At 37.1% G+C, this 47,910-nt stretch carries 49 protein-coding genes and 1 pseudogene; 25 read left to right on the top strand and 25 right to left on the bottom strand.

What is annotated here, in order from left to right:
• Positions 1-126: 126 nt before the first annotated feature.
• A complete protein-coding gene (locus BTN98_RS06075; RefSeq protein WP_060999203.1) occupies positions 127-597 on the bottom strand; it encodes a cell division inhibitor SulA in 471 nt (156 codons plus the stop codon).
• A gap of 495 nt (positions 598-1,092) precedes the next feature.
• Here BTN98_RS06075 and BTN98_RS06070 point away from each other — a divergent pair, with 495 nt between their 5' ends.
• Positions 1,093-1,452: a hypothetical protein gene (locus BTN98_RS06070; RefSeq protein ID WP_060999200.1), complete on the top strand. Its 360-nt coding sequence runs from the start codon at positions 1,093-1,095 to the stop codon at positions 1,450-1,452.
• Positions 1,453-1,570: 118 nt separating this feature from the next.
• On the opposite strand, the gene BTN98_RS06065 is transcribed toward BTN98_RS06070, so the two are convergent.
• Complete coding sequence (locus BTN98_RS06065; RefSeq protein WP_060999211.1) at positions 1,571-2,143, bottom strand: DUF2913 family protein; 573 nt, start codon at positions 2,141-2,143, stop codon at positions 1,571-1,573.
• Between the two features lie 695 nt (positions 2,144-2,838).
• On the opposite strand from BTN98_RS06065, the gene BTN98_RS06060 reads away from it, so the two are divergent.
• Both BTN98_RS06060 and BTN98_RS06055 read left to right on the top strand, forming a co-directional pair.
• Complete coding sequence (locus BTN98_RS06060; protein ID WP_105029967.1) at positions 2,839-4,893, top strand: S8 family serine peptidase; 2,055 nt, start codon at positions 2,839-2,841, stop codon at positions 4,891-4,893.
• Positions 4,894-4,902: 9 nt separating this feature from the next.
• A complete protein-coding gene (locus tag BTN98_RS06055) occupies positions 4,903-5,322 on the top strand; it encodes a hypothetical protein (RefSeq protein ID WP_060999195.1) in 420 nt (139 codons plus the stop codon).
• Between the two features lie 86 nt (positions 5,323-5,408).
• On the opposite strand, the gene BTN98_RS06050 is transcribed toward BTN98_RS06055, so the two are convergent.
• Together BTN98_RS06050 and BTN98_RS06045 are read right to left on the bottom strand one after the other, a co-directional pair.
• Positions 5,409-6,653: a cysteine desulfurase-like protein gene (locus BTN98_RS06050; protein WP_060999193.1), complete on the bottom strand. Its 1,245-nt coding sequence runs from the start codon at positions 6,651-6,653 to the stop codon at positions 5,409-5,411.
• Positions 6,643-7,296: a 2OG-Fe dioxygenase family protein gene (locus BTN98_RS06045; RefSeq protein WP_174545303.1), complete on the bottom strand. Its 654-nt coding sequence runs from the start codon at positions 7,294-7,296 to the stop codon at positions 6,643-6,645. The genes BTN98_RS06050 and BTN98_RS06045 overlap by 11 nt, the downstream gene beginning before the upstream one ends.
• Before the next feature lie 581 nt (positions 7,297-7,877).
• On the opposite strand from BTN98_RS06045, the pseudogene BTN98_RS06040 reads away from it, so the two are divergent.
• Positions 7,878-9,238: pseudogene (locus tag BTN98_RS06040) on the top strand (lytic polysaccharide monooxygenase).
• Positions 9,239-9,298: 60 nt separating this feature from the next.
• On the opposite strand, the gene BTN98_RS06035 reads toward BTN98_RS06040, so the two are convergent.
• A complete protein-coding gene (locus tag BTN98_RS06035) occupies positions 9,299-9,781 on the bottom strand; it encodes a hypothetical protein (RefSeq protein ID WP_060999187.1) in 483 nt (160 codons plus the stop codon).
• A gap of 10 nt (positions 9,782-9,791) precedes the next feature.
• On the bottom strand, positions 9,792-10,931 hold the full coding sequence (locus BTN98_RS06030; protein ID WP_060999185.1) for a cytochrome-c peroxidase: 1,140 nt from the start codon (positions 10,929-10,931) through the stop codon (positions 9,792-9,794).
• Between the two features lie 207 nt (positions 10,932-11,138).
• Here BTN98_RS06030 and BTN98_RS06025 point away from each other — a divergent pair, with 207 nt between their 5' ends.
• Positions 11,139-11,741, top strand: coding sequence for a sugar O-acetyltransferase (locus tag BTN98_RS06025; protein WP_060999183.1), 603 nt, complete (start codon positions 11,139-11,141; stop codon positions 11,739-11,741).
• Between the two features lie 79 nt (positions 11,742-11,820).
• Here BTN98_RS06025 and BTN98_RS06020 read toward each other — a convergent pair whose 3' ends face one another.
• The 5 genes from BTN98_RS06020 to melB form a co-directional block, all read right to left on the bottom strand.
• A complete protein-coding gene (locus BTN98_RS06020; RefSeq protein WP_060999181.1) occupies positions 11,821-12,048 on the bottom strand; it encodes a hypothetical protein in 228 nt (75 codons plus the stop codon).
• A gap of 271 nt (positions 12,049-12,319) precedes the next feature.
• The gene (locus tag BTN98_RS06015) at positions 12,320-13,318 is read right to left on the bottom strand and encodes a substrate-binding domain-containing protein (protein ID WP_060999179.1); all 999 of its coding nucleotides are present in this window, start codon (positions 13,316-13,318) and stop codon (positions 12,320-12,322) included.
• 219 nt (positions 13,319-13,537) lie between these two features.
• A complete protein-coding gene (locus BTN98_RS06010) occupies positions 13,538-15,670 on the bottom strand; it encodes an alpha-galactosidase (protein WP_060999209.1) in 2,133 nt (710 codons plus the stop codon).
• 26 nt (positions 15,671-15,696) lie between these two features.
• Positions 15,697-18,789, bottom strand: a complete 3,093-nt coding sequence (locus tag BTN98_RS06005) for a beta-galactosidase (protein WP_060999177.1) — start codon at positions 18,787-18,789, stop codon at positions 15,697-15,699.
• Positions 18,790-18,866: 77 nt separating this feature from the next.
• Complete coding sequence (gene melB, locus BTN98_RS06000) at positions 18,867-20,252, bottom strand: melibiose:sodium transporter MelB (RefSeq protein ID WP_060999175.1); 1,386 nt, start codon at positions 20,250-20,252, stop codon at positions 18,867-18,869.
• Positions 20,253-20,589: 337 nt separating this feature from the next.
• Between melB and BTN98_RS05995 the strand changes: the two genes are divergently transcribed.
• Positions 20,590-20,775: a hypothetical protein gene (locus BTN98_RS05995; RefSeq protein WP_060999173.1), complete on the top strand. Its 186-nt coding sequence runs from the start codon at positions 20,590-20,592 to the stop codon at positions 20,773-20,775.
• Between the two features lie 296 nt (positions 20,776-21,071).
• Here BTN98_RS05995 and BTN98_RS05990 read toward each other — a convergent pair whose 3' ends face one another.
• Positions 21,072-22,433, bottom strand: a complete 1,362-nt coding sequence (locus tag BTN98_RS05990) for a phosphatidylserine decarboxylase family protein (protein WP_060999172.1) — start codon at positions 22,431-22,433, stop codon at positions 21,072-21,074.
• Between the two features lie 493 nt (positions 22,434-22,926).
• On the opposite strand from BTN98_RS05990, the gene hpf reads away from it, so the two are divergent.
• Positions 22,927-23,319: a ribosome hibernation-promoting factor, HPF/YfiA family gene (hpf, locus tag BTN98_RS05985; RefSeq protein WP_060999171.1), complete on the top strand. Its 393-nt coding sequence runs from the start codon at positions 22,927-22,929 to the stop codon at positions 23,317-23,319.
• A 94-nt stretch (positions 23,320-23,413) separates the two neighbouring features.
• Here hpf and BTN98_RS05980 read toward each other — a convergent pair whose 3' ends face one another.
• Positions 23,414-24,187, bottom strand: a complete 774-nt coding sequence (locus BTN98_RS05980; protein WP_060999168.1) for a class I SAM-dependent DNA methyltransferase — start codon at positions 24,185-24,187, stop codon at positions 23,414-23,416.
• A 239-nt stretch (positions 24,188-24,426) separates the two neighbouring features.
• On the opposite strand from BTN98_RS05980, the gene BTN98_RS05975 reads away from it, so the two are divergent.
• From BTN98_RS05975 to BTN98_RS05965, 3 genes are all read left to right on the top strand, one after another.
• Positions 24,427-25,230, top strand: coding sequence for a PhzF family phenazine biosynthesis protein (locus BTN98_RS05975; protein WP_060999167.1), 804 nt, complete (start codon positions 24,427-24,429; stop codon positions 25,228-25,230).
• Positions 25,231-25,361: 131 nt separating this feature from the next.
• Entirely contained in the window at positions 25,362-26,054 is a 693-nt protein-coding gene (locus BTN98_RS05970; RefSeq protein WP_060999165.1) for a pseudouridine synthase, read from the top strand.
• A gap of 70 nt (positions 26,055-26,124) precedes the next feature.
• On the top strand, positions 26,125-26,496 hold the full coding sequence (locus tag BTN98_RS05965; protein ID WP_060999163.1) for a hypothetical protein: 372 nt from the start codon (positions 26,125-26,127) through the stop codon (positions 26,494-26,496).
• Between the two features lie 125 nt (positions 26,497-26,621).
• Here BTN98_RS05965 and BTN98_RS05960 read toward each other — a convergent pair whose 3' ends face one another.
• Complete coding sequence (locus BTN98_RS05960) at positions 26,622-27,029, bottom strand: nitrous oxide-stimulated promoter family protein (protein WP_060999160.1); 408 nt, start codon at positions 27,027-27,029, stop codon at positions 26,622-26,624.
• Positions 27,030-27,267: 238 nt separating this feature from the next.
• On the opposite strand from BTN98_RS05960, the gene BTN98_RS05955 reads away from it, so the two are divergent.
• Complete coding sequence (locus tag BTN98_RS05955; RefSeq protein ID WP_005367981.1) at positions 27,268-27,561, top strand: hypothetical protein; 294 nt, start codon at positions 27,268-27,270, stop codon at positions 27,559-27,561.
• A gap of 281 nt (positions 27,562-27,842) precedes the next feature.
• Positions 27,843-28,481: a thiopurine S-methyltransferase gene (locus BTN98_RS05950; protein WP_060999159.1), complete on the top strand. Its 639-nt coding sequence runs from the start codon at positions 27,843-27,845 to the stop codon at positions 28,479-28,481.
• Positions 28,482-28,556: 75 nt separating this feature from the next.
• Here the strand turns inward: BTN98_RS05950 and purT are convergent, their stop codons facing one another.
• From purT to sbcB, 7 genes are all read right to left on the bottom strand, one after another.
• Positions 28,557-29,732 (bottom strand): formate-dependent phosphoribosylglycinamide formyltransferase, encoded by a 1,176-nt coding sequence (purT, locus tag BTN98_RS05945; protein ID WP_060999157.1) that lies wholly within the window; start codon positions 29,730-29,732, stop codon positions 28,557-28,559.
• 162 nt (positions 29,733-29,894) lie between these two features.
• Positions 29,895-30,770: a DMT family transporter gene (locus BTN98_RS05940; RefSeq protein WP_060999156.1), complete on the bottom strand. Its 876-nt coding sequence runs from the start codon at positions 30,768-30,770 to the stop codon at positions 29,895-29,897.
• Positions 30,771-30,902: 132 nt separating this feature from the next.
• The gene (cdd, locus tag BTN98_RS05935) at positions 30,903-31,790 is read right to left on the bottom strand and encodes a cytidine deaminase (RefSeq protein ID WP_060999154.1); all 888 of its coding nucleotides are present in this window, start codon (positions 31,788-31,790) and stop codon (positions 30,903-30,905) included.
• Between the two features lie 215 nt (positions 31,791-32,005).
• A complete protein-coding gene (locus tag BTN98_RS05930; protein ID WP_060999152.1) occupies positions 32,006-32,692 on the bottom strand; it encodes a CidB/LrgB family autolysis modulator in 687 nt (228 codons plus the stop codon).
• Complete coding sequence (locus tag BTN98_RS05925; RefSeq protein ID WP_060999150.1) at positions 32,689-33,033, bottom strand: CidA/LrgA family protein; 345 nt, start codon at positions 33,031-33,033, stop codon at positions 32,689-32,691. The genes BTN98_RS05930 and BTN98_RS05925 overlap by 4 nt, the downstream gene beginning before the upstream one ends.
• A 118-nt stretch (positions 33,034-33,151) precedes the next feature.
• Positions 33,152-33,676 (bottom strand): hypothetical protein, encoded by a 525-nt coding sequence (locus BTN98_RS05920; protein ID WP_060999148.1) that lies wholly within the window; start codon positions 33,674-33,676, stop codon positions 33,152-33,154.
• Between the two features lie 167 nt (positions 33,677-33,843).
• Entirely contained in the window at positions 33,844-35,265 is a 1,422-nt protein-coding gene (sbcB, locus tag BTN98_RS05915) for an exodeoxyribonuclease I (RefSeq protein WP_060999146.1), read from the bottom strand.
• Between the two features lie 179 nt (positions 35,266-35,444).
• Here sbcB and BTN98_RS05910 point away from each other — a divergent pair, with 179 nt between their 5' ends.
• The 4 genes from BTN98_RS05910 to BTN98_RS05895 all read left to right on the top strand — a co-directional run bounded on the left by BTN98_RS05910 (position 35,445) and on the right by BTN98_RS05895 (position 39,273).
• On the top strand, positions 35,445-36,608 hold the full coding sequence (locus BTN98_RS05910) for a tyrosine-type recombinase/integrase (protein WP_060999145.1): 1,164 nt from the start codon (positions 35,445-35,447) through the stop codon (positions 36,606-36,608).
• A gap of 160 nt (positions 36,609-36,768) precedes the next feature.
• A complete protein-coding gene (locus BTN98_RS05905) occupies positions 36,769-37,218 on the top strand; it encodes a hypothetical protein (protein WP_105029966.1) in 450 nt (149 codons plus the stop codon).
• The gene (locus tag BTN98_RS05900; RefSeq protein WP_167390199.1) at positions 37,175-38,434 is read left to right on the top strand and encodes a metallophosphoesterase family protein; all 1,260 of its coding nucleotides are present in this window, start codon (positions 37,175-37,177) and stop codon (positions 38,432-38,434) included. The genes BTN98_RS05905 and BTN98_RS05900 overlap by 44 nt, the downstream gene beginning before the upstream one ends.
• Positions 38,435-38,436: 2 nt before the next feature.
• Positions 38,437-39,273, top strand: coding sequence for an HAD family hydrolase (locus BTN98_RS05895; protein ID WP_060999141.1), 837 nt, complete (start codon positions 38,437-38,439; stop codon positions 39,271-39,273).
• A 72-nt stretch (positions 39,274-39,345) separates the two neighbouring features.
• Here the strand turns inward: BTN98_RS05895 and BTN98_RS05890 are convergent, their stop codons facing one another.
• The 4 genes from BTN98_RS05890 to BTN98_RS05875 all read right to left on the bottom strand — a co-directional run bounded on the left by BTN98_RS05890 (position 39,346) and on the right by BTN98_RS05875 (position 41,126).
• Positions 39,346-39,687: a helix-turn-helix transcriptional regulator gene (locus tag BTN98_RS05890; protein WP_060999139.1), complete on the bottom strand. Its 342-nt coding sequence runs from the start codon at positions 39,685-39,687 to the stop codon at positions 39,346-39,348.
• Positions 39,688-39,700: 13 nt separating this feature from the next.
• Positions 39,701-40,081, bottom strand: coding sequence for a hypothetical protein (locus tag BTN98_RS05885; protein WP_060999138.1), 381 nt, complete (start codon positions 40,079-40,081; stop codon positions 39,701-39,703).
• Positions 40,082-40,094: 13 nt separating this feature from the next.
• Positions 40,095-40,295 carry a hypothetical protein gene (locus tag BTN98_RS05880; RefSeq protein WP_060999134.1) on the bottom strand — a complete coding sequence of 67 codons (201 nt, stop codon included), beginning with the start codon at positions 40,293-40,295 and terminating at the stop codon, positions 40,095-40,097.
• 162 nt (positions 40,296-40,457) lie between these two features.
• Complete coding sequence (locus BTN98_RS05875; protein WP_060999132.1) at positions 40,458-41,126, bottom strand: LexA family protein; 669 nt, start codon at positions 41,124-41,126, stop codon at positions 40,458-40,460.
• A gap of 101 nt (positions 41,127-41,227) precedes the next feature.
• Between BTN98_RS05875 and BTN98_RS05870 the strand changes: the two genes are divergently transcribed.
• From BTN98_RS05870 to BTN98_RS05830, 9 genes are all read left to right on the top strand, one after another.
• Positions 41,228-41,455: a helix-turn-helix domain-containing protein gene (locus BTN98_RS05870; protein WP_060999130.1), complete on the top strand. Its 228-nt coding sequence runs from the start codon at positions 41,228-41,230 to the stop codon at positions 41,453-41,455.
• Between the two features lie 52 nt (positions 41,456-41,507).
• Positions 41,508-42,077, top strand: coding sequence for a toxin YdaT family protein (locus BTN98_RS05865; protein ID WP_060999128.1), 570 nt, complete (start codon positions 41,508-41,510; stop codon positions 42,075-42,077).
• Positions 42,078-42,124: 47 nt separating this feature from the next.
• Positions 42,125-43,003 (top strand): hypothetical protein, encoded by an 879-nt coding sequence (locus BTN98_RS05860; protein ID WP_060999125.1) that lies wholly within the window; start codon positions 42,125-42,127, stop codon positions 43,001-43,003.
• Positions 43,000-43,725: an ATP-binding protein gene (locus BTN98_RS05855; protein WP_060999123.1), complete on the top strand. Its 726-nt coding sequence runs from the start codon at positions 43,000-43,002 to the stop codon at positions 43,723-43,725. Before BTN98_RS05860 ends, BTN98_RS05855 begins: the two co-directional genes overlap by 4 nt.
• Positions 43,722-44,309 (top strand): hypothetical protein, encoded by a 588-nt coding sequence (locus tag BTN98_RS05850; RefSeq protein ID WP_060999121.1) that lies wholly within the window; start codon positions 43,722-43,724, stop codon positions 44,307-44,309. Before BTN98_RS05855 ends, BTN98_RS05850 begins: the two co-directional genes overlap by 4 nt.
• 200 nt (positions 44,310-44,509) lie before the next feature.
• A complete protein-coding gene (locus tag BTN98_RS05845; protein WP_060999119.1) occupies positions 44,510-45,652 on the top strand; it encodes an HNH endonuclease in 1,143 nt (380 codons plus the stop codon).
• Between the two features lie 332 nt (positions 45,653-45,984).
• Positions 45,985-46,554: an SLATT domain-containing protein gene (locus BTN98_RS05840; protein WP_105029964.1), complete on the top strand. Its 570-nt coding sequence runs from the start codon at positions 45,985-45,987 to the stop codon at positions 46,552-46,554.
• A 6-nt stretch (positions 46,555-46,560) separates the two neighbouring features.
• On the top strand, positions 46,561-46,773 hold the full coding sequence (locus BTN98_RS05835) for a hypothetical protein (protein ID WP_105029963.1): 213 nt from the start codon (positions 46,561-46,563) through the stop codon (positions 46,771-46,773).
• The gene (locus BTN98_RS05830) at positions 46,715-47,878 is read left to right on the top strand and encodes a reverse transcriptase domain-containing protein (RefSeq protein ID WP_105029962.1); all 1,164 of its coding nucleotides are present in this window, start codon (positions 46,715-46,717) and stop codon (positions 47,876-47,878) included. The genes BTN98_RS05835 and BTN98_RS05830 overlap by 59 nt, the downstream gene beginning before the upstream one ends.
• Positions 47,879-47,910 lie beyond the last annotated feature (32 nt).

Genomic DNA, 47,910 nt, shown 5'->3' with positions numbered 1-47,910 from the left:
TTTTTTTCATATTTAATGAAATATATTTCAAATAAAAATATATAAGTTGTATATATATCTTTACTGATTGTATGTAATATCAGCTTTTTTATAACCTAAGTATAACATTTATGGTTGCAAAATGGCTTAATGGAACGTTAATTGTGCTTTAATGTTCTGATTCAATACAAAGGCTAAAGTTTTACCTTGTTCGGCAGCCGTAGTGATAATCGGAGTATTAAATTCTTCAATTTCGCCTGTAACAATAACCGCGGAGCAATTTCCCATTTCTAATGCTTTTGCCATAAGTAAATGTTTACTTTGGTTTTTGGCATTTTTAAGTAGCAGCACTTTATTAATATCAATGCCTGCATTTATAAGTAATTGCTTATCTAATAGTGCGTCTTGACCAATAAACATAATCCAACGATTTTCTTCATTCGCTTGTTTAAGAAGACGTAAAAAATATGCCAGTTGAGCTTGTTGCTGTTCACTATAACTGACCTCAATCGGAACAGCCCTTGACGGAGATGCTACATCATTTAAATGTGATCCAAATGTGGCCTTGTAAACGTCAGAAGCAGTAATAAATTCTTGAGTCTGCATTAGTGCTTTCATAGTGTCATCTCCGACAGTGGTTATATATACATGCTGTATGTACATACAGTAGTTTTATTCTGATTTAGATGCAAGCATTATTTGTCGAATTTATATGTCCGATATAAAAAAACAGTCGTTTTTTTTACGGTGTATTTTTCATGTAATGTGTTGTTATTAAATGGTTTTGTTATTTTTTTGAGTGTTTTTAATTGATGGCTGCCTGAAATGCATTTTTATTACGATATGAAATTTTGAGTTATATCCAAAAAATTCATACAGTAGTTTTACTGTATAAGACGTACAAGTGGTGTGATTTGGAAATGAGGAACAACAAGTAATCATTAAGTGGGAGGGATATTAACGTATATATACTAACTGCCGACATCACAACAAAAGGTCATTGTGCACTTGTGTAATAAATGACTTTATGAGAAATAATAATGAGTTTTTAGCAGTGATTGTCTTATCAACAACTATATATAATTAAAAAAAACAAATAAATAGGGTAATAACATGTTAGATAATACAATGATTTCATTAATGGTTAATTTTATTGATATACAAACCGACCAGCATATTCTTCCTACAAGAAAATATATAACAGCTGATAATCTGTCATATTTACCTGTGGTTGAGGATATTTTAACTGTTGAAATTGACATTGATACTCAATTGCCAGTATCACTATCCATTAACGATACACAATTTTTCAATGCGAGTAATACACAGCCTCAAGTTCCAGCTAAGTGTTATATTGTTAAACAAATAGTCAAAAAACTCATGGTAAATGAAGCTTGTGATAATATTGATTATCTTTTAGAAGAGATGTCTTTCATTGCTGCGAAGAAAGCTTGCTTAACAATAACTAAATAAAATAATGATGGTTATACTCATGTTAGGTGGGAGTATAGCAATTAGTATGATAGATCGACCAATGAGTAAGCTTTTAAGGCAAACTCATTGGTATTGTCAGTTACAATGAAGTGCGAAATTAAAGTCTAAAAAGTTCAACACGAAGGTGATTTTCATCTTCATATGCAATAACAGATTGGAAATAACCGCTTTGATCAATAGCAGCAGAGAAAATATCTTTGTGCTCGGTATTACCAATAAATAAAATTTGAGTTGATTTGGTCATCAGGCCATCATCATCAAAACTTGACGTTAAGTCTTCATCTACTACGCACACTAAGACGTTACCAAACCGCGCTTTCAAATTGATATTATGTGCTAATGAATACTGCACTTTGGTATGTAATTGTGATTCGACTTCTTCAATAAGATCAACAAAGCGATAAAGATCTGTAGAGCTGGTTTGTAGTATACGCTCTCGATCATTATTCAGGATTGACTCTAAACAAGCACCCGTTTTTCTACCGCGCAATAACCAACTTTTGGTTGATTTCTTAACAGCACGATATCGATTATCTTTAAGGATTCGCTTTAAGTACTGAACAAGTAAATTATTTTGCTCAGTCTGTGTTAGGCGACGTTCAAGTTTTTTAAATTCTAGATGTAGTAGGGCGTGAGTACTAATATCGAGTAGTTGTTGAGACTGATTCATTTCTGTACCGAGTTGGAGCGGGTTTAATAATAATATCATACTATTACTGATGTAAGATAATAGTTAATACGTTAATTATAAATTGCAAAATTAAGCGTGATCATTTTTATATTAAATGCCATTAATTGCATATTTTTTTATATGTCACATCATAAAAAGATACAAACATTTGAATAAATTTAAAGGAACAATAATCTTTCCCCTTTATATAGTGAAATTATGATGGTTTAGGTGACTGGGCGGCTAACTGAGCGAACCTTAAGCCAGCTTGTGAAACAAGAGATCGCGGGTGTCATTTGCCCGTTGGTTTTCTCAGTTTCACCTTGTTATTAGCGTTGAAAAAATCAGCTAATAGTATGCCCGCGCAGCGGATTTCTGATGATTTAGACAATGAATCTGTCACTGCTTTTATTACCATTTCAATAGAAATTAGGTACGACGCTAAAGCAATATTTTAAACAAAAATAAATAAACTTGCCAACTCAATCATACAAGTTATGTATATGTTTAATCATGTTTTTCCGTAAAATTTATTTATCTTATCGAAACTGCTTTTATTCATATTTAAATGAAATCGTAACATAATTTTCTCTTTTTTTTATGAGGTATTACTCATTTATATAACGCGTATTGTTATTTTTTCAGGTAGTCAGGTCTAATTAATTCATTGTTTAATGCATTGAAGAGATTTATTGATGAATAAAAATTTTTTAGGGACAATAATTGCCGCTATTTTAAGTGGCTGTGGTGGTGATAGTGATAAGACTGATACAGTAGTTAAACAAAAACCTATAATAAAAAGTGGTTTTTTTTCAAGTTCAACAAATGTTATTAAAGGAAAAATAGATTTTTCAGGAGTGGATAATCCAGTATTTACCTATAATAATAAGGATCTTAAAGGAGGAAGATTAACGATTAATACTAATGGTGAATTTGAGTTTGTAGCAAAACCATACTCAGGGTTAATTCGTGTTGATGTTAAAATCCAAGAGTCCACCCAATCATTGTCAATAATAAAATCAGAAAAAATAGCGACATTAGAATTTTTAACAGAACAACGCAATAAATTAAATGAGAATAGTGACCAATTTTATAAAGAACAATGGCATTTAAATAATACAGAACAAAATGCATTTTCAAATTCTAATGGAACATATGATTTTGATATCAATCTAGATCAATTGCATAATCAAGCCATAACAGGGAAAGCAATAAAAGTTGCTGTTGTTGATACGGGATTAGAGTTAGCACATCCTGATTTATCAAGTAATATTATTGCTAATAGCTCTTATGATTTTGTTGATAATGATGATGACCCATCACCAAATACTAATGATAAGAATGGCGATCATGGTACATCTGTTGCCGGCCTTATATCTGCGGCGGCTGCTAATAATATAGGAGGAAGAGGTGTAGCACCTGATAGTCAATTGGCTGGGTTTAATTATTTAAAAAATCAATCAATTGAAGTTTTTAAAGATACCCATGGTTATGGGAAAACGAATAATATTGATATAATAAACCAAAGTTATGGCTTCGCTGATACTATTATATTTCCAATTCAATCTTTAGACTTTAATATAAAAAAAGTATTAATAGAAGAGTATTTTAATACTCACACAAAACCAGCTTTGATGATCAAATCAGCCGGGAATGGATTTAATTATATAGGATCATATACAAGAGTTAATACATCTAAATCAGAACAGCGGTTACCAAACCAAATAGCTAATTCAGATCCTGAAAATGCAAGTTTTTATAATACAGTTGTATCTGCATTAAGTGCTGATGCTAATAATCCTCGTTCAAGTTATTCTACTGTTGGTTCTTCTGTTTTATTTTCAGCGCCTGGAGGAGAATATGGCGTTAATCATCCTGCAATGATAACGACAGATGTTACTGGCTGTGATAATGGTTATTCTCGTATAGATAATGAGAATGACATTTATTCTGGTGGATTTACTTATAATATTCAGAAAGATACTAATTGTAATTTCACATCTATATTTAATGGCACATCATCAGCTGCGCCTGTTGCTTCAGGTATCGCAGCTTTAATTATGGAAGCTAACCCAACATTAACTTGGCGTGATGTACGTTATATTATGGCAAAAACAGCGACTAAAGTAGATCTTGATTTTGAACCTGTAATATTGGAACAACAGAATCAAAAATATATCGCTGACGATGGTTGGGTCACAAATAAAGCGGGTAATAGTTTTCATAATTGGTATGGTTTTGGAATGGTAAATGCACAAAAAGCAGTGCAGGTAGCCACAAGAGATTATTCATTATTACCTGAGTTACAACAGACTGATTTTGTAATATCGACCAATCAAGAAATAGTACTTATACCTGAAAAATTTGATGGTGTTGTAAAGCAAGTACAGATAGAACAAAATATCAAAGTTGAAGCAGTTCAACTTAAATTAAACATCGATCATAATCGATTCAGTGATTTAGCAATTGAGGTAATATCCCCAAGTGGTACAAGATCTGTGGTTGTTACACCGAGAAATTTACATATTCTTAATCCTAAAGTTTTCGGGGATGAATCTGAAGTTATATTATTAAGTCATGCATTTTTAGATGAAAGTTCAGAGGGATTATGGACGATAAAAATTGTTGATACTAATAAAGAACAATTAGAAATATTTGATTATAATCAGAATGAATCGTTCTTGTTAGATAATAATAATGATTTAGGTAAAGTTATTAGTGCTAAAGTTAAAATATATGGACATAAATAGGGTGAAATAATGGAAAAGATAATTTTAGTATCAATGTTTTATTTGTTAACTGCAAGTTCAAATATATTTGCAAATGATTCTGTTTTTAGTGGTGGATTAGAATTTAAATTATCAGATGAAAAAAACGTTAATCAATATAAGCGGTCAATTGAAAATAATGATGGAATATATCAAGGATTAATTGTTACTAATGAAATGCTTAATATTAAAGGTATTGTTTCTGGTGGTATTATTATAAAAACAACGGAAGTTGATTCATTATCATTTAAAGATTCTAGTATGAGTGTAGTAAAAATCGGAGGCGGTTATTGGCTATTAAAATATAAATTAGGAACTGAAATGAATGAAAAACTAGCCTGGATTAAAGGTCAATCTGGAGTTCAGAGTGCAGAACTTGAAGTTATAAAAAATATTCAAAATCCTAATTAATATTTAAGTTAAATATTAAATTATGCCTAGTCATTTAGCTAGGCATTTTTATTTTCATAGTAATTTTTAGCATGATATTTAAGCCATTAGTATGGTGTTAGAAAATAATCTAATACTTCAAATAAGGTGTCTATTTCATGATAAGTATTGTAATGCATAAAACCAATACGAATAACCCCACCTTTATTCAGTAGGTTCAATTGTTCACATAATCCTTGTGCATAAAAATGCCCATGCCAAACACAGATATTGTGGTTACTAAGATAGCTGGCGACTTCTGCTGGTGTAGTGTTATCAATTCTTATTGCGAAAGTCGGTGTACGTTGTTGATGATTATTCACGCCATACAAGGTGACATTACTATAGTGGCTTAAATGGGATAGGAAATATTGGCTCAGCTTGGCTTCATAGGCTTGATAATAATCAAAACTGCGACATAAATGCTGTCGAAGAGATAATGATTGGTTGTCGATATGGCGACTGTAATCGGCTAAATAATTGACCGCAGCAATAAATCCAGCCAAAGCCTCAAAGTTTTGTGTACCGGTTTCAAAGCGAGCAGGTCCATCATTGGGAGCTGGCTCGACTTTATAAGGGCGAAGTGTTTGGAGCCATTGTGGTGCGATATAAGCAATACCAAGATGGGGACCAAAAAACTTGTAAGCAGAACAAACTAAAAAGTCACAATCTAATGCTTGAACATCAATTAATCGGTGTGGTGCATAATGTACAGCGTCAACATACACTTGTGCACCGACAGCATGAGCTGCAGTAATGATACGTTTTACATTCGTTAGTGACCCTGTCACATTTGACGCGTAAGTAATGGCGACTAATTTAGTGTGAGAATTGAGTAGCGTATTGAAATGGTCATAATCAAGATCGCAATTAGCATCATTTAAACGCACTTGATGGACGGTAACCCCTTTATCCTCGGCGGCTTGCTGCCAGCTTGATACGTTTGAGTAATGATCAAGTGCAGTAACAATAATCTCGTCACCTTGTTGCCAATCTCTCGTTATTGTTCGACTTAAATGAAAAGTAAGGCTGGTCATATTTGCCCCAAAAACAATATTGCTGGCTGAGGGGGCATTGACTAAGGCTTGTGCTACCTGACGAGCCTCTGTCATTAATGTTGTTGTTGCAACACTAGCAAAAAAAGACCCACCTAAGTTTGAATTAAAATGGCCTAAATAATGACTCATTGTATCTAAAACTGATTGAGGAACTTGTGAACCACCGGGGCCATCAAAAAAACACACTGGTTGATTGTTAATTTTCTGATTTAATGCTGGAAATAAGAGCCGATTTTCTAAGGGATCAAATGTCATGTTGAATCTCCTTGGTGGTTAGCACAAATACATCCCAATAACCTTGATGGTGTTTTTTTATCGTTTTAATAGGGTGGGCGTTATGCCATAAAATATTATCCGCCAAGATAGCCATTTCGCCATGCTGTAACGTTGTACAAAGAAAGGGTGATGAGGTGTTATTTTTATAAACTAAAAACTCTCCGCCATCAATGTTGTGACGTTTTATACCAATCACCGCAATATGTTCAAACCCATCTTGGTGAATGCCTTCTGGCGATGTTGGTACTTCGCCATCAATAACAGTGACACGCATTTGGTGAATTTCGATGGGTTGATCATTAGGAATAGCATTAGCATCTTGAAATAATTGGCACATCTCAAGCATACCGCTACAGGTTATGACCGCATCATCTAGAGGCTCAAAATGACGAATAACGTTACCTTGAAAATGATTGATGTCATCAGATTGGACAAAATCTGAAGCTGGTAAGTGGACAAGTTTTCCATCATGCAGAGCAACAATAGAATAGCGGCGTAAACGATACTGACCATCAGCATGAGAGGTTTGGGGTAAATGTGTAAACGAAGGAGCTAATTCATCGACAGCATGCTCACTTAGTTGAGTAAGTTGTAAACTACACATTAGTGGGGTCATCATCATACATCTCCTCTATCAGCATCACTTAAAGATAGAGTTGGCTAAAAATCTTAATATTACAAATTTAATCGACTATATTTTGGCTTTATTAGTTAAAAATAGAATTAAAATTTAGTTATTGATGTTGATTTAGTGTTTAAAACTACGTGAAATAGAAGGCTAATAGTGTGATGAGTGAGTAGATGCGAGAAATAGTGAATAATTAGACAATTATCGAACTAAAGACTGTTTTGTTAAATAAAACGGGTATGAAAGAATAATATTGTCTCATTACTATGATTAAAAATCGCGGGTAAACATACAATAAATACCAAGTAGCGGCGTTTATACTTATTATTGTAATTGCAAAATAATGCATGTGTAACAAAATATATCTTTTATTAAAATTAGTGTTTTTTATTTCATTAAATATCATACGTTTATGATAAATATAAGTTTTTATTATTGTTTGTGGCTGGAATATGATTTCATTATCACATGATTGCTTTTGTATATTTCACCCAACAAAAATGAAAGCAATTGCAGCGTTATAATCTATATGCTCAATAGAGAGACGTTGCTTATTATAAAATAATGAGATCAACATGCCTTTAAAATTAAAAAAACTATCGTTAGCAGTCGCACTTATTGCGACTAATTTTGCTGCTGTAAGTACTGTTAGCGCACACGGTTGGGCTGATTTTCCGCCATCACGTACTGAAATTTGTGATCGTGACGGTGGTTATTGGCAAAATAAAATTCCTAATGCGGCATGTCAGGCTCTTTGGGATAAATCAAACGCACATCCTTTTACCCAAAAGAATGAAAACGCAGCTTTAACGGCAGATTACAACAATATTGAAGAAGTAAAAAACAAGTTGTTGATGGTCTGTTATGTTCAGGTGGGGATCAGAAAAAAGCCGGTTTAGATATTCCACATAGTGAGTGGCAGCAAACAGAAGTTATTGTTGATGCTAACGGCGAGTTTGATTTTAAGTGGGTTGCAACCGCGACACATAATCCATCATTCTGGCAATTCTACATTACTAAGCCAGATTACGATAAATCACAGCCATTAACGTGGGATGATTTAGAGTTGGTTGATGAAGTCGGTAATATCGAACCAACTGAAGCAACACCATACGATACGTATAACTTTAAAGTGAAGCTACCAAAAGATCGTATTGGTGATGATGTTATCCTTTATTCTCGTTGGCAGCGTATTGATCCAGCAGGTGAAGGTTTTTACAACTGTAGTGATATCACTATTAAGCAGGATAATGGCGATATTACACCACCACCTGTGGTAGGTGGTAATTTACATGCAATTCCAGGTTTCTTTGTTAAGCCAGGTTTTGTACCTGTTGAAGGTGACACAGTACGTTTCCGTCTTATGGCTCCAGGTACTGGCGCTGAAGTATTGGATCAACGTTTGGTGATCACGGCGGCTAACCAAGCTACTTGGGCACAAATATTAGCTGAGCAAATTAATGCGTTAGCAACAGAGAGATTATTTATTGGTGTTTGGAACCAAACTGCGGCTAAGTATGAGTTTAATGCTAATAACATTCATGCAAACCAAGTATGGGTAGAAGCTGAAAATTACGGCTTTGCGTTAAGTATTTTTAAAGATCTTGAGCCATTACCGCCCGTTGTAGATCCTGAGTTACCAGAAGGTAGCTGGAGCAAGTCTGCAACTTATGTTGCTGGTGATGTGGTAACACATGGTGGCAAAACATGGAAAGCTGGCTGGTGGACTAAAGGTGAACAACCTGGTATTGCGAACGTATGGACACAAGTTCTTACTGATGGTGAAACACCAGATGTTAGCGCTTGGTCAGCAACGAAAACATACAATGAAAATGATGTTGCTATTCATAACGGCACTAGCTGGAAAGCATACTGGAATACAGTAGGCGAAGAACCTGGAACTACAGGTGAGTGGGGAGTATGGCGTAAGCTGTAATTCTTAACTGATAACATATATCTAAGGCCTGCATTCGTGCAGGTCTTTTTATTGTATCGATTATTCTTTAACGATACGTAAGCTGATCTTTTGATTTGGTCGGCCGTGTAATTCAACCAAATAACTGCCCCATTCATGAGTATTAACATGATGCAGTGCTAATTTTTGCTCAATACAATATAGATTCGTAATGTACTGGCCATTGATATCAGCTTCTTTGACGGTTAATTTTATATTTTGATTAGTCGCAAATACCATTTTTTCATTCCACTCTTTTATCGCTAATTGAATATATGCTTGGCCTTTCGCGTTGAGTGTTAATGAGTAACCCAATGTTTTATCGAATATTTGCTCTAATTGTATTGCTTCTTCAGGAGTATTTGCCGTTACTTGATTAACTGGGATTACATTACATGTTGCTTGATAAGGAGTAACAAAATAGGTATTCCGACCTTTAATTTCAGCATCAGAAGGAATTTGAGGTGCTGCAATTACTGGTGAACTAATCCCAATAGTGAGCAAAGCCGACAGTGTTTTATTCATGGTAATAGTCTTATTGTTGAAGTGGAAAAGCCGTGATGCAATTAGGTGGATCTTGTTTGGTTTTTAATGGAATTATTTGGCAAAAAGGGCTTTGGTGAGCTGGATCTTTGCTCATATCACGGGTAGATAAACTAGCAAAAAAAGCTAATAAAGCCTGTTTTTCAGCTGGTGTTAATCTAAAGCCTTGTAATCGAGGATCTTTACTTAAATGTTTACGACCATCGCCTTTATTGGGACCAATAGTGATAATACGTCCACCAGCAGCATAACTATCAAGCACAGATTCAAGGCGATGAAAACTACCATCATGTCCCCATGGCCCAGTATTGTTAACATTAATCAATGACGGAATACGAAACTTACCATCATCTTTTTTTTGCAGAGTAAACTGTCGTAGTCCTGTTTCATCGGCAGGGTAGCCATATTCTTCGTCTGTATTTTTAATACCATAAAGACCTGTATTGTAATAGCGGTTATTCGTGACTGATGGTTGATTTAGCAATGGTCCAGCATGGCATTGAGAACAACCTAATCTTTGGCTGTGAAATAAAGCAAATCCTTGTTGTTGCTGGCTATTAAGAGCTGTTTTATCACCTTTAATAAAAGCATGATAAGCCGTATCGGTATCAATAATCGTCGTAACATAACGACTTAATGCGCTGATCACTTTTATTGTGGTTATTGCACTGTCACCAAAACTTGCTTCAAAAAGAGGTTGGTACAAGGTGTTAGCTTGCTGTAACCGCTTGAGTAGCAAAGCATCCGTCATTCCCATTTCTGGTGGATGTAATGAAAAAAGCGGTAATTTAATGGTGTCAGTGAGTGTGGTTAAATTTGGCTGACGCTGCATAAATACAGTTAACTGTACGCTATTAAGCAACGATGGCGTATTGAGTGTGGTGGGGTTGTTATTGATATCTGGTACTTTAGTAAAACGATTGGTCCAACCTAAATCAGGCGCATGGCATAACGCGCAGCTACGATTGCCTGTTTTGGAAAGCCGATTATCGTTAAATAGATACTTACCAAGGGTTACTTTTGCTGCATCTCGTTTTTCATTTTGAGGCATCGTTGCTGCATATAATGTTGACGTTAATGCTACGAGTGGCGTTAAGAAAAGGACTGCAATGGTGCGGTAAGTAACAGTCATGGCTTATATCAAAGGTATGTAAAAGAGGCGTTATTATAATCGACAACTTGCGGGTGCGCATATGAAATTATGTATCAAGTTGCAACAATAATTGCCATAGAATGATTAAGTGATCTTACTCTGCTTTTTGCGTAAATCATCATAGTATTATTGATGTGATAAGTAAATTTGTGATAATTTAATTCAATATTATCAAGGAGATAAATAATGGATACTAACCCTGAAGATAAGCTACATAGCCAACAAGTTTATGTTTGTGATGATGTACTTGCGGAACGTCAATTGGCGTGTTTAGAAGTATTGTATGACTTTAATCATACTCGGCCATCAGAAGCGGCTAAACGAGCAGAATTAATGCAGCAGCTGTTCGCAGAAGTCGGTGAGGGGTGTTATATCGAACCACCGTTACATGCTAATTGGGGAAAGCATACCCATTTAGGTGATAATGTGTATGCTAACTTTAATTTAACCCTTGTTGATGATACCCATATCCATATTGGTAATAACGTTATGATAGGCCCGAATGTGACGATCGCAACCGCAGGTCATCCAATCGAACCTATCTTAAGAGAACAAATTACTCAATTTAATATTCCCGTTACTATTGGGAATAATGTCTGGATTGGCGCTCAGTGTGTAATTTTACCTGGTGTATCAATTGGTAATAATAGTGTTATCGGTGCTGGTAGTATTGTTACTAAAGATATTCCAAGTAATGTCGTTGCAATGGGCAATCCTTGCCGAGTATCACGTGAAATAAATGAGCATGATAAAATTTATTATTATAAGAATATAAAATTTAATGAATAATATAAATAAAAGTATTACTTAAAAAGGAGTTTATATTTAACATCATTATTTATTATATAACTAATGTATTTATACTTTTTTATTGTATTGATATAATTATTTCTTGTACTTTGTTGTAGATATCTGTTGACGTTCCTACCAATATTGCTTCTTTATAATTGGATTGATCTAATACGTTTACTTTTTCTAATGTGATCACGTTATCATCTTTTCGTAACTGATAGCGGTCTTTCATTAATGATTGGCTCATTACTATATTTGCTTTAAATACGGCACGATAAACACCATTCATGGGCATATGACTCATAAGTAAAATCTCTTTAGCGATGTAATTATAAGGAGGGGACCTTATTGAACTTTTCAAAACAAACGAATTGTAGACAACTCTAGTCAATATTTAAAGGTTTAATCCCTAAAATATGACTAAATAGAATTTATTTATTAAAAACATATACCATTATATAAATAGAGGGAATGTATATAAAGGCAATATAATAATGACCTATTAATAAAGAAAAAACCAATGCTAATTATTAGCTATTGGCTTTATATTAACTTTATAAATAAGGGCATAAATTTTATATTTTATTTATAACTGAATTTCTTCTTATAAGTGTGGGTGAAAAAATACGCGTTGTTGTTTGTATATTATTATCACTTAAATTTAGTGCTAATTTAGTCGCTTCTTCTGCCATTAAATAGATAGGGTAGCGAATAGTTGTTAATTGTGGCCGAACATACCGAGCAATTAAACCATCATCAAAGCCAATAACAGAAAGATTATCTGGCACTTTTACGTCATTATCTTCAAGAATATTGATTGCTCCAGCCGCCATATTATCGTTGTAAGTCACAACCGCTGAAATAGGCAGTGATTTTGATAGCAAATTGGTCATTGCTTGCTCACCACCTTCAATATACGGTTCAGTGGTTTCGATAAAGTTTTCATTAACGTCGATATTATGTGCGATGAGTGCGTCTTTATAACCTTGTAGGCGTTGGGTTGCATCTTCAATATCGTGTGACGAGTTGATATAAGCAATGTTAGTGTGACCGTGGCGGATCAAGTATTCAGTCGCAATATAGGTGCCTTTAATATTATTCAATGAAATACAGCGATCGGCTAATTCAGGAATATAGCGATTAATGAGCACCAGCGATTTTACTTGTTGAGCGTAATCAATAAGTGCTTCATCTGATAAGCCTTTTGAATGAATAACTAAAGCATCACAACGACTATTAATTAATAGGTCGATGGCTTTTTTTTCATCGGCTGCACGATGGTAACCATTGCCAATCAGTAAATTTTTGCCATTTTGTTGAGCGACAGTATCTACCGCTTTGACAAGCGCACCAAAGAAGGGATCAGAAACATCACCCACTAACACACCAATGGTATTGGTATTATGGCTAGCAAGAGCACGTGCAGCCGGATTGGGTTGATAATTTAGGCGCGTGATCGCAGTTGTTACCGCGAGAATAGAGGCTTTACTGGCTTTGGGGGATTGGTTTAATACACGAGATACTGTTGCTACTGAGACGCCTGCCTCACGAGCAACATCTTTAATTGTTGCCATAGATGCTCTCAAATTACCTACCTTGGTGATTAAGTCATAATCAATGTTGCAAGCGGTAATATAGTCGTTTATTAATAAAATGAGTTAGCCAGTATATAGCCATCTTATTACATATAATACTGAATCTTCAGATGATGAACTGAAAAAGTTATTTTAATCATAATGATAAAAGAAAAAGCACCATTAGTAGGTGCTTTTTGTCATGATGTTAACTGCATCTTACTGAATTTGAAGCGCGAGCAATAACGAGGATTCAGGATCCATTATGGGAAGGGTGAGTCCCACGGTTTGTAACCATTCCCCACTGAAGTGTTGTTGACTCGTTAACCATGGAGGCTGTCGGTTAACCATCGAATGGAGATTGTCAGGTTCATCAACAATAGTAATGGCATAGTATTGATCAGCACGTAACCCAGGAATATGTAATCGGCCTGATAAACAATAGGTTGGCATTGCTAATTGATTGATACTCACTAAAGCATCTGATTGTGACTTGCTAACGACCATATTGCCTTGTAACGCTGCGCTATCGTTAAAACTTAAACGGTAGTTATCACCGCTATGTAGCAAATGGCGGTACTTTTTGTGTAATTGAATATATTGGCTAAATGCTGTCTTTTCTTGTTTATCAGCTTTAACGGGATCGAGTTCTAATCCCATGTGACCAAAGAGCGCAGTATTACCGCGAAAGTTCATCGTGTGAGTACGGCGAGTTGTATGGCTGCAATGAGAACCAATATGGGTGCCCATCACTTCAGGTGGATAGAAATAACTCATTCCGCGTTGAATCGCCTGACGTTCAAGCGGATCGTTATTATCTGAACACCAAAAGCGGTGTGTACGCTTTAAAATTTCATAATCAATACGGCCGCCACCAGCTGCGCAAGATTCAATCTCAACCTTGGGATGTTTAGCCAGCAGCTTGTCTACAAGCGCATAGTAGCGCTCTACTTGACCACATCCAGCAGCACGATTGTTATGTGCGGGTTGTACAATTTCACGGTTCATATCCCATTTAATATAGTCAATCTCATACTGAGACAGAAAATGATCCAGACGCTCAAATAAATATGCAAAGGCGGCGGGATTTTGTAAATCAAGGACATATTGATGACGTCCAGTCGGTTGATCATAGCCGTCAACAGCAAGTAACCACTCGGGATGTTGTCGATAAAGATCTGCATCTTTATTGATCATTTCAGGCTCAAACCACAAACCAAACTCCATCCCCAGTTGATGGACATGATCAATAATAGGGCTAAGGCCAGCAGGGTATTTTTTAGGGTCAACAAACCAATCACCTAGCGATGAAGTATCGTCATTGCGGCCTAAAAACCAACCATCATCAACAATAAAACGCTCGACACCCATTGCAGCAGCTTCGGTAGCCATTGCTGTAATATAGTTGGGATCATGATCAAAATAGATCCCTTCCCAAGTATTTAGGTGAATTGGGCGAGGCTTATGTAACCTATCCTTTAGGATGGATGTGCGTACATGCTGGTGGAAATGTTGACTCATGGTATTGAGTCCATGATGACTATAACTCATGTACAACGTCGGTGTGGTTAAGGATTGTTGTGGTTGTAATGTAATTTCCCCCGGTAAATATAAAGCTTCAGCTTGAAGTACACGACGACCATCGGCTTTGACATCAATTCGCATGCGATGATTACCACTCCAAGCTAAATGCGCGCCCCATACTTGACCATGATCGTCACTAAAACCGTGCTCACCAACAATAACTGCAGGGTAATGTTCATGTGAAGTGCGTCCGCGGCGGTTTTCTTGAATATAGCCACCATGACTTAACTGACTTCGATGTTGCTGAAATTCTTTGATCCAGCGGCCATAAAAAGACAGTATTTCACTGGCATTATCAGCAATAGGTGCAGTATTAGCACAACGGATCACATGATAATCACTCGTGCCAAGGTTAGTCACCGTTTGTGATAGCTGTAATACATCATTTTGATCAAGCTCTATCTGTGTCTGCCAGCCTAACTGCGCTCGTTGATCAAGACAGTCAATAATCAGCTTATTACCATCCTGTTTGACGGCAGTGATCGTAAACACAGGGGCCCAATCGCTGCCATTTTCACGAAAACCTTCAAGTGCCGAAGCGCCGAAATTTCCACGGCCTAATTGAGGGTTAATACTGACCGCAATATCGGTATCTAAACGTCCAAATGGAATAGGGCGTTCAAGTCCGATCGCCATTTGCTGCAAGTCACTGTGTGTTGCACAAGGTAAACGGTTGCCGTAATACACAATATCGGCATTATCGCTAACAGCTAGTAAGAGTTGGCTATTGGTGCCGATTAAAGAATACAGTTGTGGTTGAATTGTCATTGGCATGGTCTTGATTTCCACTGTTATTACTTCGCTGTCGCGATAAAGGTTAACTGGTACTGATAACGATCAGCGGTTAATAAAAACTCAGGGTGAACGCTTGGGCTCCAAGAATCATCGCCACCAATGCCCATATGTTCACTGTCAATATTAAGGTGTAAACAGTTATCGGGTTGCAACTCGTAGCTATGACGCGCCAGTGCTAATTGTGACTGTGAATAACGACTGACTGCAAAGTGGAACTGACCACTAACAGTCAAATTATTAATCGTCGCGTATTGAGTGTCGCAGCGCAGTCCGTTATCGGTTGGATAGATATAATCGGTATGCATGGCGGTAATCGGCAGGGTATGGTGATCCATATGGGCTGCCAACAGGCGATCTGGGTAGTTCTCATGCGGGCCGCGACCAAACCATGATACGCAGTCAGTTAATGGAACATCGACGCTAATACCAATACGAGCCAAACTTGGTAGTTGAGTGTCTGGTTCTACCGTGACATCAATCGTTAGCTGGCCATTCGCTTGAATGCGGTAGCACCATTGTGTGTTAATGGTTTTTTGTGAAGATGTAAAATGGCTAAAGTAGGCTATTACCACTATAGATCCATCATGATCCTGTTGAAACTGAACATGTTGGCATTGCGTCTCTATATTGTCTAAGCCGGCTTGTTGCCATTGTGCCATCCACGTGGTGGGATCGACACGATCAACCTCACTGGTACCAATATCATTATCCAGTGGAGCACGGTAAAAATTATCTTTAAAAGGCGACGCTATTATAGCATTGCCTTGTGCAAGCCATGTTTCTAAGTAACCTGAGGTTAAATTAAAACAAAATTCATTATCGGCAGCCACAATGGTTAATTGTTGGTCTTCTTTGGTGTAATGAATAGCATTATGATCATTGATCGTCGGTATAGTTAGAGTGCTACGTGCTTGTTGCAGCTGAAATTGTTCGATAGCAACAACGTGACCGGCTTCAGCCCAAGCGGTGGCTTTAGTTAATACCACTTCAAGATCCAAGTAATAATTCATCGCTGGATCAAAATCGCGCATATAGTCGCTAAATGCTATTTCGGTAGTCGCTTGTGGCGCAAGCATCAGCTCGTATTCACCGTGAGTTAATGTAACGCCTTGCTGCTGAATCTTCCATCGCAGTAGGGTATGTTCACTGTCACTAAACAACAATTCACTTCGAATGCGCAATTGGTGCTGTGGCGTTAATTCAAACTGAAAAAATTGCTGTGCTTTTTTAACTTCAAATAAAGCAGGGTGTGGCGTGCGATCTGGAAATACTAAGCCATTTATACAAAATTGACGATCGTTAATGGTATCGCCGAAATCACCGCCATAAGCCCAATATGGTTGACCGTCAGCGGTAGTTTTAGTTAGCCCTTGATCAACCCAATCCCAAATAAATCCCCCTTGTAAGCGTGGGAATTCACGAAAAGCGCGCCAATACTTATTGAAACTACCTAAGCTGTTACCCATCGCATGAGCATATTCACACAAGATCAGCGGACGTTGTTCATTAGGTTGGCTGATCCAATTTTTAAGTGCGTATTTAGGTACGTTAGGGTGATCAATATGTTGATCAACACGAGCATACATCGGACAGATAATATCGGTTGCCGCAGTATTGGCACCGCCGCCTTCATATTGAACTGGACGCGATGGATCGCGTTGTTTGGTCCATTGGTACATAGCATGATGGTTAAAGCCAATGCCAGATTCGTTACCCAAAGACCAAATAATGATTGATGGGTGGTTCTTATCCCGTTCAACCATCGCCATCATGCGCTGCATATAGGCGTTATTCCACATTGGATCGTTTGATAAACGGCACATAGGGAATTGACCATGGGTTTCAATATTGGCTTCATCGACTACATAGAGGCCATAGTGATCACACAATTCATACCAACGTGGATGATTGGGATAGTGAGCGGTACGAACGGCATTAAAATTGTTTTGTTTCATCAATTTAATGTCTTCAATCATAGACGCTTCAGTGATGTAATGACCCGTAATCGGATGATGTTCATGACGATTAACGCCACGAATTAACAGCGGTTTACCGTTAACAAGCAGTTGACCATTGCTAATTTCAACCTGACGGAAACCAACATTATAGCTTTCACATTCAATCAGCTTATCGCCGTCATATAGGCCAATAACAGCGCGATAGAGATAAGGTTTTTCAGCACTCCACTGTTGAGGCTGGTGCAGATGTAATAGATGCTCAGTTTGATCGTACCAACCGCCTTTTTCATCGACTTCATGAGCCGCAGTATAAGCGGTAGTGGCACCAGAAAACGTAACGGCATTATTATCAGCATCAAAGAGTGATACCGTGACACTGTAACTATCCGTAACCTGAGTTAACTTGGTGGTAATAGCTAATGTAGCATCTTGATAGGTGGTATCTAATTGAGGTTGAATAAAGACATCAGCAATCGCCAATAAGGGTTTTTGGTAAATAAACACATCGCGGAAAATGCCACTTAGCCACCACATATCTTGATCTTCTAAGTAAGAACCATCAGACCAACGCATCACCATTACAGTTAATAGGTTTTCACCTTCATGAACGGCATTCGTTAAATCAAATTCAGCGGGTAAACGGCTATCTTGCGAATAACCGATCCAACGACCGTTACACCATAAATGAAAAGCAGAGTTAACCCCTTCAAATACTAATCGTGTTTGTTGTTCAATATCAGCAGCGGTTAGTGAAAAACGACGACGATAGCAACCGGTTGGATTTTGTTGTGGAACCAGTGGTGGCGTATCAGCAAAAGGGTATTTAACATTGGTATAAATAGGCTTGTCATAACCTTGAAGTTGCCAGTTGCTTGGTACGTCAATAGGCTGCCAATGATGGTGTTGAGTATCAAAATCGATGTCAACGATAGTTTCAGGAACAGCTTGAGGGCAAGGGTAAAAGCCAAAATCCCACTGACCATTCAAAGACTGACGGCCTGAGTGTTGCTGTTGCTGCGCATCTTCTACTGAGCGGTAGCTATGTAATGGACTATGGGGAGCAAGAGTATTTAGCTTAACAATAAGCTGATTTTGCCAATCTTGGCTTACGATAATATCAGAGAAAGAACGCATGGATGACCTCATTAAAACAACTAATGAGCCGCCTATTGACGGCTCATCATCGTGACATATATAGAATTAAATAAAGATTAAGCGTTAGTTGAGAGTGATTTTGGCTCCGTTACTGCTGGTGGTGATGAGCTAAAATCATCACGATTAAAACCATCATGCAAGCGGTAAAAACGTTTATAAACAATAGCGCTGATTAACATTAATACCGCAGGTAAACCAATCATTAACCATTGAATGCCTAGCAAGGTATCAGCAGTTTGAGTTTGGTTTGCTTGATAACCAATCAGTGATAGACCAACACCGACGATGAAGCCGCCAAATGCACCAGCAAATTTCACTAACATGGTTTGAATTGAGAAAATAATACTTTCGCTACGACGGCCAGTTTTAAACTCACCGTAATCAACAACATCAGAGAGCATTACTGTTTGAAGGGCGTTCGCTATACCAACCCCAAATTTGATAGCAGCACCTGATAGACCGATAAGTAGTAGGTTTCCTGGTGAAAATATGTTCATTCCAAGTAAGATCACACAAGATAAAATTGGCATACTACATGCAATGATCCACAGTAATTTACGCGGAATAAGATTGGCTAAGCGCGGGAATAAAAACACACCAGCTACTTCTGCAATACCCGCAATCATCATGTAAGCTGGGAACAATTCTTTATTGCCTAATGCGTAGGTGAAGTAGTAAATCGCAAATCCACCCACCAACATATTGGCGATTTGAAAGGCTAAAACTGTTGCAATAAGCGTTTTGAGTTGATCGTTACAATTAATAATGTGTAGTACATCTTTAAAGGTAAATTTGGTGGTTGTAGGAATCGACGTTTTAACGTGTTCTTTAACGTTTTTTGCGGTGATAAAGGCACTAACAATAAACAATACCGCAATAATCATCGCTGTCATTTGAAAGCCACGGCCTTCATTACCATCACCAAGAGTCGTAACGATATACAAGCCGTAAGTACCAGTAATAAACCACGCGAGGCTGGCAAACAAACGTGGCCATACTACTAATTTTTCTCTTTCTGGGCGTGAACTTGATAGTGAAGGGATCATTGACCAGTAAGGAATGTCCATAATGGTGTAGGTCAAGCCCCAAAGAATATAAGCAATGGCAGCATAAACATACAAAGCTGTTCCTTCAAAAAGGTGGGTACTGAATAAGCCAATAAGAACAACTGCATTGATCAGCGTACCGATTACTATCCATGGGCGAAATTTACCAAAACGTGAACGGGTATTGTCTACCACCATACCCATCATTGGATCAGTAATCGCATCGATAATACGTGCAGCTAAAAATATGGTACCGACGAAAGCGGCAGAAATCCCCGCCACATCAGTAAAATAATACATAAGAAAGATATAAATCGGCGCACAGGCAAAGTCTTTTCCTAATGCACCTAGTCCATAACTGAATTTGGTTTTTAAGCTAATAGTTTGTGATGACATAGTGTAGGGCCTTATATTATTTTTTTATCATTATTACTTGTTGGCGCTACGTCGACTGTGATCAAAACCAGATTAGTGGAAGCGGTTACATTAAGTTTGCTATTTTAAACGATTGGTCACAAAAATAGCAACTTTGGTAGGATCTTATGCGTAAGGAAGTGAATATTTGAGCTGCTATAACACTATTAATGTTGATGTAATTTACGTTTTTGGGTGAATAAGTAGTAATTAGTGGTATCGGTTACACTTATGTTTAAGATAAGAATAATCACGTATCGCAATCGTGAATTTGTTATTTTTGAATCAAGATCAAACCATAATGACATTGCGTTTTTGAGTGCCATTTTTACGGTTAAACAAGACTATTATTAAAATACTTTCAGCAACAGATTGGGATAGCAGCGCGATTGAAATGCACCGATTTGAAGCATGGTCGAGTGATGAAGCATTCAGTGTTGATCAAGAAATATCTTATCTGCCATCAGGGCATTATGATGTCGTGATCACTAAATCTATCGGTTGATAATTTCGTTAAAGTAAGCGGATATATAAAGCAAGATTATTACATTGCCGAAATTAGTTATGATATTCGTTTTATCAGTAATCAAGAAGAACAGCAGATCGTTAATAAAGATACTCTGACTTCTGGTTTGGGCTTACACGCACGGTTAATGGAGTATGGTCAGTATAAGCTAGGGGATATTAGCAGTAATCAGCAACAAGTGATTTTTATAAAAACCAGTGCAGGTTGGCAAGTTAAAGCATAAAAAAAGCAGCCAATTTTCAGGCTGCTTTAGTGCGTTTTATGAGCGAGGAATATTATTTATTCTTTACTGTCGCGATACGAGAACAAACAGGAATGTTAGTCGCATCAAGACCAGGCGCTGTATTATGGAAATCAAACTCAAGCTCAACATCTGGTTTAAAGATTAAGCAGTGTGTTGAACCACCAAAGTGGAACATACCTAATTCATCACCTTTATTAATGTGCTGACCTTCTTCTACAGTAACAGCACAAGAAGATACCTCTGCCATACCAATCGCAATGAAACACATTAAACCAATTTTAGGGTTATCTGATTCAATAAAGATCACTGCACGTGTTGCAACAGCTGTTAAGAATGGCTGTGAATTGTTAGGTGCACTATCATCAGCGCCATCAGGATTATTGAAACCTTGGTAACGGTTACCTAAGTAGTATGAACCATTAACCATAAAGGTTTTCTTAATTGTACCACTCACTGGGCTATTCCAACGGTGATAGCTTAATGCACTAAGAAATGCTTGATAAACCGTACCACCAACAAATTGCTCTGCAAGTGGATCAAAATCCATCATGTTTTCTAATGAGTAAGGTTGACCTTTAAGCCAGAAGCTTGAAGATTTAGCAACATTAGTCACTACTTGTAAAGGTGCCGATTCACAGGCGTTAGCGATAACATCGTCACCTTCTGCTATAGGTCTTACACCGTCTTTAAAGGTACGAGTAAAGAAATCATCCCAAGATTTAAAGCCGTAGTGTTTGTCTGTTGGATCACAGTTAAAGAAATGCTCAAATGGTTTATTATGATTTTCTGAATCACTAGCTTCAGCTTGACAAGCCACAGTCACCATTTCTTTTTGAGCATTATCACTTAACCAACCAAATACTTTTGGAATGCGATCCGGGTGATTTTCAACTAACACTGAACGTGATGCTGGAGATGAAAGGTATAGACTCCAGTACGTTAGAATTTTCTTAAATTGTTGGTTAACAAGTTCGTTAGCAAAGAATGCATAACCAGAATCTGTTGCCATTGGCCAGTCAAGAAGGGCATTAATTGGAAAGCCAATTAAACCACAAGGCTCTAATGCGCCTGTTTTAGGATCTAAAAACTCAGTACATTCTGGTGCTTGAGTCATAATATGATTTAATAAAACTAAAAACTCATCAAAACTATTCACCTCAGGTGTTTCCAAAGGTGTTAATTCTTTATGGCTTTTAGCTTCAGTGAACATATCTTGAGAAAGACGTAATAAAACAGGATCGTTTTCGACTAATTCTTTAAACTCTGTAATCGGTTGAGCGATTGAGTGAGATGTTAAATGCGTACGTGTTTTTAAATCTTTAATCCAAGCAGCAACATGTGCTTTATTTTTAGGAAGCCAATTACCTTTTAATAGAGGGTATGTCTGATTCATAATTCTATACCTAATGATAAATTAAATTTAAAAACGCTAAAGCATGACATCATTTAAATATATAAATTGATGTGCTCAATATTTGAAATACTTTATCGCCAGCAATATTTTAAGTCATTATCTAAAAATTAAACGTAAAAAATCAATTATACGTAATCAATAATTATAAACAGAGAGTTAAGTAATAATTACATATAAGCGAAATAACCATAGACCAAAAAATCAATTATGGTGGATTTTATTTTATTTTTTTTTGAAAATACTCTCTGAGTAGATAACAACAAAAAGTGTATCTTTAGTGAACTTTACTGGGGGTAATTGATTGTTATTTGATCTTATTTTGTGTTTTTATCGTTGATATTACTGGGTTTATTTTTTTACCTATGATGAAAACAATTCAAAAGTGTGATCTTTGTCACTTTTTGTTTTTTTATTTCGGTTCATCTTAATAGCACAAACAATAAATAACTTATTTAAATTATTGGTGGAAAAAATGACTTTAAAAGTAACTGCTAAAGGTTTTGAATTACCTGATTACATGGAAGCTCACATTGAATCTGAGTTTGCTAAATTTGATAAATTCCAAGTTGTATTTCATAGTCGTAATGTATTTATGAAATTAGAACCAGGTCGTCAATTTATTGTCGAAATTGCAGTAAATACAAGTGTTGGTGATATTGAAGCATCAGCAGATGAAAAAGAATTAAGCGACGCATTAAATGCAGCATTTGCACGTTTAGAACGTCAAATTATCAAGAAAAAAGAAAAGCCACTAGCACATCGTTCTGAATTAAATGAGCGTGATAAAGAAAACTTCTTAAAAGAAGAAGAAGCATCTGCAGAAGCTGCAGCTGATGAAGCGATTGCTGTTGAAAGTGCTAAATAATAATTAACAATAACTGAAATAATAATAAGCTAATATTATTTCGTTATTAATTTGTAGTAAAAACCTCGATCAATAACTATTGATCGAGGTTTTTTTATGCGGCTTGCTGATTGATAAGGGTATTTTGTCTCTTTACACAAACAAAAATAGCATTACCAGAGTGACCGTTCCAAGGTACGATTTTATCGTAGCTGTGTTCAAACATCGTGATATCAAAAAAAGGTGCAAGTAATTGCTGTAATTGCACAAAGTTGATCGCCACCATTGGATGATTATCACGCCAAGACTGAGTAACATTATCAGCTGTTTTTTCAATATGCAGCTGTAATTGTTGATGCTCACCCTCACCGTTGTAATACCAACCAGATTGGAACATAAAGTGATCACCTTCAAACTCGGTGGTATGACGCACAAAAGAGCTGTTATCGATTTTATCTTTGTCGACAGCATTAAAGCAAAATACACCATTTTCAGTTAACGCATTGTAAGCACTCTCAATACATTGCATCAATTTTTCGATATTGGCATTGTAGTGTAATGAATACAGGAAACACGTAATTAAATCTAACTGCGTATCAACGGTAAAATTACACATGTCGTGCTGCACAAAAGTAGCTTGTGGACAACGCTGTTGAGCAATATTGAGCATTGGCTGATTAATATCTAAGCCACTTGCTTGATAGCCATAACCAATAAAATGCTCAACATGTGGACCAGTACCACAAGCGAGATCAAGATAACGAGTGCCTTGATTGCCAAATAGCTGGTGGAGTCTACGAATACAATTACTTTGTTCTTGGTAATCAATATCAGCACACATTAAATCATAGTAGCCAGACAAATCAGTGTATAAAGCGTTATAAGACATGGTTAACCTAATGATTATAAAGAGATTGTATTGGTTTGTGGAATGGTCCAATTACCAAAGTTGCGCGATATTAGCCTAGCTTTGCAAATGCGCCAAACAATATTTATTAAATTAATCAATTAATTGAAGTAGCGCTCATTTAATGCCTTATAGGTATATAGTGATGTGTCTAGATTGGTAGTAATCGAGGACTTTTTCTGTTGTAGTAAGAGAGTAAACATTATTGTTAAGGAAAACTGATGGAACTCTCAATTTATCAAGTAGATGCATTTACATCACAGCCTTTTAAAGGCAACCCAGCAGGTGTATGCATTACCCAAACGGCACTTGATGATGATTTAATGTTAGCGATTGCCGCTGAAATGGCATTACCAGAGACTGCTTTTTTAGCGCTTGATGACTTTAACCTGCGCTGGTTTACACCAACCGTTGAAGTTAAATTATGCGGACATGGCACATTAGCGGTTGCCCATATTCTCAAGCAGCACTACGACGTTACCCAAGGTCAACAATTGGTTTTTAATACTTTGTCTGGGGAATTAGTCGTTACGATAAATGCCAATAGCATTGATATGAATTTCCCTGCAGCACACATTGACTCAACGTTTATTCCAACACCTGCTTTATTGACTCATTTAGGGTTAACTGCCGATCAAGTACTGAGTAGTCACTTTTTTAATGGTAAGGCATTAATTGAAATTGCAAATGAAGCTGATTTATTAGCATTAGCACCTAATTTCGATGGTTTGAATAGTGTAGGTGGGTTATCAGCAGTGGTAGTTACCTCACCGTCAACAACAAATACGACTGATTTTATCTCACGCCATTTTGGGCCTTGGGTCGGCATTAATGAAGATCCTGTAACGGGAGCGGCACATTGTGGATTAGCGGTTTTTTGGGGCAATAAGTTAAATAAAACTCGATTAACCGGCTATCAAGCATCATCACGGGGTGGTGAGGTTAAGATTGAGCTATTAGGTAATCATCGAGTGATGCTTAGTGGTCAAGCTGTAACCGTACTAAAAGGCACAATGTTGATATAACGCTATTAGGGGTTATTGATAATGCGGTGAGATTAAGCCGTGGAAGACTAAATATTAGTGTAAGTGTTGCTTATTACTGACGGACAGGGATAATCATTGCTCTTTTAATAAAGAGAAAGAGCGATATTTTTATGCGCCTTGATAAATTTGTTTGTAAAAGTACCGCACTTACTAAAGAGCAAGCCATTGCCGCCATTATTGATGGCGAAATAATGGTCAATGGTGGTGTTATCACTGACACTGCAACTCAAGTACATGAAAATAATGATGTGAGACGAGCAGGAGTGCGACTCTATCCTCGTCCATTTCGTTATCTATTAATGCACAAGCCAGCACAGACCATTTGCTCGAATATTGATGAAGTCTATCCGTCATTGTTTAATTACATTGATATAGAACGTCCACAAGAACTCCATATTGTAGGGCGGTTAGATGCAGATACAACAGGTTTAGTTCTGATTACAGATGATGGTCGGTGGTCATTTAATATTACTTCTCCCAATAAACTATGCCCTAAAGTATACCGAGTTAAACTTCGTCAACCCCTTGATGCAAATGCGAAACAGTTATTCGCACAAGGCATTCAGTTACAAGGTGAAACCCAGCTTACCGCACCAGCCTCATTAGCTATTATTGATGAAAAACAGGTGTTATTAACCATTACAGAAGGTAAGTTTCATCAAGTAAAACGTATGTTTGCAAGCATTGGCAATAAAGTTGTTGGCTTACATCGTGAGGCGATCGGTGATGTAACGTTAGATGTTAGCGAAGGTCAATGGCGCTATTTAACCAGTGATGAAATTAAGGCATTACGTCAACAATAAATACTAACAATGGTGCGATACCGTGATCTAAAATAGATATCGCAGTATGTAATTTAATGAGGATAAATCGGTGAAAAAAAGTCAATTAGGTTTTCTTGTGGTGGCAGCAACACTGCTTTTAGCTGGCTGTAATAGCGAAGCAACTGTGACTGCGACTCCTGTGAAAAATGTTGATACTGTATCGGTCACATCACCTGAAGATATTGATGTATTTTGTCCAACGGGTATTTGTACTTTTGAATTATCAACTTCTGCGCCAACAAAAGTAACCGTTACTATGCACTATGATTACAGCAAACTTTACACCAAAATCGAAGGAGTAAGTGTTGTTGGTGATGGTGCAAAAGACGCAAAAGTGGTTGATGAAGATCAATTTACTGTTGAACTAACCAAAAAGAATACCCCTGTAAAAATTGAAGTGATTGATTTTTACCGTAACTAAATAGCTTCGGCTGGAATATCATTAAGCAGTCTTTACTTATCTAAAGGCTGCTTTCTACATCTCCTCATACATACCTTTCATTAAAATAATCACTTAAAGCTCAAGAAAACATTGTTCTATAATTGCTATTTATTAGTTATTAATGTTTTTCTTTTTTTATGATTAGATTGCATGTCTTTGGTAAGTGGCGGTAGTGCTTTTTTATCATGGACTAAATGCCTGATTGCCATAATAGGGTGCTTGAGTAACATTTTAGGCCCTGAATAACGCATTATCGTTTGTGATTTGAGCTTTTGTTGTGGCTTATAACAATGGATAGGGCATTGTTTACAGCTGGGTTTATTTTCGCCATAAGGGCATCGATCAAGACGGTGTTTTACATAGCTTCTAAATTGCTCACAATCAGTACAGCGCTGAAATGGAGTGGTATTAGTTTGATGGTGATTTAAGCAATAAAAGTCAATCATTGCAGTTATGGTAATAAATTCAGTATTAAGTGTACCAGATAGACAAAAGTCAGTGTTTTTATCCACGTTTGTCACCGTTATGAGTAAAAGGAATTATTCTAACGCTTATAAAGATGCATTTTAAATAAAAGTTTCATGAAAATGATAAATTATGATGATAAACTCGCATTACTTTAGTGATAAGTATCAAAAATGTTTACAAATTGATAAAATTAATGATTAAACACAAGAAACATGCCGAGATGGCTTGATTTAACGGGAGTTGAGCAGTAGTATCCACGCCTCGATTTTTATGGTGGTGTATATGAGCAGATTTGAGTGCCTTGAAAGAATTGTCGACGAATATCGTAAAAAAGTTCGTGACGCAGAGTTTAACCGTCAGAACGATAGTGAAGTCGCTAAAGTTCTAGTTTTATTAGTCGGTAACTCAATGTTCAGTCTGGCTGATGAATTTGCTGATTGGGTTAATCGTGGCGGTGATCGTAGCTACGGCGGTAAGTTTTTTGTTTCTAAGCAACTAATGACATTGCTAGAGCCAGTAACTTTCCGTGGTGTAACGGTTCGTCGTGATTCGATTAAACTATTCAGAATTTCATAAACCTGAGTGGCTTCCAATCGTTATTCAATGACTCTCCGATAGAAAAATTGAAAAACAGATTTTTGATCTAGCTGTTTAGCGTGGTCAATAAAAAGGGGATGCGGTGGCATCCCTTTTTTGTTGATTATAGTTAATTAGTATGTAGCTTTACCTGCTTGCCTCTATTTGTTCCTCCTATTTTCCTGCTGTCCCTATTTTTCACTGAACTTAATCCTTGAGTATCAATACCGACTTATGGTCAACTAACACCAAATAAAATATATAAAAAAAGAAGGTAATTCATGGACGCTGAATTTTGGCATAGCCGTTGGGCTGAAGATCGGATTGGTTTTCATCTGACCGATGTCAATCCGTTGTTGGTGAAATATTGGCCTCGGGTTAATGCTCAACGTGATGATCGAGTGCTTGTTCCTATGTGTGGCAAGTCAGAAGATTTAGTTTGGTTAGCGACGCATCATAACGATGTGGTTGGTATTGAGCTAAGTGATATCGCTGTTAAAGCGTTCTTTGCTGAGAATCTCTACACGCCGTTAGTAACAGGGGTAGGGAGCGAACATGTGTATTCTTTTGATGAGATCACGATTTATCAGGGCGATTACTTTACCGTTCCTGTCGCGCCAGTTGATGTGGTTTATGATCGCGCCGCTTTAATCGCCATGCCACAAACAATGCGTGAACGTTATGTAGAACGTTTATTGAGTTTGGTAAAGCCAGGTGGACGAATTTTATTGATAACACTCGATTATCCGCAGTCACAAATGGATGGCCCTCCGTTTTCTGTACCTGAAGCTGAAATAGCAACGTTATTCAAAGGTTGCAAGATCACTCATTTAGCGCGTGATGACGCAGATGAAAACCATCCTCGTCGTCGACAGGGAGTAGAACGTTTTGCTGAAGAAGTATGGTTAATTGAAGTCTAATTAATACTAATGCGGTGAGATAAATAACAAAGGCGTCATTATGACGCCTTTGTTGTCTTTATTGCGCCGCTAAGGCTACATAATGACCTTAACGTCTGCTGCTGTGGCAATAGCATCAGTGACAGCAGTATCGATGTCATCACGGCGAGTGAGTGCAACACCGAGGCGACGGCGACCATCGATTTCAGGCTTACCAAAAAGTCGCACTTGTGTTTGTGGACGCGATAACGCCGTAACAAGGTTATCAAATCGAATATTGGTCGATACGCCTTCGGCAAGAATAACCGCTGAAGCTGATGCGCCATAATGCGTAATTTGCTCAATCGGCAACCCTAAGAAAGCACGAACATGGAGTGCAAACTCAGACAACTGTTGAGAAATAAGAGTCACCATACCAGTATCGTGTGGACGTGGAGAAACTTCACTAAATAGCACAGTGTCACCTTTAACAAACAGCTCTACGCCAAACAAACCGTAACCACCTAATTCGTTCACAACCTTCTGAGCAACGTCCTCTGCCGCTTTTAGAGCAGCAGCAGACATTTGTTGTGGCTGCCATGACTCACGGTAATCACCATCTTGCTGGCGATGGCCGATAGGAGCACAGAAATGAATACCATCAACAGCACGCACAGTTAGCAGCGTAATTTCATAATCAAAATCAACAAAGCCTTCCACAATCACACGACCGGCACCCGCACGGCCACCTTCTTGCGCATAATGCCAAGCTGATTCAATATCGGCTGCGGTTTTGATCACGCTCTGACCTTTACCTGATGAGCTCATGATAGGTTTAACTACGCATGGCATACCCACACGGTGAACAGAGGCTTCAAAATCCGCGTATTGATCTGAGAATTCGTAAGGGGAAGTTGGAATAGCTAATGTTTCAGCGGCTAAACGACGAATACCTTCACGGTTCATGGTTAGTTTGGTCGCATTAGCTGTTGGTACAACATTGATACCTTGGCTTTCAAGTTCAACCAGAGTATCAGTTGCAATCGCTTCAATTTCAGGCACTACAAAATGGGGTTTCTCTAGTGTAATAATGCGTTTCAGAGCATCACCATCTAGCATATCAATCACATGGCTACGGTGGGCAACCTGCATTGCTGGTGCGTTCTCATAACGATCAACGGCAATGACTTCAAGCCCAAGGCGCTGACACTCAATAGCAACTTCTTTACCTAGCTCACCAGAGCCAAGCAGTAATACACGGGTTGCATCAGAACAAGTAGCTGTACCAAACATTGATATTCCTTACGATTAATCATTAAAGGTGAAATCTGAAACCAATAATACCTTATTTAAATCTTTGCGCAATCGTTTGCTTTTGATCTAATTAAGGCTTGAGCATAACGATTAATAAAAAAAGAATAAAAAAACCGCTTATCATAAGCGGTTTTAAAAAGGTTATTTTTTGCGATTTTCCCAGTGGGTAATAAAGGCAACCGAGAGAATAATAATCGCCGCACCAAGCCAGAGTCGACCAGGAGGTGCCCAACCAAACACCAGCCAACCACCTAATACGTTTAGCGGTAATTTTGCATGGTCAAATGGCTGAACAAAAGAAGCATCGGCCACTGCGTAAGCTTTTGCAATTGCCCATTGTGCTAAGCCTGTAAGGAGACCTGCTAGAATTAATAGCCACCAGCTAAAGCTCACTGTTGGCATAGTAAAATCTGGCGCGGCTAAAAGAAGGTTAAACGGCGTCATTAAAATAAGCAGATACATCACGATAGTGGTTGGCGACTCATGGCTTGATTGCTTTTTCACCATTAAAGAATAAGCAGCCCAGAAGAACGCTGCGCCAACAGGCAACAAGGTCGCGATATTAAAATCTTCAGACCATGGCTCAAGAATTATCATCGCACCAACAAATCCGGCTAAGGTAGCAAACCAGCGTGCTTTACCTACTTTTTCTTTTAGAATTAGCCCAGAACCGATAGTGGCAAATAGCGGTGAAATCATCAGCAACGCAATGCCTTGCCAAATAGGTACTGGGTAGGCCAAGGCCCATAACCATAATTGAATACCAATAACCGCAAAAAACACCCGTAAACAGTGTAGCCAAAAGTGATTTGTTCTAAGCGATTGACGAATACCAAGAGTACGCAACCAAGGGAGCATCGCGATCAGCGCAATGAAATATTGGATCAAAGCAACAGAGGTTGAAGGAACACCCATTTTGATACTAAGGTACTGGGCTAAACTGTTCACGATAGCGAACGCGAGCCCAGCTGTAAGCATCCATGCTGCGCCTTGCAAAGGATTATGTGTTTGAGACATTGACATTGGCTTCTAATAATAAGGTGGCAAGATGATACGCTTTTGATGTTTGATAGCCAACATTGTTCAAGTTTAGTTAACAAAAAACCGCCATGAAGGCGGTTTTTTTGTATTTTTTAAACAATTATCAGTTTAATAAGCAACATAGGTTAGTTGCACATCTGGGTTCAGTGCTTCTAATAATGCTTGAGTGCGTGCAAGTTGGCTTATTTGGCTTTCAGCACTTTCTACTAATGCCGCTTCAACAATTTCAGAAAGCGGATAGTTAGACATGTTCATATTAATCAATGCAACTTGCAGTGGTGGCAAGCTTGGGTTAAATGCTGCGTTTTCTGCATACATCCCTTCAAAAACACGACCGTCTTGAGCTTTTAATGCTACGCCACTGAAGTTTTTAGAATAAGGTGCGTGTGAACGGTTAGCCGCTTTACAAGCAGTAACAACCAATGCTGCATCTTCTTCGATATTAATACCGTTATCAATGTCACTTAACAAGCCATCTTTAATGCCTAAATCAAGTGGACCAAATGAATCTGGTAAATATTGCTGTAATGTCATTGGTTCACGTTGCGGCAGCTGAATGATCATATCTTTAGCTGAGGTTAATTCATTCATGAACTGACGACAGTGGCCACATGGGCTGTAATTGATAGTGACATCTTTAATGCCTGCTTCACCTTTGATCCATGCATGGCTGATCGCAGATTGCTCAGCGTGAATGGTACAAGCCATACTCGCGTTTTCAAATTCCATATTGGCACCAAAATATAGGCGACCAGATGTGCCACGCACAATCGCGCCAACATAGAAATTAGAAATAGGCACAACAGCATAAGAAGCAGCAATAGGAAGGAGAGCCAAGCGAAGTTCAGTATCAGTCATTTGAGTCGTTGATAATAAAAGTTCGAATTGCTCAGGACTGATAGTGGAATCGAAATCTGAAGCTTCAATAATAGGCTTTAAAGCTGACGCCAATTCAGCAGGTAATAAGCTAAATGCTTTTATAACACGTGCGTGCATTGGGTGTTACTCCTTCATTGTTGATGGCAAAACATTCTATGTGAATCATATTCCATTGGAAGTGATCTTGATCACATTGTTAGCTTTGTCATTACACCCATTACATTTGTGAGAGTGGCGTCACACTTGTTATTGCAATCAACAATACAATATTTCAATAACTTAGCAATATTTAACCATATCGATCAATTTATGCGCGATTGCAAAAGTTGCGATCAAGCATGGCCAAACAAGCGCAATAACAATGGGAACATCAACGGCGCTAATAAGGTTGTCATAATGCCGCAAATCACCAAAGCTAATGAGCTAAATGCACCTTCTTGATAGTTTTCTTCCACCGCTTTTGCTGTGCCTAATGCATGTGAAACCGTACCAATCGATAAGCCTTTTGCTAAAGGATGCTTAACGCGAAATAGTTTCATTATTGGATAGCCCAATACTGCACCAAATAAGCCGACAATAATCACCATTGCAGAAGTGATCGCAGGAATACCACCAATCTGTTGAGAAGCAGCCATTGCTAGTGGGGTTGTGATTGATTTAGGTAAAATACTCGCCGCTAGTTGCGCATCAGCACCCATAGAAAACGCAATCGCAGTACCAAATGTCATCGACAGTACGCTACCAACAAAACATGAGGTTAAAATCGTTTTCCACTTACTGCGAATTAAACCAATTTGTTGATATAACGGAAATGCCAACGCCACAACCGCAGGGCCCAATAAATAGTTAATGACTTCATTTTGCGCAAAATAGGTTTGGTAAGGTACTGCTAACCATTTTAGCGCAACGATCATCACAATAAGGGTGATTAAAAGGGGATTAAAAAAAGGGTTTTTTATTTTCATTGCTAGATAGCGTGCAGAATAGAAGCACACTAAGGTTGCTACTAACCAGATCATGAGTCTTTTTCCTTATGGTGTACCGCCAAGCCAATCACTATTAATACAATAATGGTGCTTCCAAGGGTGCTAGCAAAAATGATTGCTGCATTGTTTTCAATTACCCCTAAGTAATTCATTAAACCGACACCCACAGGCACAAATAACAATGCCATGTGTTTGATTAATAAATTACAGGTACTTTCCACCCACTCAGCACGGCAAATGCCAGTGACAAGGCCGAAAAAGAGGATAAATAAACCGATGATACTGCCTGGAACTGGTAATCCAGAATAGTGTTGAATGACTTGTCCTAAAAAGAAACAAATCATAACGATAGCAAATGAGCGTATATAATTCATAGGGATTACAACTCTAAAATATTTCATTTATCATACAAATAAACATGACAATTGTCACACTAATTTTTTTACGATTAATGAACTATATTTGTTTTGGTTTATAAAACAAGCACCAATGTTATTGAGTTGTCATAATCCACCAGCCAAACAGTAGTATAAAGGTAATTATCACAACTGTTGTAATGATAGTGTATTTTATGTTAATTGCTTGATGTAAATAATTTTTTTGATTTTTATTACTGATAATGGGCCAAGGAGAAGCAGATTTTAAGGATGGTGTTTCGTTGCGGACAGCTGTGGTATTCGGTAACGATACTCGAAAGCCATAACTTGGAATAATATAAATAGGTATTGCCATTTTACCGTTACGGAGTAATTTTTTTGACAGTGATAGCAATAGAATATTGAGATCGTATTGGTGATCGCCACTTTCTTCATAGGCATTGGGGTAGGTAAAAGTATAACGGTATATTGATTCGGTGCTAACCACTTCACCCGCGAGATAACACAGAGAGGCTAAAAAGCGTGACTCGTCATCAGTTAATAGGGTTTGTTGATTATCATGCCATCGAAGAAGTCTATTTTCAGGAATGAAATCAATACCTTTAAAGCGATAACATTTTGCTGCTGTTTTCGTCGTCATTATTCCACCCACCTGTAAACGCCTCAAACACAACATCACTCGATAGCATTAAGTGTTAACCTAATAACGAAAATCATCAAATTGCGATTCTTATTAATAATAAAAAAGCCTGTCATAACAGTAAGATGACAGGCTTAATGAGCACTTGATAATTATAAGGTAATGAATTACATCAACTTATTAATATAATCATAGAGTGACTTCATGATCTTCATTTTGTGTTCATTAGACTGGCAATCAAGCGCTACCGCTTCAAAGTTTTCCATGTATTTACCCATGTTCTCTTCAAAGAAATCTTGGCAATGGTGTTTCCAACGTTGCTGTTCTTGATAGGTTAGCGTTAAAGGATAATTACGCGCACGATAGCGGAACAATAACGGTTTAATACGCTCGTCATCGACATTAATTTCTAAGGTTGCTAATGAATCAACTGCAGTTTCACGAATAATATCCATCGTAGAACGATCAGCGGTAGAGAAGAAGCCATCGTAAAGCATAGTATCAACGTTGCCATTATTAGCGTATTCACGTTTAACATTGAACATTTCAACCAGCTTTTCGCGTACTTCAGGGTGTTGCTTCAATAACGCTAAATGTTTAAGACATAACTCGCGATCAATACCTAATCGAGCCGCATCTTCAGCTTTAAGGGTTTTTGCAGGCGCAAGCACAGGGCACTTATTTAAATGCACTTCTTTGATTGGCACCGGCAGTTCATCAGGCCCAAGATCGATTCGCTTAGTGTATAAACGCTCACGCAGTTGCTCGGCATCAAGCTCAATTAATGGGGTTGGATCTTGGGCAAGGTTAACGCAGATCACCGCATTTTTATTATCAGGATGCCATGCCAGCGGCACAATCCAACTGGTATTGCCACACTCAGTACCAAACATGCCAGAGATATGCACTAATGGCGTTAGTTCGACAATATCAATCAAGTTTTGTAATTGACGCTTATTGCGCAAGTTAAACAAGTAGTCAAACAGCTTAGGTTGGTTTTGTTTTAAAATCTTTGCCAGCTCAATAGTGGCGTATACATCTGCCATAGCATCATGAGCATTGGCGTGTTCAATACCATTAGCAATTGAGAGTTTCTCAAGCTTAAAGCTCGGACGACCTTCATCGTCAGTCGGCCAGTTAAGCCCATCAGGACGCAATGCATAACAGGTACGCATAATGTCTAATAGATCCCAACGCGAGTTACCATTTTGCCATGCCCAACCATAAGGATCATAAAAGTTACGGTATAACGTATAACGGGTTACTTCATCATCAAAGCGAACATTGTTGTAACCAATCACGCAGGTATTCGGCTTTGATAGCTCAGCATGAATTTGCGCAATAAACTCAGGCTCTGATAAACCTTTCTCCATCGCTTCTTGGGGTGTGATACCCGTAATTAAACAGGCTTCAGGCGAGGGAAGGTAATCGGCTGGTGGCTTACAATAGATCACCAAAGGATCACCGATAATGTTCATCTCCATATCGGTACGCACCCCTGCAAACTGGCAAGGGCGATCATTTGCTGGACTAGCACCAAAGGTTTCGTAATCAATCCAGTATAGTGTTGGCTCGTTTTTCTTGTTCATAGTATTTTCCAGAAGCCATGTGTGTTGTATTAAGTAATTGTTATAACTATGGCTTTTCGTGATATACTGTGTGTATATACAGTAGTTAATTCCAATTGAATTCAGCGTGGGATTTGCATTTGTGTCCTAATGTGTGTCCCTAAATCTGAGCCTGTGTCCTAATTTAAAGGAATAGCGTAATGAGCCTGACAGACCGACAACTTAATCTTATATCAAAGCAAGACACTTATGACGGTAAAGCTGAAATTAGTGATGGTGAAGGGCTCGTTGTCCGCATAACACCCCAAGCTAAAATCTATTTTGATTACCGTTGCCGCTTTAATAAAAAAAGCCTAAGAATTCGTATAGGTAAGTATCCCGTAACTAGCCTTAAAGAGGCAAGGCGAAAGCATAAATTAATGATGGAATTGAGAGAATCTGGTCGAAATCCCAACATTGCTTTAACGGGCGAGCTTGAATTTATCACTTTAGATGATTGTGTCGCGTACTGGCTTAAACATTATGTCCCTCAATTAAAAGCGGGTACTCAGGCTCTTTATCGCTCGTTTGCTAAAAATTATCTTATTGGTGCATTCCCTGAACGTAATGTTGAAACGATACCAGCCAGAGAGTGGATGCAATGGCTAGATACGATTAGCCTTGATAAACCCAAAACCGCTAATTCACTATTCACCAAGCTAAGAGCCTGTTTAAATTTCTGTAAGAGTAAGTTCATTATTGAAAAAACGGACTTAGACCGTATTAAAAGACAACACGTAGGTAAAGCACCAGAAGTAGGAACCCGAGTACCAACGTTTTCAGAACTCAGTATGATTTGGTTAGCCATCGAACGCAGCCGCGCCAGTTCATCTAATAAAGCGTTGCATCAACTAACCATGTTGTGGGGTAGTCGTCTTTCAGAGTTGCGCCTTGCGCGTCGTAGCCACTTTGATATGGAAGCGGGTATATGGACGGTACCGAAAGAGCTTAGTAAAACCAATACGCCAATAAGACGCCCAATTCCAACGAAAGCAAGGGCGATATTAGAGCGAGTAATGGCTACTTATGATGATGTGCTTTTCCCTGGTGGTGATCTTGATAAGCCGATAACGATTTCAGCGGCTAACCGTTATATCCGCCGTATTAGAGATGGTTTACCCATTGAAGATTGGCGTACCCATGATTTTAGACGTTCGCTATCCACCGGTGCATCAGAGCTTGGTGTAATGCCGCATGTAGTAGAGAAGATGCTTGGCCATGAGCTTGGTGGGGTATTAGCAGTTTATAACAAACATGATTGGTTGAAAGACCAGCTAGAAGGGTACGAGCTGTATGCGGAGAAGCTGGATAGTTATTTGAAGTAGAGTCATCTAGCTTATTAACTTTTTTGAATGATATATATATATTGTTATAGATTAATGATTTATGGTAGATAGAAAATACTTTGATATTTAAGACTAAATAATCAATATCAAGTATATGAGTAAATATTTTCGCCAGTTAGAATAAAAAGGAATAAAAAAGATGTTGGTGCTTCGATTCCGAGATTTAGTGACTCAACCAGGAGATACAATTAAATTACATCAAGACATAATTGAAAAGGATGGTTATGTTTATTGGGGATGGTGGTCAAAAGCTGGGGAGAAATGTCCATCAATTTTTCTAGACTATCAGTTAGAATTAGCTCCTTTAACAAAAGAGATTTTTCTTTTTGATAGTGGTCAATCTAAACTGTATAAAGCTGTTTTATCAGAATTGAAATTTGATAATTCACCATCAGGAATGGATTGCCCTGATAATTTTGCTTGTGCGCCTGAATATTATCATCAACAGAAATTTAAAGCTTGGTTTAAACTTGGTTCTATTATTGAGGTTAAAGAATCAGAAGTTTCTAACACTCTTCAAAAATATAGTTATGATGATAATAATCATGGGCTATTTTTGGAAAAAAACACATTTCAAGACTTTTTTTAATAAAAAAGTTATCAGTCTAGATGAACTTAGACATCAAGATCGAACTATTTGGTTTTTTAAACATTTTGAAAATGGACACTCAGAACATGAGATCCTTTTATATAATAGTAATGCTGTTATTCCTACAGTCTTTCCAAATAATTATGTAAAAGTAAATGACTCAAAAATCCATTGGGTTAGTGATTTACATTTTTCTGAAGGTGCAAACCAACATGGGTTTAATAATCAGCTTCTAAATTCAAGTTTGTATTCAATCATAGAAAAAGAATTTAAATATACGTTGAATGCGTTAATTGTATCTGGTGATATGACATGGAGTGCATCTAAAGATGAGTTTGATCAAACTGTTAAATTTTATACTGATTTGAGTTCTAATACACAATTGGATCTAAGTAAAATTTGTTTTTGTCCTGGTAACCATGATTTATCCTATCAAGGTACATTAACTGGTGAACAAAAAGAAGCTTTAGAAAAATTACATTTATTACAACGAGGAGAGAAAATCACAAAGGAAGGTGGATTAGAAGGTAGAGATAATTTAACGAAAGATGAAATTAGTAGCTTGCAGTCGTTAGAAACTACAGAAGTAGCTAAAGATGCTTATGAGCAACATTTTGTTACCGTGACATCAGCTAAGCCTAATGAATTCTTGTCTATGGGAAAAAAGTTTCTAATAAATAATCAAAGGGCTGTTGAAATATGCCTACTTAATTCAAATCGAATGCAGCAATATAAATATTTATTTCAAGGAAATGGATTTATTGGAGAGGATCAACGATCGGATGCTGCCCATGAAATGGGATGGACTACTTCTAAAGGCTATGGGGCTTTAAGGATCGTTGTATTGCACCATAACTTATTACCAGTTGAATATAGTAATATCCCTTATATAGGTTCATCTCCAGGTAGTTATGTTTATGATTCTCAAGCAACTTTAAAATGGTGTTATAAGCATGATGTTGATGTGATCTTGCATGGTCATACGCATCAACGAAGTGCTATGAAGCTGAGTGATTTTGATATTAAAAATAACATCACAAAGTCGGTGTGGATTGTAGGTTTAGGTAGTACAGGTGTCCATCATTCACATATTGTGCCAACCCATACTAATCAATTAGCTGAATTGGATTTCTCTAATAAACATATAGAAATACAGTTTTATGATATTGTTAATAACGAAGTGGTTAGAAGTGGTGAATCTCTAAAACTGGAATAACAATGAAAAAATTATTGATAACAGATCTTGATAACACATTATATGATTGGGTGACGTTTTATTCTCAGTCTTTTGAAGCTATGGCTCTGGCTTTATCAAAAAAAATAGATGTTCCGTTAGATGTAATACTTAGTGAGTATAAGGAAGTTCATCAAAGGTTTGGTAATACAGAAAAACCTTTCGCAACTCTAGAACTTCCCTCAGTAATTAAATATTTTGGTAGAGCCGATAAAGAGTATTTGCAGAGAGAACTAACATCCGTTTTTGGTGCGTTTAGTGCTAAAAGGAAGGAAACATTAAAGCTTTATCCAAATGTGAGGAAGACACTTGAGATCCTGAGCGCTAATGGAGTTAAAATTGTAGGGCATACAGAAGCACTCGAATTCAATTCCTTATATCGTATAGATAAGCTCAATATTTTAGAGTTTTTTGATCATTTGTATACACTTGAAGATAAAAATAGTATTCACCCTAATCCTAAGAAAGCGAGTTCAATTTCAGTTAAAGATGATTTTATTATCAAACTACCAGCGGAAGATTCAAAGCCAAATCCTGAATTATTAAAATATATTTGTTTAAAAGAGGGAGTTAGCGTTGAAGATACTATTTATGTAGGTGATTCATTAACGAAAGATATATCAATGGCAAAAGAAGTCGGTATGACTGCTGTATGGGCTAATTATGGAAGAAACTTCTCACCGGATTGTTGGAAAATTTTAGTTCAAATTACTCACTGGACTAAAAAAGATGTACTTAGAGAAGAAGAGTTAAAAAAAGCCTTCGGTAATGTTAAACCAGATTTTATTATTAATGATTTTTCTGAAATTTTAACGTTATAGTCAGTCATAATTTATCCCTGACTGTTATTACCAAAACAAACAAAGCGATCTCTCACCAAGATCGCTTTGTTTCTAAAATCGCTTTCCAAACCTGCTAGTATTATCTTTCCATTCTTCAACGGCTGAACGTAACCAACGTAAGGGCATAAGCGTAATTGGTTCAGGGAAGCCGCGTGTTTGTCGCCACTTATAAATGGTTGCTCGACTTGTGATTTGAAACATCTCTAAAACTTCAATGTGACTAATTAAAAGATGCGTTGATTGCTCATTAAGTTCAGCATAAGTTTTTGCTGGTGGCGGTGAATCAGGTAGTTGCTTTTGTTGTTTACTTTTATAGTGTGACGGTGTCACGTTTAAGCTGTTTTCTGTGGTATATGAGATGTTTACAGTAGGGTAGCTGTTGTAATCGAACATGTTTGATTCCTTATTAGCATGTTGTACTAACAAAATTGGAAAGACGAACCCGATTCATGGTGTGCCAGCAACGAGCATCACCTTGAAATAAGCCTCCCGCCTTTAATTTTGCACATCCTTCCGGTAATGACTCACCACAATGCTGGCAAGTACCTAGTGATTGTTTAATTTGTTCCATCTCACCATGAATACGATGGATCATTAGTTGTAATGCTTCAGTGTTATCACAAGCTGTATTGGGATAAGAGAAGAATTTACAGATCTCATTGAGCCGTTCGATCTCCATATTGTTTAATGGGAGAGGGAAACTGGTCACGCCATTAGTTTTGCGGTTATCTCTCAAACGTTGGGCGCGTTTACGTGCTTGTTCACGTTTTTTATCATTAGTAGTCATAAGCCGAGATACGTTATAGAAAGTGAATAGCTTCATGAGCAAATTGCTCGACAAGTTCTTGGGTGATGTCAGTTTCAAGTGGATAAGATTTTGAGACACCCCAACCAGTTGTTGGATTTGGAATGATCAACAGTTCCCAACATTCTTGCCAATCACTATTACGTGATTTAATGAGTTTTACTGCCCCTTGAGCAGTATCGAAATGAGAACACATTGATCATTCATCCTTGTATTATGAAGCTATGATAAGTATTTAATTCACGTTTTGTGTAACATAAAGATACACACGTGTTTATCATGTCAACACAAATCGTGAATTTAAAATTTAGGCATAAAAAAACCGCCAGGAAGGCGGTTCATGTTTATGTGTTACTGATCAAAACAGTTTTAGTTTGGCATCAATAACAACCCCGATAATTTTGCAATTACCGTTAATGGGTAAAGTCGGGTATTGAGGGTTTAGCGGTTTTAAGAATCGTTGGCCTGCATCGATAACTAATTTTTTGAACGTGGCTTCATTCACATCAGTTAATTTAGCTACAACCAATGAACCATTTTGGGCTTCTCGTTCGGCATCAACAAGAACCAGTGTTTCTTCTGGAAAACTGATACCACTTGATGATGTCATTGAATCACCATGAACACGAAGCCAGAAACAATTAGGGCTTGTGCGCTCAGTCGTACCGTACCATTCGCTTATTTCATCTTTCAAGTAAGGCTCACACGCTTCTGTCCATGCACCAGCTTGAATTGAACTTAAAACAGGGAATGATTTTTGATAGTTCGGTTGGATATCAATAGTGGTGACATTGGCAAAACTGGTTAGCTCATCATCATCAAATAAAATCTGATAGGGCTTAATGCTTAAATGTTTAGCCAACATGTCAGCATCATCTAAATTAATACTTCTTAATCCAGACTCATAGTTACTGATACGCGAAGGTCCCCAACCACAAAGTTCGGCTAGGTCTTTTTGGCTAATGCCTTGTTTTATACGGAGCTGCTTTAAACGCAGTCCTACTTCAGTCTTTTTATCCATATTCATAAAATATCACGAAGCGTGAAATTAAATAACACACAATTTGTGATATTTGAGTTGATAATAATTCACGAAATGTGTATCTTGACGGTAACCAAGGAGCTTTAATGAATCAAATCGCACAGCAACGGAAACTGCTTAATATTTCTCAAGCGGAACTCGCTGGAAAATTAGATAGCGGTCCATCTCGAATCTCTAATTTTGAAGCATCAATTAGAAAACCCAACTTAAAAACCTGTTGGATGATCGTGAATGCACTCAATGAGTTAGGTGCAAATTGTACCTTTGAGCAAGTATTTCCTAATCCTAAACAAAATAGTAACGAAACAATCTGATTATAGATGATTGTCCATCTTCTGGTTATTTATACAGTTAAGGAAAACCCGCATGTCAATTCAGAGCCTAAAAAGCGTTATGCGTAACGCTGTTGAGGGATGGCGTACTGAAGTCAGTAAAGAGTTCATTGCTCAAAAAGTTGCCCGTCAATATCACAACATGGATTTACCGTTTGAAGTTGATGCACAACGCAAGCAATTACTTAAACCGGTAGGGGCTGATGATAAGAACAACCAACAAAACTTTTTCCGTTATTTAGAACGAACCAGTATTGAAGCCAAAGCCACCATGATGGATTTATTACCGGCTATTTTGGTTGCCTTACCTAAACAACGAGCTTCTGATGCGCTCAATGCGTTTTTAAATCCACTTGGGTTTTCCGTAGCAGTAATAGGAACGGGGAGTGAAACACCTAAACGTGATCAGCTACTGGCGATGTTTAACAAAGAATCATCCGAAGCATTGTCATCGTTATTGTTGCTACCTGATAACGCCACCGTAGAACAGCTTCGTGCTGCTTACCGTGAAGTACAAGAAAGTGAAGGCTCTCATAAACCTTTACTGGGGTATTTAGAAACCTTAATGACCGCTAAAAACCACAAGGTTGGCAGCCATGAATAAGTGTTATCAAGCTATCAACATTACATCAATACAGGTACGGGGGCGGTATGTCAGGGTTATTTAACGCAATACGTGAGCTATCAGGTAATGAAGCTAATATCAGTATTCCGCGTGTTTACATTCGTTTTTGTAACGGTGATTTAAACCAAGCTGCAGTGCTTTCTCAGTTAGTGTTTTGGTCAGGCCGTACCACTAGAACAGATGGTTGGTTCTATAAGCGTCATGAGCAATTGGCGGATGAATTAGGCTTCTCTGTGGATCAAGTTCGCTATGCATTGAAGAAGCTAAAAACACGCTTAAATGATTGCCTAGAAACCGCCCGTAAGAAGGCAAATGGTGTACCGACAGTGCACTACAAATTCAATGAATCAAAGCTAATGGAAATCATCTTTTTTAGTCAACATTCCGATTCGGTAAATTTACCGAATGGAAACGGGAATATTACCGAATCCATTCGGGGATCTCACCGAAACCTAGGAAACGGGAAAATTACCGAATCCATTAACAGATCCAATACAGATCCGATAAAACAGATCAATAACCCTGTAGTCCCTTGCGAGGATGCTTATCAAGATTCTCAAATCACTGAGCAATCACAACCAGCACCACAGGAACGTAACACCAAGCCTGTTCGTGTTCAGCGTAAATTGAAAACCGAACTGGCAGATGATTTCACCATCACCGAGTCGATGCAGCAGTGGTACTCAGCACAAGGATTTACACTGGATGCACAAGCGGCAACGTGTCAGTGGGCGGATGCGATGAAAGCCCGTGATTGTAAATATTTAGATTGGGTAGCTGCTTGGCGTAACGGCATGCGCAATGCCAACAAGTGGGCAGCAGAGCGTACTAACAAACAAATCTCAGCCACACAACGAATGGGTGCCAGTGATGGCAAATATGGTCCACCGGAGGATTATCGATGAACATCATGCAACGTTTAGCGCAAACCATGCCAGCCCATGTGAAGCCATACACTTACGAGCAAATGCAAGCCATCCGTCAGCGTGAAGCCGATGTGGTCGCTAAGAATCTTTATGAGCAAAACCAACAAACACGAGTGTCAAAAGCATTAGGGCGTTCAGGTATCAAGAAGCGTCACCAACACTGCAGCTTTGATAACTTCGTGATTCAGAATACAGGGCAGCAACATGCGTTCAATGAATCAAAAACGTTTGTAGATAATTTACTGAATGATCGTGCGTGTGGTGGTTTCATCTTTGCGGGTACATCAGGTACAGGTAAAAACCACTTAGCGTGTGCGATTGCCAATCAAGCACTTCAGCAACGCCGATCAGTGGTGGTGATCACCGTTGCCGAATTGATGCTTAAATTTCGTGATACTTACCGTCAAGACTCAGCAACCAGTGAAACAGCACTGATTCGTTTTCTGAGTAATGTCGATTTGCTGGTGATAGATGAATTGGGCGTTCAGCACAACAGCAATAACGAGCGAGTAATGATAAACCGCATCATTGATGAACGTTATACCCTAGAAAAACCAACAGGGGTGATTACCAACCTTCAGAGTGATGAACTTATAACAACTTTAGGCCGCGCAGCTGTCGACCGCATTATGGAAGACGGTAAGTGGGTAACGTTTAATTGGTCAAGTTTTAGAATTAACAAAGGAACACAACCAGCATGAGAATCGAAACCCTGTTGAGTAAATTTGCGATTAAAGGGATTAATTACGATCCTCAGTCTGGTGGTGGTAAAGCGTTATTGTCTGCAGAAGAACAATTGGCGGTAGTTGGGTTATGTTGGCATGAATCACCAGTAGGGTGGTTGGTCTTGTTTGTTGAAGGGCTAAGAGATGTCCATGCACTTAAACAACTGCAAATAGCGACTAGGGGTGAAACATTACGTTTAATGGAAGATTGGCGCGGTGTTTACCCTGAAAAGGCGTTAGCAGCGTTATGTGCGACTGCTATTGCTGAAGCGACTCAACAGAACGGCCAAGTGTGTCCAGAGTGTAATGGCAGTGCGATTGTGGTGGATAAGAACCGTAATCGTTGTAAGTGCCAATGCTGTAAAGCTGGTCGTATTGTCTGGACGCAAGAAACTCGCTTTGCGTATTTTGCTCAGGTTTTACCTGTGACTTATAGCCGTTTTAAGCGTTATAACGTGGTGTTGAGTCAGTTGGTGTTTTGGCTAGTTGAGAATAGGGCTGTGGCAGTGATAGCGATGGAAAGGCAGGTTGAGAGGGAAAATAGTGAACTTGTAGCTTAAAATAATGCACAAAAATGCTTTTGACTGATAATATTATGCAATAGAAGCCATAGGTTGCTTGATGCACTTCTATATAGTCGGCTTAAATTCAATCTGTGAGATGAATTAAGTTATGATAAAAGTTGATTAAACTACTTAGTATATTTAATTAAACTTCTAACTAATGCCATATAGGTATGTATTTTTATTTTAGAGGTTATATGAGGACGTGCATATATTGTCGAGAAGATAAGGCAGAAAATGAGTTCACATTAGAACATGTACTTCCTCAGTTTATTGGGGGAGCTTCTGCTCCTGATTTTTTGAAAACACGTGATGTTTGTAGATCGTGCAATAGTAATTTGGGATTGTTTGTTGATGCTGGTTTTGAAAAAGATTTTTTAGTACATAATTATTTAAAATTGGCGGCACATGCTTTTTATGATCCAAGGAAACCATCAGGTTTGCCATTTATGTGTATGGGTATTTCTGAATTGCAACCACCAGAAATGACGGATAATGAAGTATGTGAATTATGGGCAGGTCCTTTAGGTGAGAGAGTTTATTGGATTAGAACGAAAGATGAGCGTTTATTTTGGTATTCAGGGGGGAATCCTAGAACAGCCAAGAGTAAACATAGTAGAGCATATTTTATGTTTTCAGAAAATTCACAAAAGGATACAACACTAACGTGGTTTAGTTTTAGGGATTGTTTTGATGGAAAGAAGGTGAGGAAAGTAATTTGTGGAACTGTTGATGGAGCAAATCCATTAGATATTGGATTCTATTCTCCTGATGAATTAGATAAGCTCAGAATTAAATTCTTTTTAGATAAAGCAAAGAGCGGCTATAGAGAGAAAGGGCGCGCAGCAATGTATCTTCATTGTGACCTTCGATTTTTAGCTAAAACAGCAATTGGAGTAGCTTATTGTTTACTTGGAAGTAAGTCTTTAACTACTCAATATTCTAAAGAGTTAATGAAAGCATTATGGTATCGACAAGGAAGTGAATTACCAAAAGTTAATTTTGGTCGCAGCATGGAAGATAACAATGATAACTTACTAACATCAATGTTAAGTTGTGATAATGCAGTAACGTTGACTATATTACCTAACCCTATTGGGCTTGGTATTAATTTTAATATTTCGGGGACTTTAAATTGGGTTATTCAATGCGCTTTAACTGAAGATATATCAGTTGAAGATAAAGAAAAAATTGGTAATGGTTTTGTTATTATTTTATTTAAAAACTTGAAGAGAAGTATCATGTTAGACTATTCTGATTTTTTAGATTATAAATTGGGCAATCTTCAGCATGATGAACTAAATATCATTTATAATGAAATGAATAAAAATAATAATTAACTTGTTTGGTTGTGATTTTTATGATTATTAATTGTAAATCATTTGATCTATTATTGTTTGTTTTCGTGTGATTTGTCATAATATTTGAATTTTCATAGAATAAGGAATTGATTTGTATGTATGTAACATGTAGCATTTGATTGCTCTGGTGGGACGGTCATTTATGACTGTTTAGTTGTTCTTACAACTAAGGTTCATATATTATATATATGGGCAAATCTAATCTCTACACTTTGGTGTTTGATTCCTCAAGGCGCTATTAATAATTAATTAGCGTGTTATACATAGTTATATGTACCCACCAGAGCTAATACATTCAATGGATGATTTACATGGATATAGCTCTAAGTACTGCAATAAATAAGTTACGTAATCAAATTTGGTTTACCAGAAAATCTAGAATCAGAGCTTCAGAACGGATTCTTAAAAATCATGTTCACTCTAATTCTATTCTTATATGGTATTCATTTTTAACGTTTACATTATCTATTTTTTTAATTAAACCCAATTATTTAGGCGATAATGCTGATGTCGTGATGACAATTGCAACAGGATTTGTTTTTACATTATCTCTTTTTGTTCCGCAATTAGATATGAAAAATAGATATGAAAAACTTAAAGATAATTATATTCAATTACAAGGTCTAACTTTTGATCTTGATATTTGTAAAACAGAATATCAATTGAATATTATAAATGATAAATATTTAAAATTATTAATGTCATCTGAAAATCATAAGAATAGTGATTTACAATATTTTATAGCTTTTGAATCTGATGCAGAATGCAATAGAAAGTTAAAGGGAATAGAGTGGGGTGAAATTGTTCTTAGAGTTATATTTAGATGGTTATTTTTTACAACAGCATATTTTTTACCTCTTTTAATTATATTTTTTTGGTAGTATGTAATGAAAGCTTATGAAATATTTAAAAAAAGATTTTCTAAAAAGAGTTTGATTGATATATATCATAAATATATTATTATGACACCATCAACAGGGATTGATGGTAAAAAAGCAGATATAAAATTTGATATTAATTATGAAGTTAATATTATTATAAATAAGATTAATAATAATACATATACATTTAGCCGATATAAAGAAAAAACTAATATCTAAAGGTTCAGGAAAAAATCCAAGAGTAATATCGATACCGACTGTCAGAGATCGAATAGTATTAAAAGCCCTTCATCTTGTATTGAAAGATCTTTATCCTGAATGTGCTAAAACATTAATCCCACAATTAATGTTAGAAGATATTTCTCAGCAAGTGAAAAATGAAAGATTCAGGTCTTATATTAAGATAGATATAAAAAATTTTTATCCAAGTATTAATCATGACATATTGCTATCTAAGATTAAAAATAAGATAAGAAAGAAAACACTAAGAAGCCTTTTAATAAAAGCTATTACTAATAAGACTGGTAATAATAAACCTGATTCTGGAGTTCCTCAAGGTTTATCTATATCGAATATATTAGCAGAAATATATCTAAAAGATGTCGATGCTACGTTAAATAATAAGGGTTTCAAATATTATAGATATGTTGATGATGTTCTTATTTTTTCTAATGAGATAAATCCAAAAAAAACATTAGATGATATTATTGTTCTATTTGATAAAATTGATCTTGAATGTCATGATTACAACTTAATTGGTAGTAAAACGAAGTATTCAAGATTAACCGGTACATTAGATTTTCTTGGGTATGAAATAACTAATAGAAAGCTAACAGTCAAAAAAGAAGCAATAAATAAAATTGAAACATCTATTGCCAATATAGTTACGTCATATAAATATACAAATAAATTAAAGCCAAAATATATTAACAATAAGCTTAATTTAAGAATTACTGGATGTATATTTGAAGGAAAAAGAAGAGGGTGGTTATTTTACTACTCTCAAATGGAAGATTGTAAGGTTCTATATAAACTAGATAATACAATATTAAATATAATCAAAAAATCCAACTTGACTGATGTACTTATACCGAAGAAGTTTTCTAAAACATTTATGGAAATGAAAAGGAATAAGTTAGAAAATCATAAATATATAATTAATTTTGATGGATATAATATTGATGAAAAAAGAAAACTATTAGCTCAATTTATGGACCCTGCAATATTATTGACCTTAGATGATAATACAGTAGATCGGATTTTTTCTAAGAGAGTTAGGCATTTAGTTAAAGATCTTGAAGAAGACTTACGAGAGAATAGTTAGTATTGACATTAATTCAAAATATAGGCAATATT

It is taken from the genome of Photobacterium aquimaris, assembly GCF_002954455.1.
In the GTDB taxonomy this organism is placed as follows: Bacteria; Pseudomonadota; Gammaproteobacteria; order Enterobacterales; family Vibrionaceae; genus Photobacterium; species Photobacterium aquimaris.
This window is presented reverse-complemented; position numbering and strand designations above follow the sequence as displayed.

Coding starts and splice junctions, on each gene's coding strand:
- BTN98_RS06075 (WP_060999203.1), bottom strand. CDS start 597: ATGAAAGCACTAATGCAGACTCAAGAATTTATTACTGCTTCTGACGTT.
- BTN98_RS06070 (WP_060999200.1), top strand. CDS start 1,093: ATGTTAGATAATACAATGATTTCATTAATGGTTAATTTTATTGATATA.
- BTN98_RS06065 (WP_060999211.1), bottom strand. CDS start 2,143: ATGAATCAGTCTCAACAACTACTCGATATTAGTACTCACGCCCTACTA.
- BTN98_RS06060 (WP_105029967.1), top strand. CDS start 2,839: ATGAATAAAAATTTTTTAGGGACAATAATTGCCGCTATTTTAAGTGGC.
- BTN98_RS06055 (WP_060999195.1), top strand. CDS start 4,903: ATGGAAAAGATAATTTTAGTATCAATGTTTTATTTGTTAACTGCAAGT.
- BTN98_RS06050 (WP_060999193.1), bottom strand. CDS start 6,653: ATGACATTTGATCCCTTAGAAAATCGGCTCTTATTTCCAGCATTAAAT.
- BTN98_RS06045 (WP_174545303.1), bottom strand. CDS start 7,296: ATGATGATGACCCCACTAATGTGTAGTTTACAACTTACTCAACTAAGT.
- BTN98_RS06035 (WP_060999187.1), bottom strand. CDS start 9,781: ATGAATAAAACACTGTCGGCTTTGCTCACTATTGGGATTAGTTCACCA.
- BTN98_RS06030 (WP_060999185.1), bottom strand. CDS start 10,931: ATGACTGTTACTTACCGCACCATTGCAGTCCTTTTCTTAACGCCACTC.
- BTN98_RS06025 (WP_060999183.1), top strand. CDS start 11,139: ATGGATACTAACCCTGAAGATAAGCTACATAGCCAACAAGTTTATGTT.
- BTN98_RS06020 (WP_060999181.1), bottom strand. CDS start 12,048: ATGAGTCATATGCCCATGAATGGTGTTTATCGTGCCGTATTTAAAGCA.
- BTN98_RS06015 (WP_060999179.1), bottom strand. CDS start 13,318: ATGGCAACAATTAAAGATGTTGCTCGTGAGGCAGGCGTCTCAGTAGCA.
- BTN98_RS06010 (WP_060999209.1), bottom strand. CDS start 15,670: ATGACAATTCAACCACAACTGTATTCTTTAATCGGCACCAATAGCCAA.
- BTN98_RS06005 (WP_060999177.1), bottom strand. CDS start 18,789: ATGCGTTCTTTCTCTGATATTATCGTAAGCCAAGATTGGCAAAATCAG.
- melB (WP_060999175.1), bottom strand. CDS start 20,252: ATGTCATCACAAACTATTAGCTTAAAAACCAAATTCAGTTATGGACTA.
- BTN98_RS05990 (WP_060999172.1), bottom strand. CDS start 22,433: ATGAATCAGACATACCCTCTATTAAAAGGTAATTGGCTTCCTAAAAAT.
- hpf (WP_060999171.1), top strand. CDS start 22,927: ATGACTTTAAAAGTAACTGCTAAAGGTTTTGAATTACCTGATTACATG.
- BTN98_RS05980 (WP_060999168.1), bottom strand. CDS start 24,187: ATGTCTTATAACGCTTTATACACTGATTTGTCTGGCTACTATGATTTA.
- BTN98_RS05975 (WP_060999167.1), top strand. CDS start 24,427: ATGGAACTCTCAATTTATCAAGTAGATGCATTTACATCACAGCCTTTT.
- BTN98_RS05970 (WP_060999165.1), top strand. CDS start 25,362: ATGCGCCTTGATAAATTTGTTTGTAAAAGTACCGCACTTACTAAAGAG.
- BTN98_RS05955 (WP_005367981.1), top strand. CDS start 27,268: ATGAGCAGATTTGAGTGCCTTGAAAGAATTGTCGACGAATATCGTAAA.
- BTN98_RS05950 (WP_060999159.1), top strand. CDS start 27,843: ATGGACGCTGAATTTTGGCATAGCCGTTGGGCTGAAGATCGGATTGGT.
- purT (WP_060999157.1), bottom strand. CDS start 29,732: ATGTTTGGTACAGCTACTTGTTCTGATGCAACCCGTGTATTACTGCTT.
- BTN98_RS05940 (WP_060999156.1), bottom strand. CDS start 30,770: ATGTCTCAAACACATAATCCTTTGCAAGGCGCAGCATGGATGCTTACA.
- cdd (WP_060999154.1), bottom strand. CDS start 31,790: ATGCACGCACGTGTTATAAAAGCATTTAGCTTATTACCTGCTGAATTG.
- BTN98_RS05930 (WP_060999152.1), bottom strand. CDS start 32,692: ATGATCTGGTTAGTAGCAACCTTAGTGTGCTTCTATTCTGCACGCTAT.
- BTN98_RS05925 (WP_060999150.1), bottom strand. CDS start 33,033: ATGAATTATATACGCTCATTTGCTATCGTTATGATTTGTTTCTTTTTA.
- BTN98_RS05920 (WP_060999148.1), bottom strand. CDS start 33,676: ATGACGACGAAAACAGCAGCAAAATGTTATCGCTTTAAAGGTATTGAT.
- sbcB (WP_060999146.1), bottom strand. CDS start 35,265: ATGAACAAGAAAAACGAGCCAACACTATACTGGATTGATTACGAAACC.
- BTN98_RS05910 (WP_060999145.1), top strand. CDS start 35,445: ATGAGCCTGACAGACCGACAACTTAATCTTATATCAAAGCAAGACACT.
- BTN98_RS05905 (WP_105029966.1), top strand. CDS start 36,769: ATGTTGGTGCTTCGATTCCGAGATTTAGTGACTCAACCAGGAGATACA.
- BTN98_RS05900 (WP_167390199.1), top strand. CDS start 37,175: ATGGGCTATTTTTGGAAAAAAACACATTTCAAGACTTTTTTTAATAAA.
- BTN98_RS05895 (WP_060999141.1), top strand. CDS start 38,437: ATGAAAAAATTATTGATAACAGATCTTGATAACACATTATATGATTGG.
- BTN98_RS05890 (WP_060999139.1), bottom strand. CDS start 39,687: ATGTTCGATTACAACAGCTACCCTACTGTAAACATCTCATATACCACA.
- BTN98_RS05885 (WP_060999138.1), bottom strand. CDS start 40,081: ATGACTACTAATGATAAAAAACGTGAACAAGCACGTAAACGCGCCCAA.
- BTN98_RS05880 (WP_060999134.1), bottom strand. CDS start 40,295: ATGTGTTCTCATTTCGATACTGCTCAAGGGGCAGTAAAACTCATTAAA.
- BTN98_RS05875 (WP_060999132.1), bottom strand. CDS start 41,126: ATGAATATGGATAAAAAGACTGAAGTAGGACTGCGTTTAAAGCAGCTC.
- BTN98_RS05870 (WP_060999130.1), top strand. CDS start 41,228: ATGAATCAAATCGCACAGCAACGGAAACTGCTTAATATTTCTCAAGCG.
- BTN98_RS05865 (WP_060999128.1), top strand. CDS start 41,508: ATGTCAATTCAGAGCCTAAAAAGCGTTATGCGTAACGCTGTTGAGGGA.
- BTN98_RS05860 (WP_060999125.1), top strand. CDS start 42,125: ATGTCAGGGTTATTTAACGCAATACGTGAGCTATCAGGTAATGAAGCT.
- BTN98_RS05855 (WP_060999123.1), top strand. CDS start 43,000: ATGAACATCATGCAACGTTTAGCGCAAACCATGCCAGCCCATGTGAAG.
- BTN98_RS05850 (WP_060999121.1), top strand. CDS start 43,722: ATGAGAATCGAAACCCTGTTGAGTAAATTTGCGATTAAAGGGATTAAT.
- BTN98_RS05845 (WP_060999119.1), top strand. CDS start 44,510: ATGAGGACGTGCATATATTGTCGAGAAGATAAGGCAGAAAATGAGTTC.
- BTN98_RS05840 (WP_105029964.1), top strand. CDS start 45,985: ATGGATATAGCTCTAAGTACTGCAATAAATAAGTTACGTAATCAAATT.
- BTN98_RS05835 (WP_105029963.1), top strand. CDS start 46,561: ATGAAAGCTTATGAAATATTTAAAAAAAGATTTTCTAAAAAGAGTTTG.